Annotated in this window: 37 protein-coding genes and 1 pseudogene (1 of these 38 only partly in view); 13 read left to right on the top strand and 25 right to left on the bottom strand. The window is 50.3% G+C overall.

The genetic code is table 11. The features are described from left to right. The 4 genes from aspS to KK083_RS06250 all read left to right on the top strand — a co-directional run. On the top strand, positions 1-1128 hold a 1128-nt coding region (gene aspS, locus KK083_RS06265; protein ID WP_254161751.1), incomplete at its 5' end, for an aspartate--tRNA ligase. Between the two features lie 48 nt (positions 1129-1176). Continuing rightward, a complete protein-coding gene (locus tag KK083_RS06260; protein ID WP_254161750.1) occupies positions 1177-1923 on the top strand; it encodes a class I SAM-dependent methyltransferase in 747 nt (248 codons plus the stop codon). Positions 1924-2115: 192 nt separating this feature from the next. Then, complete coding sequence (locus KK083_RS06255) at positions 2116-3756, top strand: N-acyl-D-amino-acid deacylase family protein (protein WP_254161749.1); 1641 nt, start codon at positions 2116-2118, stop codon at positions 3754-3756. 135 nt (positions 3757-3891) lie between these two features. Continuing rightward, entirely contained in the window at positions 3892-5982 is a 2091-nt protein-coding gene (locus KK083_RS06250) for an OmpA family protein (protein WP_254161748.1), read from the top strand. Between the two features lie 156 nt (positions 5983-6138). Here KK083_RS06250 and KK083_RS06245 read toward each other — a convergent pair whose 3' ends face one another. The 8 genes from KK083_RS06245 to pxpB form a co-directional block, all read right to left on the bottom strand. Beyond that, positions 6139-7659 (bottom strand): ADP-ribosylglycohydrolase family protein, encoded by a 1521-nt coding sequence (locus KK083_RS06245; protein ID WP_254161747.1) that lies wholly within the window; start codon positions 7657-7659, stop codon positions 6139-6141. Beyond that, positions 7656-8804: an ATP-binding response regulator gene (locus tag KK083_RS06240; RefSeq protein ID WP_254161746.1), complete on the bottom strand. Its 1149-nt coding sequence runs from the start codon at positions 8802-8804 to the stop codon at positions 7656-7658. The genes KK083_RS06245 and KK083_RS06240 overlap by 4 nt, the downstream gene beginning before the upstream one ends. 17 nt (positions 8805-8821) lie before the next feature. After that, positions 8822-9256, bottom strand: coding sequence for a response regulator (locus KK083_RS06235; protein ID WP_254161745.1), 435 nt, complete (start codon positions 9254-9256; stop codon positions 8822-8824). After that, entirely contained in the window at positions 9210-9494 is a 285-nt protein-coding gene (locus KK083_RS06230) for a hypothetical protein (protein WP_254161744.1), read from the bottom strand. Before KK083_RS06230 ends, KK083_RS06235 begins: the two co-directional genes overlap by 47 nt. A gap of 242 nt (positions 9495-9736) precedes the next feature. Further along, positions 9737-10993 (bottom strand): NRAMP family divalent metal transporter, encoded by a 1257-nt coding sequence (locus KK083_RS06225; RefSeq protein WP_254161743.1) that lies wholly within the window; start codon positions 10991-10993, stop codon positions 9737-9739. Then, positions 10914-11672, bottom strand: a complete 759-nt coding sequence (locus KK083_RS06220) for a LamB/YcsF family protein (protein WP_254161742.1) — start codon at positions 11670-11672, stop codon at positions 10914-10916. Before KK083_RS06220 ends, KK083_RS06225 begins: the two co-directional genes overlap by 80 nt. Then, complete coding sequence (locus KK083_RS06215) at positions 11662-12642, bottom strand: 5-oxoprolinase subunit C family protein (RefSeq protein ID WP_254161741.1); 981 nt, start codon at positions 12640-12642, stop codon at positions 11662-11664. The genes KK083_RS06220 and KK083_RS06215 overlap by 11 nt, the downstream gene beginning before the upstream one ends. Continuing rightward, positions 12639-13352, bottom strand: a complete 714-nt coding sequence (gene pxpB, locus KK083_RS06210; RefSeq protein ID WP_254161740.1) for a 5-oxoprolinase subunit PxpB — start codon at positions 13350-13352, stop codon at positions 12639-12641. Before pxpB ends, KK083_RS06215 begins: the two co-directional genes overlap by 4 nt. Positions 13353-13684: 332 nt before the next feature. Between pxpB and KK083_RS06205 the strand changes: the two genes are divergently transcribed. Then, complete coding sequence (locus KK083_RS06205; protein ID WP_254161739.1) at positions 13685-13930, top strand: XRE family transcriptional regulator; 246 nt, start codon at positions 13685-13687, stop codon at positions 13928-13930. Between the two features lie 288 nt (positions 13931-14218). Here the strand turns inward: KK083_RS06205 and KK083_RS06200 are convergent, their stop codons facing one another. Beyond that, positions 14219-14440 (bottom strand): hypothetical protein, encoded by a 222-nt coding sequence (locus KK083_RS06200; RefSeq protein WP_254161738.1) that lies wholly within the window; start codon positions 14438-14440, stop codon positions 14219-14221. 157 nt (positions 14441-14597) lie between these two features. Between KK083_RS06200 and KK083_RS06195 the strand changes: the two genes are divergently transcribed. Next, the gene (locus KK083_RS06195; protein WP_254161737.1) at positions 14598-15221 is read left to right on the top strand and encodes a hypothetical protein; all 624 of its coding nucleotides are present in this window, start codon (positions 14598-14600) and stop codon (positions 15219-15221) included. A 45-nt stretch (positions 15222-15266) separates the two neighbouring features. Here KK083_RS06195 and KK083_RS06190 read toward each other — a convergent pair whose 3' ends face one another. Continuing rightward, positions 15267-16418 carry a sensor histidine kinase gene (locus KK083_RS06190; RefSeq protein ID WP_254161736.1) on the bottom strand — a complete coding sequence of 384 codons (1152 nt, stop codon included), beginning with the start codon at positions 16416-16418 and terminating at the stop codon, positions 15267-15269. A 354-nt stretch (positions 16419-16772) separates the two neighbouring features. Then, positions 16773-16931, bottom strand: coding sequence for a hypothetical protein (locus KK083_RS06185; protein WP_254161735.1), 159 nt, complete (start codon positions 16929-16931; stop codon positions 16773-16775). Positions 16932-17091: 160 nt separating this feature from the next. On the opposite strand from KK083_RS06185, the gene KK083_RS06180 reads away from it, so the two are divergent. Further along, entirely contained in the window at positions 17092-20184 is a 3093-nt protein-coding gene (locus KK083_RS06180) for a PAS domain-containing protein (protein WP_254161734.1), read from the top strand. 174 nt (positions 20185-20358) lie between these two features. Here KK083_RS06180 and can read toward each other — a convergent pair whose 3' ends face one another. Both can and KK083_RS06170 read right to left on the bottom strand, forming a co-directional pair. Beyond that, entirely contained in the window at positions 20359-20997 is a 639-nt protein-coding gene (gene can / locus KK083_RS06175; RefSeq protein ID WP_254161733.1) for a carbonate dehydratase, read from the bottom strand. A 164-nt stretch (positions 20998-21161) separates the two neighbouring features. Further along, positions 21162-21515, bottom strand: a complete 354-nt coding sequence (locus KK083_RS06170; protein ID WP_254161732.1) for a hypothetical protein — start codon at positions 21513-21515, stop codon at positions 21162-21164. 374 nt (positions 21516-21889) lie between these two features. Between KK083_RS06170 and KK083_RS06165 the strand changes: the two genes are divergently transcribed. Together KK083_RS06165 and KK083_RS06160 are read left to right on the top strand one after the other, a co-directional pair. Next, entirely contained in the window at positions 21890-22801 is a 912-nt protein-coding gene (locus KK083_RS06165; protein ID WP_254161731.1) for a cation diffusion facilitator family transporter, read from the top strand. 244 nt (positions 22802-23045) lie between these two features. Next, positions 23046-23237: a hypothetical protein gene (locus KK083_RS06160; RefSeq protein WP_254161730.1), complete on the top strand. Its 192-nt coding sequence runs from the start codon at positions 23046-23048 to the stop codon at positions 23235-23237. Between the two features lie 9 nt (positions 23238-23246). Here KK083_RS06160 and KK083_RS06155 read toward each other — a convergent pair whose 3' ends face one another. The 3 genes from KK083_RS06155 to KK083_RS06145 form a co-directional block, all read right to left on the bottom strand. Next, positions 23247-24092, bottom strand: a complete 846-nt coding sequence (locus tag KK083_RS06155) for a sugar phosphate isomerase/epimerase family protein (protein ID WP_254161729.1) — start codon at positions 24090-24092, stop codon at positions 23247-23249. Between the two features lie 27 nt (positions 24093-24119). Continuing rightward, entirely contained in the window at positions 24120-25439 is a 1320-nt protein-coding gene (locus KK083_RS06150; RefSeq protein ID WP_254161728.1) for a Gfo/Idh/MocA family protein, read from the bottom strand. Between the two features lie 238 nt (positions 25440-25677). Next, positions 25678-26124 (bottom strand): response regulator, encoded by a 447-nt coding sequence (locus tag KK083_RS06145; protein ID WP_254161727.1) that lies wholly within the window; start codon positions 26122-26124, stop codon positions 25678-25680. A 512-nt stretch (positions 26125-26636) separates the two neighbouring features. On the opposite strand from KK083_RS06145, the gene KK083_RS06140 reads away from it, so the two are divergent. Continuing rightward, the gene (locus tag KK083_RS06140) at positions 26637-26924 is read left to right on the top strand and encodes a hypothetical protein (RefSeq protein WP_254161726.1); all 288 of its coding nucleotides are present in this window, start codon (positions 26637-26639) and stop codon (positions 26922-26924) included. Between the two features lie 38 nt (positions 26925-26962). Here the strand turns inward: KK083_RS06140 and KK083_RS06135 are convergent. The 4 genes and pseudogenes from KK083_RS06135 to KK083_RS06120 form a co-directional block, all read right to left on the bottom strand. Further along, a pseudogene (locus KK083_RS06135) lies at positions 26963-28674 on the bottom strand (GMC oxidoreductase). Then, a complete protein-coding gene (locus tag KK083_RS06130; protein ID WP_254161725.1) occupies positions 28671-29243 on the bottom strand; it encodes a gluconate 2-dehydrogenase subunit 3 family protein in 573 nt (190 codons plus the stop codon). Before KK083_RS06130 ends, KK083_RS06135 begins: the two are co-directional and overlap by 4 nt. 172 nt (positions 29244-29415) lie before the next feature. Next, on the bottom strand, positions 29416-29634 hold the full coding sequence (locus KK083_RS06125; RefSeq protein ID WP_254161724.1) for a Sec-independent protein translocase subunit TatA/TatB: 219 nt from the start codon (positions 29632-29634) through the stop codon (positions 29416-29418). A 281-nt stretch (positions 29635-29915) separates the two neighbouring features. Beyond that, the gene (locus KK083_RS06120) at positions 29916-30581 is read right to left on the bottom strand and encodes a hypothetical protein (protein WP_254161723.1); all 666 of its coding nucleotides are present in this window, start codon (positions 30579-30581) and stop codon (positions 29916-29918) included. 240 nt (positions 30582-30821) lie between these two features. Here KK083_RS06120 and KK083_RS06115 point away from each other — a divergent pair, with 240 nt between their 5' ends. Continuing rightward, positions 30822-31283 carry an Lrp/AsnC family transcriptional regulator gene (locus tag KK083_RS06115; protein WP_254161722.1) on the top strand — a complete coding sequence of 154 codons (462 nt, stop codon included), beginning with the start codon at positions 30822-30824 and terminating at the stop codon, positions 31281-31283. Positions 31284-31603: 320 nt separating this feature from the next. Then, positions 31604-31996: a response regulator gene (locus KK083_RS06110; protein WP_254161721.1), complete on the top strand. Its 393-nt coding sequence runs from the start codon at positions 31604-31606 to the stop codon at positions 31994-31996. A 136-nt stretch (positions 31997-32132) separates the two neighbouring features. On the opposite strand, the gene KK083_RS06105 is transcribed toward KK083_RS06110, so the two are convergent. From KK083_RS06105 to KK083_RS06090, 4 genes are all read right to left on the bottom strand, one after another. After that, complete coding sequence (locus KK083_RS06105) at positions 32133-34463, bottom strand: alpha-amylase domain-containing protein (protein ID WP_254161720.1); 2331 nt, start codon at positions 34461-34463, stop codon at positions 32133-32135. A 220-nt stretch (positions 34464-34683) separates the two neighbouring features. Beyond that, a complete protein-coding gene (locus tag KK083_RS06100; RefSeq protein WP_254161719.1) occupies positions 34684-36135 on the bottom strand; it encodes a helix-turn-helix domain-containing protein in 1452 nt (483 codons plus the stop codon). Positions 36136-36334: 199 nt separating this feature from the next. Then, positions 36335-37540 carry a DUF1501 domain-containing protein gene (locus tag KK083_RS06095; protein ID WP_254161754.1) on the bottom strand — a complete coding sequence of 402 codons (1206 nt, stop codon included), beginning with the start codon at positions 37538-37540 and terminating at the stop codon, positions 36335-36337. 2 nt (positions 37541-37542) lie between these two features. After that, positions 37543-38934: a DUF1800 domain-containing protein gene (locus KK083_RS06090; RefSeq protein WP_254161718.1), complete on the bottom strand. Its 1392-nt coding sequence runs from the start codon at positions 38932-38934 to the stop codon at positions 37543-37545. Positions 38935-39053: 119 nt separating this feature from the next. Here KK083_RS06090 and KK083_RS06085 point away from each other — a divergent pair, with 119 nt between their 5' ends. After that, positions 39054-40193 (top strand): lactonase family protein, encoded by a 1140-nt coding sequence (locus KK083_RS06085; protein ID WP_254161717.1) that lies wholly within the window; start codon positions 39054-39056, stop codon positions 40191-40193. 189 nt (positions 40194-40382) lie between these two features. Here KK083_RS06085 and KK083_RS06080 read toward each other — a convergent pair whose 3' ends face one another. Next, positions 40383-41060 carry the final stretch of a monovalent cation:proton antiporter family protein gene (locus tag KK083_RS06080; RefSeq protein WP_254161716.1) on the bottom strand. 1539 nt of this gene lie beyond the right edge of the window, so the window shows 678 of its 2217 coding nt (coding positions 1540-2217); its start codon lies off the right edge, out of view — the gene reads right to left on this strand; the stop codon is at positions 40383-40385.

The following is a 41060-nucleotide window of genomic DNA, read 5'->3' as shown; positions in this document are numbered from 1 at the left end:
GGTTTCGACCGCTACTACCAGATCGTAAAATGCTTCCGCGATGAAGACCTGCGCGCAGACCGCCAGCCCGAGTTCACACAGATCGACTGCGAGATGGCGTTCGTTACGCAGGAAGACATTCTCAATACTTTCGAAGGACTGATCCGCCACCTCTTCAGGCAGGTGAAAGGACTGGATTTCCCTTCGCTGCCCCGCATGACCTACGATGACGCAATGCGCCAGTACGGCTCCGACAAACCCGATACCAGGTTCGAGATGAAGTTCACGGAGATCACAGCGCTTACCAAAGGGAAAAATTTCCCCGTCTTCGAAAGCGCCGAGCTTGTTGTGGGCATCAACGCCAAAGGCTGCGCTGAATATACCCGCAAGCAGCTCGATGAGCTCACTGAATTTGTAAAACGTCCGCAGGTAGGTGCGAAAGGTCTTGTGTATGTTCAGTACAGGGCCGACGGAACACTCAAGTCGTCTGTTGATAAATTCTACTCGCCTGACGACCTGAAGCAGTGGGCAGAAAAATTTGATGCAAAACCCGGCGACCTGATGCTGATCCTTTCAGGCGAAACAGGTGCCGTACGCAAACAGCTGAGCGAGCTTCGCCTGCACATGGGCGAAAAGCTCGGCCTTCGTGATAAGAATAAGTTCTCTTCGTTGTGGGTGATCGACTTCCCGCTGTTCGAATGGAACGACGATACCAAACGTTACCACGCCATGCATCACCCCTTTACTTCACCCAAACGTGAAGACATCGGATTGCTTGACAGCGATCCCGGCAAGGTAAGGGCTAACGCATACGACATGGTGATCAACGGTACGGAAGTTGGTGGTGGTTCTATCCGGATCCACGACAGACCTACGCAGCAGATGATGTTTGCCAAGCTCGGATTCTCTGAAGAAGAAGCCAAAAAACAATTCGGATTCCTGATGGACGCCTTCGAGTTCGGCGCTCCGCCCCACGGTGGCATTGCCTTCGGCTTCGACAGGTTGTGCTCTATTTTTGGCGGCGCTGATTCCATCCGCGACTTCATCGCCTTCCCGAAGAACAATGCTGGCCGCGACGTGATGATCGACTCTCCTTCCACCATCGCGCAGGAGCAGCTCGACGAACTGGGACTGATCATCAAACAGTAAGTTAAGGTGTCCTACTTAAAAGTGTAGGACACCTTAACCCGAAGCAATATGAGCACTAAAGATTACTTCTCAGATCAATCGAAGATATACGCCGCTTTCCGGCCCACGTATCCGGAAGATCTTTATCAGTTCATTTTTCGGCATCTTAAAAAAAGATCAACGGCATGGGACTGCGCCACTGGCAACGGACAGGTGGCGCAGTATCTTTCAAAACATTTCGATCAGGTGTATGCCACCGACATCAGCCAAAAGCAGATCGACAACGCTTTCACGGCAGGCAATATCCACTACAGTGTGAGCAAAGCGGAGCAGACAACGTTTCCCGATGCACAGTTCGATCTCATCACCGTGGCCCAGGCACTGCACTGGATCAATACAGATGAATTTTACAACGAAGCGAGACGCACCGCAAAACCAGGCGCGTTGCTGGCGGTGTGGGGCTATTCACTGCTTACCATCGACGAGGAGATCGATCCGCTATTCCTGGATTTCTATCACAACATTGTTGGACCTTACTGGGACCATGCGCGAAGACTCGTGGAGCAGCAATACGCAGGCATTCCCTTTCCGTTTGAACAGATCCCCACACCCGTTTTTAACCTGACCGTGCGCTGGGATCTGCGGCAGTTTACAGGCTATCTTTCATCATGGTCGGCCACCCAGAAATACATCCAGGTGAAGGGACATGACCCTGTTGCGCCTTTCACGAAAACGTTGCAGCAGCGCTGGAAAGAAGATACGGTCAAAACCGCCACCTTCCCGCTGTTCATGAAACTGGGAAAAATCAACGGCTAACGTCAAAGTTAGAAGTTTGAAGTTTAAGGTTTCACGTTGGTGACTCAAGATTGACCAGTTTACCCCGACCTAACCTTAAACCTTAAACTTTAAACTTTGAACTTTGAACTTTGAACTTTAAATCTTAAACTTCATTTTTCTTACACCTGCTTTCATTTTTGTACGAACTTGAGTAATCTGGTGTAATCTTTTATGCCCTACTTTCTGTCTGTTGCGCTGCTCATCGCAACCTTTACCAGTGATCGCTCCCAACAGGTGGAGTTCGATTGTATTATCAGGAACGGAACAATTTACGACGGCTCAGGAGACGCACCCTTTCAGGCAGATGTTGCGATACGGCATGATACCATTGCTGCGATCGGAGACCTGAAAGGCATGGTTGCAAAAAAGGAGATCGATGCATCTGGCCTGGCCGTTGCGCCGGGGTTCGTCAACATGCTGAGCTGGGCAGACCGCGCGCTGCTCATCGACGGCCGCTCCATGAGCAATATCAAACAGGGTGTAACACTCGAGGTATTCGGTGAAGGTTTTTCGCCGGGGCCTGTGAAGCGAAACAAAACCGGGAAGCCCGTAGACAGCTTGTGGACCACGCTGGGCGGATACTTCAAGTGGCTGGCACAAAAAGGTATGAGCCCGAACGTTGCGTCTTTCGTGGGCGCCACCACCATTCGCATGTATGAGCTCGATCAGGCTAACCGGCCTCCTTCGCCACAGGAACTGCAACGCATGAAAAACCTGGTGAGTCAGGCCATGGAAGAGGGTGCGATGGGATTGGGATCATCGCTGATCTATGCACCGGCAACCTATGCTACTACAGAAGAGCTGATCGCGCTGTCGCAGGTTGTAGCGGCACACGGCGGCATGTACATCACCCACATGCGCAGCGAGGGAGACTTCGTGCTTCACGCGCTCAATGAAACACTGCGCATCTCGAAGGAGGCAAATATTCCCGCGGAGATCTATCATCTCAAGATCAACCTCTCCCGCAACTGGAACAAGATCGATGCATTGATCGGCAAGATCGACAGCGCACGCCTGGCTGGTCTGAAGATCACCGCCAACATGTATCCCTACAAGGCCAGCGGCACGGGACTCACGTCGCGCATCCCCACCTGGGTGCAGGAAGGTGGTGGCAAGGAGATGCGAAAACGGCTGAGACATCCTGCCGTGCGAAAAAAGGTGCTGCACGAAATGGAAAAGGGCATTCCTTACAAAAATTCCGATCCCTCCGATGTAGTGCTCACGGGCTTCCGGCTCGACTCGCTCAACAAATTGTACAAGGGAAAACGGCTCGACGAGGTTGCCAGGCTGCACGGCAAGAGCGCCGATGAAACTGTTTTAGACCTGGTGATTCGGGACAAGTCGCGTATAGAAGCACTCTATTATCTGCAATCAGAGGAGAATGTTAAAAAGATCATGGCATTACCTTACGTGAGCTTTGGGTCTGACGCAGCCTCTATGTCGACGCTGAAAGTATTCGAAGACTGGGGCGCGCACCCCCGCGCTTACGGCACCTTCGCCAAAGTATTGGGCAAATATGTGCGCGATGAAAAGATCATTTCCCTGCAGGAGGCTGTCAGACGCATGACCTCTCTCCCCGCCTCCAACCTCAAGATCATGAAGAGAGGGCGTCTTGTTAGCGGATATTATGCCGATCTGGCGATATTCAATCCCGCAACCATCAGAGACCTTGCAACATTTGAAAATCCTCGGCAATATGCGGAAGGTATGGAGCATGTGTTTGTCAATGGTGTTCAGGTACTTGCAAACGGAGAGCACACCCTCGCCAAACCAGGCAGGATCATCTACGGTCCGGGGTGGAAAAAACGTTAAAACAAGAAGTTTCCTTACACCAATGTCACACGGTCCCGTTTCGGCTTGTCTCTGGCATTTAATCCATTGAAATTTCATCACTAATTCCAATTCATCAGGAGCCCGCCACCTATGAGGAAAAGGCAGTTTTACGTCTTGGCCATATTCATGCTGGCTTTGTGCTGTGTTGTACAGGCGCAAAGTCTCAAAGACTATTTGGATAAAGGCGACAAGTATTTTGCCAAGAAGGATTTTGAAAACGCTCTGCTGCAATACCTCGAAGCGCTGAAGCTCGACGCCAACGACCCCAACACCAATTTCAGGGTGGGCATCTCATACCTCCACGGCGAAAAAAAGGGGAAAGCTGTTACCTACCTTGAAAAAGCCTACCGCACAAAACCGGAAGTGGATGAAGACATCGACTATCACCTGGGCATGGCTTACCAGAACGCCCACCAGTACGCCAAGGCCATCGAGCACTATACCACGTTCAAAAGAAAAAATAAAAAGCTCATCGAGATCGCCACGCAAAAGATCGCCGAATGCGAGATCGGTGATTCTCTGGCACAGCACCCGGCCTACGTGACCATTACCAACGTGGGCAGCACCTTGAACTCCAACTTTCACGAATATTCACCCCTGGTGAGCAACGATGGAAAAACCATGATCTTCACCTCGAACCGGTCTACGGACGAATACAAGATCAAAAGCTCCACCAATTTCGAAGATATCTACATTGCCCATAAGAACGCTTACGGATGGGGGACTCCGACAAAGATCAGCGAGAACATCAACATCAAATTCAACGATGCTGCAGCGTCACTTTCACCTGATGGCAAAACACTGTTCCTGTATTATGAAGAAGGTGCAGGCGATATCTTTACCTCCACGCTGGAGAACGGCGAGTGGTCTAAACCTGTGCCGTTGAACAAGAATATCAACACACCGCTCTTCTGGGAAACTTCGGCTTCTATTTCTGCCGACGGCAAAAAATTATATTTCACCAGCAACCGCCCCGGCGGACGGGGTGAGCTCGACATCTACGTGAGCGAGCTCGACGCGAAAGGCAACTGGGGAAAAGCTGTGAACCTGGGCCCCACCATCAACACACCGTATCATGAAGATTCTCCCTTCATTCACCCTGACGGCGTAACGTTATACTTTTCTTCCGATGGCCACCCCACCATGGGCAGCAACGATATTTTCAAAAGCGAATTTGTGAACGGCAAATGGACGAAACCCGTCAACCTGGGGTCCCCCATCAACTCCATTGAGTACGATGGGTTCTTCACGATTTCAGCCGATAAAAAAACCGGATACTACTCTGCGTTGCGCGAAGAAGGATTGGGCAGCGCCGACATCTATGAGATCAAGTTCAACGATCCACCACCCAAGGTTGCAACGCCGCCGGTGGTGATGGCCAGCCTTCAGCCCGAGATCATCGAACCCAAAAAAGAAACTGTAGCGGTAGCGCCTCCGGTACAGGAGCCTGAGCCGAAGAAAGAAGAGCCGAAGAAAGAAATTGTCAGCACACCTCCCCCGGTGACTGAGCCAAAAACGGAAGACTTTGTCGACCCCATGCTGCAGCAGAAAAGGGATTTGAAAGTGGTGACCGTGCTCAAGGGAAAGGTGATAGACGAGACCACCGCTGCGCCACTCAATGCCGTGATCTCGCTGGTTGAAAACGAAACAGGGCGCGTGGTGGCGAAGATCAGCTCCAATGCGTCTACCGGCGACTTCGAGCTTGTTATTCCCCACGGCGGAAACTACGGTGTGGCCACTGAAAAGGCGGGATACCTCTTCAACTCCATCAACTTCAACCTGCCGGAGTTTGCCGAATACCAGGAGATCGATACACACATTTTGATGGTGAAGGCAGAAGTGGGTTCGAAGGTGGTATTGAAGAACATCTTTTTTGATGTGGGCAAGTCTGACCTGAAACAGGAGTCCATTGCCGAACTTGAAAACATCAGGGAGCTGCTTTCCACGAACGCACACCTGAAAGTGCAGATCAACGGTCACACCGACAATACCGGTAACGCCGCCACCAACATGACCCTTTCGCTGCAACGTGCCGAGTCAGTTGTTCAGTATCTTGTTAACAAAGGTATTGAAGCAGGGCGCGTAGCTGCAAAAGGTTTCGGCTCCGAGCGCCCGCTGGTGTCCAACGACGACGAAGCTGAAGGCCGCGAGATCAACCGCAGAACCGAGATTGAAATTCTGGAAGCTTCTTCGACAGGAGGATAGTGCCTAGTAGGCAGTAGACAAAGCCCGATAAATCGGGCGCAGTAGGCAACAGTACTCCACGACATTGCGAACACTGTTTCAAAATCTACTTAAGAAATTGCCTTTGCCAGTCTTGACCACCCTTTGCCTATTGCTTTTTTGCCTACTGCCTACTGATCAACGATCGCTCCTCACATCATACACCACCACATCCGTGACCCGCAGGGGATGCGCTGGTGAGGGATTGAGCACTTTGATCTTCACGTGATGTTTTTTGTGTGGCAGCTGATATTTCCAGAACAGCTCAGACCTGCGTGTGGTGAAACTTGCTGGAAGCGCTGCTTTTTCAACGAACTTGTTGTTGAGATAAAGCTCTGCGTGGATCACATGATCTGAAGTGCTGTTCCAGGGTGCAGCTTCACCGCGCAGTACAAAACCGATACCTTCAAAATCAAATTCGAACGAATCTTCAATGACCTTGTTCTCAAGCCACCTTTTTTCTATGGGAAAATGTCCTTCGAAGCTGCGTTCCCATTTTGCGGTAACAGGCTTTTGAACATTGATCACCACATTGCCATTCCTCACCTTCCCTCCGTTCTCGCTGATCATGCTCAATGCCTGCCTGAAGCTGGCCTCGTACGCATCGTTCAGCGACATGGTGGTATACTTGAAATCCAGACCTTCGATGTCTTTGAGGCCTGCTTTCCAGAGATCAGGAATATTTTGATAACCCAGCACAACGCCCAGGATACCACCCGCCGATGAAGGATTGCAATCCGAGTCCTGGCCGGCGCGTGTGGTGATCTCCATTGTTTTTGTGAAGTCGCCTTCTCCGTACAGCAGGCCAAGCGTTACATAGGCCGCGTTCAGCTTGGCGTCGATGTCGAACACGCTGTAGACTCCGTCAGGGCAGCCGATATCTTCCGCCCAGCGTTTCTGGATCTCGAACCAGGTTCGCTTCCAGTCGCCAGGATACTGATGATGCCACCGGATCACGTCCCTGATGCATTGGTGAAATGTGCTCCGTTCCGGAATACTTTTGATGGCTTCGCGAACAATGTGTCCCATCTTGTTGCTGGTGAACGCCAGCGCATACAGGTTGGCAATGTAGAGTCCGCCGTAGTATCCATCGCCATAGTTCATGATGTGCCCCACCTTATCGCAGATCTGCGAAGCGCTTTGCGGCATACCGGGACACATAAGCCCGGCGAAATCGGCTTCTATCTGAAAATCGATGTCATCCGCATGGGGATTGTTGAGCCAGTGACCCGAGGCAGGCGGATCGATGCCATGAAGAATGTTGTAACGCCCTGCCTGATTGGCATGCCAGAGCATGTATCCCGCTTCGGCGTAAGCTTTGGCGAAAGATGTCGCCGGTGCATTGATTCCTTCCTTTTCAAACACCTCCACAAAAGTAAGGTCCATGTAAAGGTCATCGTACAATCCGGGGTTCTTTTCAAAGGTCTCTTTCAGGTAGCCATCGTGCCAGTCTATTTTCTGGTATTCCTGCATCATCGTTCCATTGAAACGGAATTCCGTTGGCCCTCCGAATGTTACGCCTATGGTTTGCCCGGCCCATCCGCCCATGATCTTGTCGCGCAGACCTTCCCTGGTGAGAGAAATTAAAACAGTATCCTTGTCAGCTGGCGGGGCTGCCTGGATCAGCAGAAAAAGTGCAAGCCAAGTAAGATGTTTCATCCGGTAGTCTCCGCCCGGGGTACCTTTAGCGGAGTCTTCATGTTTGGCACTTTAATGTAAAAAGTTGTGCCCTCATCGGGTGATGAGTTCACATGAATGGTGCCATGAAGTTTGTCGACGGTCTCTTTTACGATGTACAGGCCCAGGCCCGCGCCTTCACTGCGTTCTGTGGCCCTGAAGAACATATCGAAGATCTTGGGAAGAAATTCATCGGGGATGCCAATACCATTGTCACTGAACGTGATCTCGGCCTGGGTGGCGTTTACGGATGCATGAATGGCAACCTTGCTGGCCTTGTTCTCATCGCGGTATTTAATAGCATTTGAGACCAGGTTATTCAGGATCACCGATAACCTGTAAGCATCCGAATGCAAGGGCATGGAGCTTTCGACCGTCACGTTCTTGCTGATCTGTTCCGATCCTTCAACATACCGCAACCTTTCGAAGCTATCTTCAATGATCCGCTCGAGGTCTACCGGCCCAACGCTCACTTCACTGCGCGCGTTTCGGGAATAGTCCAGGATCTCTTTCAGGGTATCGTCAAGTTTGTGGATGCTGGTCTGCATCATCGTAAAGTAATGACCGAGGCCCTGATCATGCTTCTGGTTCTCGATCTGCACCAGGTTGATGAGTCCGAGCACAGACATCAGCGGGGCGCGCAGGTTATGCGAAACACTGTACACGAAGCTGTCGAGCTCCTTGTTGATCTTCACGAGCTCCTGGTTCTGGTTCCTTAGGGTAAGCTCTGCATTTCGCCTTTTATTTTCCAGGTGCCGCTGCCGCAAGGCGTTTTGAATCGCGGAAGGCAGCCTTACCATATTTGATTTCAGTACGTAGTCATCAGCGCCTTGCTTGAGGCAGTTCACGGCGAATTCTTCAGACACGGTGCCGGTGACGAGAATGAAGGGAACGTTCAGTGCCAGCTCCTGGCAGATGTGGAGCGCTTCCAGCGAGTTGAACTGTGGCAATGCATGGTCCGACAGGATCACATCCGGTGCAAATGCTGACAAGGCTGCCGTGAATTCTTCCTTGGTGTCAACCCGCCGGGTGGTGAAGGAGATACCCTGTTTACGCAGTGTACGTTCGATCAATCCCACATCGTCCTGAAGGTCTTCAAGCATGAGTATTTTCAGTACTTTTTCCATAGCCAACTTTAAAATCGTTATGTGTGTTTCGGTGGTTGGTTCAGCAACAACCAGAAAAAACCGATTTCAGAGATGGCCTTTACGAACTTATCAAAATCAACAGGTTTAACGATATAGGCATTGACGCCCAGCTTATAAGATTCTACGATATCACGTTCTTCTTTGGAAGAGGTGAGCACAACAACGGGGATGATCTTTTTGCGATCGTCGGACTTGATCTTTCGCAGCACTTCGATGCCGTCTATCTTGGGCATTTTCAGGTCGAGCAGGATCACCTTCGGGATACCCGTCGTTTTCTCGGAGAAAAGAAAATCGAGGGCTTCCTCCCCATCCTGAAGGTGCAGCAGGTTATTGGCCAGGTTGTGCTTTTTCAGCGCACGAATGGTCAGCCCCGCGTCATCAGGATTATCTTCTACCAAAAGGATCTCTACTGCATTGTTGTTTTCCATCATTATTGAGAATTGTGAAATAAAAAAGTTGTTCCTGAAAAGAGCGTGCGGGACAGTGTAAGCAAACGGCAGGGATCTCTGCCAGCCTTATGGAGTAAAGAACCTGTGAACGCAACATCGCGCGGTTGCTTTGCACCAGCGCTTTCATAATTAAGTAAGAAGAAGCCGCCAGCCAAGAAAGACCAGCTAAAGCGAGTAAAAATCCGATCGGGATCTGTTTATCGAAGTAAAATTCAAGCATGATAGACTACAACACCAAAAAATGGCAGTTGTTAATTAAGCCAACAAAAAAACATTACCTCCAGAATCGTGTTGCCGCCAACGTTAATTGACAGCAATGTAGTGATGGGCTAATTTAAAATTAAAAAAATTGCCCACGTATAATACCTGCTTTTAAAATAAAAACTTACATCATTATTACATAAGTGGCGATACCGTTGATCGCAAGCCGCAACGCAGTGCATACGCTCAAATGCCCACATTTTAACCCCAGAGCCTGGCCAGGTCGAACAACACTGTTTTGACGCTGATCACCACCAGCACCAGCGTGACGATCCATCCTGTTACTTCCATCCACAACGGATGACGATAACTACCCACCAGCTTTCGCTGCCGCACCGCAAGCAGGATCAGCGCAAGCGAGACCGGAAGGATAAATGCATTCAGCGCCCCTACAACGATCAGCACATTGACGGGCCTTCCCACCACTAAAAACACCAGCGCCGATGATACGATAAAAAAAGTGATGATGCCCTGATAGTTTTTTTCAAAGAACGGGTGAAACGTTCGAAGGAAAGATACAGACGTGTAGGCAGACCCCACAACGGAGGTGATGGATGCACACCACAGCACGATGCCGAACACGCGATACCCCACCTGACCTGCTGCGATCTGGAAAACAGAGGCCGCAGGATTAGAAGGGTTAAGCGATGCTCCTGCCATGACCACACCCAACGCCGCGAGGAACAGCAGGATGCGCATAGCCGAAGCCAGCAGGATCGCTTTTACGCTGCTGCGCGATACATCGGCAAGATGCCCCTCTCCCACGATACCGGCATCCAGCAACCGGTGCACGCCGGCAAAACTGATGTAGCCTCCAACCGTGCCGCCCACGAGCACGATAATGGCGGATGAGTCGATCGCTTCAGGAACAAAAGTATGATGAAGCGTGCTGACCAGTGGCGGGTTGGAGCTGACAGCAATGTAGGCCGTTAAGAGGATCATCACACCACCCAGCACTTTTGAAAAAAGGTCGAGCGCTTTTCCGGCTTCCTTGTACCAGAATATGAAGAGCGAGATCAGCACACTGATCATCACGCCAATCCACAGGTCGGTCCCGGCCAGCACCTGGATGCCCATGGCTGCGCCGGCCACGTTACCGATGTTGAAAGCAAGGCCACCGATCACGATCAGGAAGGCCAGCAAATAACCCGAGCCAGGCAGGAGCTTGTTAGAAAGATCCTGTGCGCGCAGGCCTGAGACGCTGATGATGCGCCAGATGTTGAGCTGCACAACGATGTCGAGCAAAACGGAGCAGAGAATGACAAATCCGAAGCTGGTTTTCAGCTGATCGGTGAATACCGTGGTCTGCGTGATGAAACCAGGCCCGATGGCGGAGGTGGCCATAAGGAACGCGGAGCCCAGCAGTACCGAAGAACGGTTAAGTTGTTTTGATGCCGACATGATGCTGTTGGAGTAAATGAACAATGGCGCGGGCAAATGAAAGTGCAGCAGTGCCATCGCCATGAATGCACACCGTCTCCGCCACCACCGGAATATCTTTTCCTGAAACTGAAGTCACTGCCTTATGCTGAACCATGCGCAGCACCTGCCGCGCAGCCTGCTCCGGATCATGGATCATGGCACCAGGTGCAGAACGCGGCGTTAAGGTGCCGTCATCCTGGTACGACCTGTCTGCAAATACTTCACTTGCTGTCTTTAACCCGAGCCGGCTTGCCTCGCTGATCATAACACTTCCTGACAGCCCAACGAAAACAAGATCGTTACCGGCATCTTTCACCGCCCTGGCAATGGCAGAAGCCAGCGCAGCATCTTTGGCCGCTGCATTGTATAAAGCACCGTGTGGTTTCACATGGTGCAGCCTGGCCCCGGCAGCATGTACAAAAGCAGACAACGCGCCGATCTGGTAAAGCACCATGTCATACGCTTCCTGCGGCGACACTTTCATCTCGCGCCGCCCAAAGCCCTGCAGGTCCGGATACCCGGGATGTGCGCCAATGGCGATGTTCCTGTGCACAGCAAGCTCCACCGTTCTGCGCATCACGGCAGGATCGCCACCATGAAAACCACAGGCAACATTCACTGACGACACGTATTCCATCAGGGCTTCATCCTGGCCGATGATATAAGCGCCGAAGCTTTCACCCATATCGCAATTCAGATCGATGCTATAGGTCATAATCACTGAGTTTGTCCAGGCATGCCCGCTGCAGGGCGCGCAATTCCTGTTGAAGTGAAAATAACATTTTTTCGGCATCTGCAACGCTGATCATACGGAGGCGCAGCGATTCGTGGGGTGCCAATTGTGATAATTTTGGAAGATGCGCCGAGATGATGTGACCGATGCGCGGATAACCACCCGTGGTCTGATGATCGGCCATGAGCACCACAAGCTTTCCGGCGGGCAACAACTGGATGGTACCCATGCTCACGCCCGACGACAGAAGCTGTTCCGTGCGCTGCACAGCCAGTGGCTCATGTTGCAGATAACAGCCCATCCTGTCAGACGATGGCGCGATGCTGAAGGGGTCTGAAAGAACCTGCTGCTGTGAGGCCGACGTGAGCCACGACCACTCCCTGCCTTCAACGAAGCAGATGCTACCCATATCGTGATAGACAGGTTGCGCATTCACACGCCATGGAAGGATACGAAGGTCATCATGCGCTTCGGGACCCGGTAGCTGCCGGCGGAAATTCAGCTGATCGTCTTTCTTCAGCGCCCGGCCCTGGAATCCGCCGGCGGAGATCCTCATGTTGGTGCTCCGGCTGCCGAGCCATGGTGTGATCCCAAATCCGCCGCGAACGCTCAGGTAACAACGGTAGCCCCACTGCCTGCGCTGAAAAGTGAGCACAGAATGTTTTTTCACCACCATGGGTTTCCACAAAGGCACCGCTTTTGAATTGATCAACGGCGTGAAATCTGCGCCTGTGATGCTGACGAGGGCATCGCTCGTGAACAACAATTCGCCGGAGGGAAAATGCATTTCCATCACAGCCTCGTCAAGCGCATTTCCCACCAAAATATTGGCGGCCTGTGCTGCATAACGGTCCATGGTACCGGAAGGATTGATGCCCCATTTGCTGTAACCGTGCCTTCCCTGGTCCTGGATGGTGTCCAGTATGCCGGACCTGATCAATTGTATGCTCATGCCCGCTGTCGTGAAAGGTCTTCGAATTCTTTTCTGGTAACAGCGTAGAACCGGACCTCATGCCCAGGCTCCAGGTGTACAGGCGGATCGCTGCCTCTGTCAAACATTTTGAGGGGGGTTCGCCCGATGATCTGCCACCCGCCGGGAGATGACACAGGATAAATGCCTGTCTGAATACCTGCTATGCCTACGCTTCCTGCTTCAACCTGGCGTGGCTGGTCCCTGCGCGGTGCGGCAATAGATGCGTCTACTTCGGCCATGTAAGGGAATCCCGGAAGGAAACCGATCATGAAGATGCGATACACCCGAGCCGTGTGCAGCGTGATCACCTCGGCGGTGCTGAGGTTGCCCAACCTGGCTACATGATCCAGGTCAGGTGCAAATGCCTGATCATAACACACAGGAACTTCCCATCGCTTTTGAGACACATCGGCAGTATGATCTGTACCACGATGGAAAGCTTCCCGGAGCGCTGCAGAAACAAATTCAAAAGCCGTGGATGAATGGGTGGCCTGCCTGAGCTGATACAGGTCATACACTACTGTAAGGGAGCTATAGGCAACAACGATGTCTGTAAGGCCTGGCGGCGGGTGCTGTTCGAGCCAGCGCTTCATGCCCTGGATTCTTTCATGATCTCGCTGCCGGATGCTGTTACCCAAAGAGAAGGTGAGTGCCTGGTCGCCAAGCGGGTAAATGGTAAAGTCTTCCATGCGTGGGGTTTGCGTGTGAAAATAATAAACAACTCCATAACATCGTACGGAAAGTTAAGAGACAGCTGGGCCGCCTGTGGAAAATGATACGCACGCCCCTGCATTCATTAAGCGGTTTAATCACGTTATTGATCTGTATAAATTTCATTTTACAGAATCAGCGGCCTTTAGGAATTCGCCTGATGCCAGACGAAAAAGGCAGCGTTGTAGAAAATGTCAACAATCAGGTGTTACCGGGTGGATATTCAGGCCCAAAATGCAGTTTTAAGCGGGCTGGCAAGCAAATTGGCATAGTACACCCGATAACCAAAAATGATATAAAGATGCCTGTTATGAAAACGAAAACGCTGCAGGCGGTACTGAAGCGTATAGGCGAGGGGTTAAGCATGCTCAGGATCCGGAAGGGATATCAGAATATCACCGATTTCGCCAACGACCATAATCTGCCACTGATCCAGTACTGGAGAATTGAAAAAGGCAAGGCTAACATCACCATTAAAAGCCTTATGAAGCTGCTGGCTATTCACCAGCTCAATCCGGAAGATTTCTTTTGCCTGCTCCGGAACAATGAGCTTTAATAGGGCGGTTATGTGGGGCTATCATATATGATAATAGCCGTTGAAGGGCATTTGCATGGATGAAGCGGTGGCCACATTTTTTTAAGCGACTGTTGAAAATTTTTTAATCATGAGTGGCCATCTCGGCACACGCAGCCTTCGTTGTCAGAGATCAGAAGTGTATGCCCTCAAAACCGCTTACAGGGATCCATACTTCGCTTAACATACAGGGAAAAAAATCCACATCTTATAAGATGTACTCATAAAAAAAGCGGCCCTGGCCGCTTTTAAAATTATCGCAATTGAGTATCAAAAGGCAGCACCCAATTTCCGTTCTGCGTCGATTATGGCTTCTTCCTGCGAGCGATAAAGCTTGATGTCGCCGTTCAGGTCCATCAGAGGTGTTCGCCAAACTCTTCTGTCTTCTTCATCACGGGCAGTGAAGATCACTTTACTGCGTCCGTGCTCTTCTTCAACCGACAATTCTATTCTAAGGTTGCCGATCAGAATTTCCTTCGAAAAAACTTCCATACACTATTTCGTTCCGCACATTAACCGATTTGTAAAACTTTATGCCACCCGATTTTTTCACTTCATCTCAATCGTTGCTTCGGGTTAAGATTTGGAATGACCAAACCATTTACTTTTGTCGCCTTTGACGGTTGTTATTCATAAAAGATAAAGGCGTATGATGGAACGACTAGCAGAAAAAGCCCTCATCACCGAAGCGGACGACATCCTGAAAGCCCTCCGTATCAGCCTTCACCAGGGCAATGTAGTGGGCATCTTCGTGAGGCCGCAAGACAGTAATATGTACCTGACCGCCGTTGAAGATATCTTCATCAGCACAGTCACCGATCAGAAGATCATCGTTCTGAAAAAACTTGATCTTCACGGCAAGCTGTTGCAGCACAATCAACTGCTGCTCGCCAGCATCGAAAAGCTGCGGTTCTTCAACACCTTGTACAAAGACGGACTGAAACGTACGCTGAGAAACATCGCTGCGTCGGACTTCAATACGCTGCTCAGGATCAGAAAAAGAGAATGCAACATCACACTCAACGACCTGAAGATCGTGCTCGTCAAAACACTGGATTCGGGGCATCACATCAGCCTCACGCTCGATGACCAAAGCACTGTTCATGGATACATCAGGGATTTTGACAACAAGCTGGAGCTCATGTATCTCACCGACCGTTTGAATGGCAAGACAACGCGCGCGCTAAAGATCAATACCATCAGCCGGATAGAATTTGAATCCTTCCTCCACTTCAACGGGCTGTCTTCGAAAGTTTTCCATGTTTGCCTGTGATCACTTCCTCCGCTTGTCTTCAGGGTTCGGGGGCGTGTGGGTCAGCTAAAAAACCGCTTCCATCCGGTTGTTGTTCACAGGTTCGTTGTCCGCCAGCAGGTTAGGAAGTTTGATCATGAACGTAGTGCCCTGCCCTATTTCCGATTCGATCTTTATCTCGCCCTTCAGCTTTTCAACCGCTTCTTTTACGATGTACAGTCCGAGGCCCGCACCTTTGTTGGCGTCGGTTCCCCTGAAGAACATATCGAACACTCTTGCTAAATACCGGTCTTCTATGCCGATGCCATTGTCGCGGAACTCGAGCAACGCATGGTCTTTGCTAACGGTAATGGAGATCCTGATAACGGGATTGGATTTGTTCGTATCGTAATACTTGATGGAGTTAGAGATCAGGTTGTTCATGATCACAGACAGCCGGTAGGCATCTGAATAAAAAGGACTTTGCTCATCTACAGTCACCTCATGGGCAATGAGCTGCGATCCGGGCATGAACTGCATCTTCTCGAAATTATCGTTGAGCATTTTTTTCAGGTCGATGCGCTCAACAGTGAGGTTCTGTCTTGCATTGCGCGAGTAATCCAGGATCTCCCTGACAGTTTCATCAAGCTTGTGAATGCTGCTTTCCATCATGGCGAAATACTGATCGAGGGTACTGCTATTGCTGTGGATCTCATGTTTGGCAAGATCGAGCAGTCCCAGCACCGACATCAGGGGCGCGCGCAGATTATGAGACACGCTGTAGACGAAGCTATCCAGCTCTTTGTTGATCTTCTTGAGCTCGGCATTTTGCGACTGAAGCGCCTGCGCCGCTTTTACTTTTGCACGTTCGGCTTCTTTTTGCCTGATGGCATTGGTGATGGCATTGGGCAGACGCGCAAGATTGGATTTGAGCACATAATCGTCTGCTCCCTGTTTGAGGCAGGTAACAGCAAACTCTTCAGACACTGCGCCCGTCACCAGAATAAATGGCATCTGCAGTCCCTTCTTTTTATAGAGCTCGAGCGCTTCCACAGAATTGAACTGCGGCAATGAGTGGTCTGAAAGGATCACATCTGCATTAAAATCTTCAAGCGCCTGGACAAATCCTTCGCGTGTATCTACCTGCCTGATCTCAAATTGCAGCCCCGCTTTTTGCAAAGTTCGCGTGATCAGCTCAACATCCTCTTCCATGTCTTCGAGGCTCAATATTTTCAGCATGCTTTCCATCAGACTTTTTAACGTTTTAATTCCTGCAATATTTAATCGGTAAACATTGTTCCATAGAGAAAAACGGGAATTTACCGGGTGTTTTTTTAGAATTTTTAAGAATGTGGCAGATTATCCCCAATACAGCCGCTTCGTGAGAATTTGCCCCATGTAAGATTTCAACCCACTTTCTGCTGCCAGAACCGGTTACTTTTCCCGGCAAATACCTACTCCGTTGTGCGGGCCCTGGCTGATCAATATAAGAAAACAGCAAAAAGAATTACAGATGTTCTCAATATGCGCTATGTTTTTATTGATTAATGGCAAGGTTATCGTCGAGGCTTGTGAAAGCCCTGACCCGCACGGTTACGCTTGTTCTTTTAGCGGGAAAAAAACGCATGGCAACGGAATGATTTTATGCAGCCAAAAATGTTCATCAAACGCCAGAGAAGGATGCGTATCGCTCATGAAAAATAGTCTGCCGCCAGCTCCTTTTTTCCAGCCAGCCGTCAATGACGATTGCATTCGTAGAGAAAGATTTTAATCTTAAAAGAAAAACGAAATTGCTTTTCATCCGACCCTGAAAAACTTTATATTCACTACACGGTTAGAGAAAAAACCTGACCGGTTTCCCCGCCTGTAGTAGTTGCTGTTTTTTTGTTGTGTTCAACCCAAACCAACACTTATGGAAACTCTTTCCGAGCTTGTTCCTACCGATATCAGCAATAATCAAAAACTTAGTCTCATCATCCGCTCCCGCGCACTCACATTGCAGGGACCCTGGCATCTGGAGGATCAACCCGAAGCCCCCGGCGGGAAAGCAGACATCAGTGGTTTGCCGATAAGTTTTGATTATCTGATCACGTTACAGGATTCTAATAATTTGATCTACCCCGATGACCTGCCATACGTGAAGCACCTGGTTGAAGAGCTGAAGGAAGGCAAATCACTCGACTATCATTTCCGGGTGGTAACGCCGGCGGGAGAAGTAAGACCACTGCACGGGTTTGGCAGTCTTATGCAGCCGGAAAAAGCGGGCCTCGAAAACCAGCAGGCCGGTATAGAAGAATCGGCCCCCGCACCGCAGGCAGCAAGGCTTTACGAAACCAAAGAGCTTCTTCAGAAAACGCTCGACGCCATTCCGCAGATGGTATGGATGACCGATGCTGAAGGCAGGGTTCAGTTCTACAACGACCGGTGGTTTGCTTATACAGGCCTTTCTCCTGAGCAGATCGAGAACTACGCCTTAAAAGATATAGACATCTTTCACCCGAGCCAGGTCAAAGAAGTAATGCCACACATCGAAGCCTGCGTAAGGCTTGGCCTCTCCTATCACGGCGAGATCATGGTGCGCAATTATCAGCATCAATACCGGTGGCAGATCTGTGACATTAAGCCCGTTCATAACGAAACAGGAGAAGTGGAGCGCTGGGTTGGCACCTTCACAGAAGTGCACAATCTCTTCACCAGCGAAAAAGAGCTGAAGGAAAGCAAGGAGCTGACAGAAGCTGCTTTTAATACCACCATATACGGTATCCAGGTATTTGAAAGCGTTTACGACGAATCGCATGAGATCTATGACATGCGATGGAAATATCACAACCGCAAGGCGGAAGAAGTTTTCGGGAGAAACCTCAACGGGAAATACCTGCTGGAGGAGTTTCCCGGAATGGGTACGAACGGCCTGTTCGAAATATTCAAAGAGGTGATCAGGACCGGCAAACCCGCCGAGTTTGAACATCTCTACAATTCTGAAGGTTATTTCAACTGGTTCCATGTTTACGTCACCAATGTGGAAGACACCGTCATCGTCACCTTCCAGGACATCACACAGAGAAAGCGTGAGGAATCGGAACTGCAGGAAAGCAGACACTTTATCCATCAGGTGGCGGATTCCACGCCCGATCTGCTCTACATCACCGACCTCGAAAAAAAGGCGATCGTCTACGTCAATAGGCGCGTAACCGAAATGATGGGCATAGATCAGCAGGATGTAGAAGAAAAAGGAGAAGCGATCTTTGCCGAAGCGCACCATCCGCTGGACCACAAAAAGAAGATGCAGCACATCGCAGACCAGGAGCTGATGGGCGATGACGAGGTGCGGGAAATAGAAGTGAGGCTCAGGATGAGAGACGGCTCATGGCGATGGTTCAGGATCCGCACAAAAGTATTCAAAAGGAAAGCTGATGGCTTAGTGGCGCAAACCATTTCTCTTGCGCAAGACATCCACGATACCAAGAAAGCGCAGGAGCTGATAAATCTTCAGCATCAGTTGGACCGGCAAGCTGCGCGGATCGCCAATATCGGCAATTTTGAATGGAACCTGCAGACGGGCCACGTTACCTGGGCCGAAAATCTTTACAGGATGCTTGGCATGGAGCCCGGCACAACGGAACCCAGCGTTGAACGTTTTATCAACGCCATCCACCCTGATGACCAACAGCGCATGCGGGAAGAAAGCGATATCGTGAGCCATATGGAGGAAGGTCCGCTCAAGGAATACCAGTTCAGGTTGATCGGCGAGGGCGGCACCATCCGCTACATGAGAACGGCAAGCGAGCTCGTTAACAGGGCAGGTGAAAGATCTATTGTGGGCACTGTACGCGATGTCACGGAAGACGTACTGCTTCACCGCGAGCTGGAGGAAAGGGTGAGGTTCATTGAAATGCTCATCGACTCAAGTGTAGACCGGATCATTGTTTTTGATAAGGATCTGAAATTCCTGGTATGGAACAAAGTGTCCGAACAGTATACCAAACTCAGCAGGGAAAAAGTTTTGGGGAAGCATTTGTTCGAGACGTTCCCTTATATCAAGGAAAATAAAAGGCTGCTGGAAGCCACGCACAAGGCACTCGACGGAGAATCCGTATTCCTCGAAGCCGAAGCCAGCTTCTATGAGAACGGCTATTTCGACATCTATTACCTGCCCCTGAAGAACGAGCAGGGCCAGGTGTATGCCGTGCTCAACGTGATCCATGATGTCAGTGAAAAGGTGAAATCGCAGCAGGACCTCGAAGCGCTGAACAGGGCGCTGCATCAGAAGAATCATGAGCTGAAATCGATGAACGAAGAGCTCTCTACCTTCGCCTTTATTGCCAGCCACGACCTGCGCGAGCCGTTGCGAAAGATCGAGCTGTTCAGCGACGCCCTCATGCAGCGTGAACAGGGAAGCCTCTCGGAGAATGGCAAGGAATTCCTGCACAAGATGATCGGCTCCATCCATCGCATGAATACCCTCATCGATGAGATCCTCACCTTCTCACGCGCCAGCGCCGGCACCCCAAAGATGCTGGAGTTCAACCTGAACCAGATCCTGGAGGTAGTAAAAGGTGATCTCGGCGATCTTCTTTCAGAAAGACGGGTAAAGCTCGAGTGCCAGGAGCTTCCTGTGATCTATGGCAACCCGCTTCAATTCTCACAACTGTTGCAGCACCTCATCACCAATGCCATTAAATTTCAGAAGCCAGACAATATTCCCCACATCAGGATCAGCTCGGCGTTCGTGATGGCAGAAGATATCCAGGACCCGTTTGTAGTTCCGCACCAGCGTTATCTGAAAATTGAAGTCAAGGATAACGGCATCGGGTTTGAAGAAAAGTATACAGCCAAAATATTCCAGATGTTCCAACGCCTGCACGGAAGGTCAGAGTTTCCCGGCACCGGTATGGGGCTGGCCATTTGCAAAAAAGTAGTGGACAATCACCACGGCTTCATCGTGGTAAAAAGCAGGCCCGGAGAAGGCGCTGTTTTTACATGTTACTTTCCGATGTTGAAGTGAGTCGTCGGACCACTGGCAGCGCGCATGCACCCGCGCAGTGGTCTGACGACTACTCTTTTTTACAGTCCACCGACGTACATTGTAATGTCTCCCAATTGCGCTTTGAAAATCAGCAGGCAAACTTCTACGCAACACTATTCGTCTGTGGACTGTCGATCGTGGACTGTGGACTCTCTACACCTCTTCCGCGATCCTGTACAAAGGTTTCAGGTCTTTCAGGTTCTCGCCTGAAACTTTCAGGTCGGTGATGACGCCGGTCTTCAGGCTGTAGACCCAGGCATGTACTTTGGGTCCGTTTCGTTCGGCCCACGCATTCTGGATGATGGTGGTTTTCATGAGGCTGTAGGCTTGCTCGATCACGTTGAGCTCTACAAAACGATCCAGTCTTTCCTGGTAATCGGCAATGGCATTGAGCTCATCACGATGGATCCGGTACACGTCTTTGATGAACCTGAGCCAGTTGTCTACCAGACCGAATGCTTTATTCTGCATGGCAGCTTCCACACCGCCACAGCCGTAATGGCCACACACAATAACATGCTCCACTTTTAAAATATTGACAGAATAATCCAGCACGCTTAAAATGTTCATATCAGAATGAACAACCACGTTGGCAATGTTACGGTGTACAAAAATATCACCTGGATTGGTATTGGTGATCTGGTTCGCAGGAACACGACTGTCCGAACAACCTACCCACAATACCTTCGGGCTCTGACCTTTCGAAAGGCGTTCAAAAAACTGCGGATCTTCTTCGTTTTTTTGTTTGACCCACGTACGGTTTCCTTCCAATAGTGATTTATAAACGTCCATAATAATTCGTGTTGAGTAATTTTTACAAGTCCGAAGCATGCACAGCACATAAAAAATGCCGCAAAGCAATCCAGCACTAACGCTGGCTTCGGGGATTTAAAGAATAACAAAATGCAGGGTAGCCTTAGAAGGCTGTGCAACCGTGATCAGCTGCAGGGAAGTGATCAGGCCTCTGGAGGCGGACAAAAAATTTCGAGATGATGCGGAGGAGAGAACCGCTCGTTATGCGCACCCTTTCGTTGCAGTATGAACTCAAAGGAAATCGACTGCTGAAAGAAATAGTGATTGTTCATGAGGTCGACTTCTTCCTCGCTGGCATCACCGCCGGGAGCCTCCTCGCCACCATCGCGTTCTTCTTCAAAACCCGATCTGGCGATGTTTTCCAACAGCTTTGTGTTTTTCAGCTTCAGCGCTGCAGCCTCTGCCAGGAAAAAGCCCATGTTCAGGAAGGTGAGTCCTGCAATGAGAAGCATTACATCGCGAACAAATTTGACCCTGAACAATTTCATATCTGTCAAAAATACATCATTTTTTCAACTATGCCACCCATGGCTTAGCTGTATCAGCCGGATTAACGCCTGTACCCGCTATTCTGTTCGAAATGGCAGATTAGATTTTGGTTAGAAGAGCTGGATAGTCGTCAGACCACTGCGCAAATGCATGCGCGCGGCTAGTGGTCCGACGACTAAAAGAACTCACGCTTGGAGAAACCCTTTGAGGGTTTGCAGGTGCCTGTGCTGATCCACTGTTACTGCCTCCTGAAAAGCCCTCAAAGGGTTGGGCGCTCCTATCGACTTAAATTCTTCCTGCAAACCTGTTGCACTGTATTTTGGCCTACTTTTGGTAAAAATGATCTCATCACACGGATCATCCAGGGGCAGCGCACATTTTTATGGCACACGATCATTCACATTCACACGGGCATCATCATCACCATCATCATGATCATTCGGCTGGAAATATATCAGCTGCTTTCTGGCTCAATACCGTGTTTGCGCTCATCGAAGTTGCAGGAGGTCTTTATACCAACAGCGTTGCCATTCTTTCGGATGCGCTTCATGATTTTGGCGACAGCCTGTCGCTGGGATTGTCATGGTACTTTCAAAAGAAATCGAAGCAGAAACGTGATGCTTCGTTTTCTTATGGTTACCGGCGGTTCTCGTTGCTGGGTGCTATCATCAACTCGCTGGTGCTTGTGATCGGATCGATCTTCATTCTGCGCGAAGCTATCGGCAGGCTTGCGGAGCCGCAGACGCCGGATACGAAGGGAATGCTGCTGCTGGCGGTGATGGGTATTGTTGTGAATGGTGCGGCCATGCTCCGGCTCCAGAAGGGAAAGAGTCTTAACGAGCGGGTGGTGTCGCTTCACTTTATGGAAGATGTGCTGGGCTGGACCGCCGTGCTCATCGGAAGTATTGTGATGATGTTCTTTGATGTTCCTATTCTCGATCCGATCCTGTCTGTTGGCATATCGGTCTTCATTCTTTTCAACGTGTATAAAAACATCAGGTCGCTGCTGCGGATCCTCCTGCAGGGGGTGCCTGAAAATGTAGACGAAGTGGCCATCAAAAAGAAACTGATGACCATTCCGGGGGTAGAAGGCGTTCACGACATCCACGCCTGGTCCATGGACGGGCAGTATAACATCCTGACGCTGCACCTGGTGGTGAATAATACCGTAACTTTCCAGGAAACTGAAAAGATCAAGGGTGAGGCCCGGCATTGCCTGGAGCACCTTCACCTGAACCATATCACCATAGAGACCGAGCAGCTGCAGGCGCATTGCCAGCTCGAAGATTGCTGAAAATCAGGCTTATGAACTTTATTCGCCTGCCCCTGGTTTACCAAACAGGTCACTCATGGTATAAAGCCCGGTTGGCCAACAAATTAGCTTAAAACGCTTGCCTAATACCTGTACCTTAGTGCCTTTTAAGGTATTCAAAATCACTAAAAAACGGCTTTCTGAGCTGTTGAGCCCATTTTCCAATCTTTTGAACCAAACAGAGCCTTAGAACAGGTATACTTGTAAGCACAAATCAGAAAAATGTATGGGTAGACCAGTAACGCGTGAGATCAAATTAAAAGACGGTTTTTACATCGAAGTCCGCAACAAAGGTGCGTTGAAAGGCACCAAGATCAGAAGAGACTCTTATCCCGAAATACAAACAGCCATCCGGCAGTATCAGAACGCTTACAGCGTGAACTACCTGGGCGAGTTCAAGGACGGAAAAAAGAAATAGCGCCCGGATCTATAACTTTTTAAGATAAGCGAGGCTTTGGGGCACCTGAACGCCCACATGGTCGCTTTCGTCTTCGATATAGTAATAGATCACACCGGCTTTTTTGGCTGCTTTCATCACCGCCGGGATATCGATCTGGCCGGTGCCGACAGCTACATCGTTATTTCCGTCGGTTTTGCCTGAGAAATCTCCTTTCACACCTTTCCTGAGATCCTTCACGTGCATGAGCTTCATTCTGTTACCGTGCTTGCGGATGAGGGCGGCGGGATCTGCGCCAGGGAAGAAGGCCCACAAGATGTCGATCTCAAAATTCACGTAAGCCGGATTGGTATTGGCGGCGATAAAATCGAAGTATGTTCCCTTTTCATAAGGCTGAAACTCGTATCCATGGTTATGATAGCAGAACGAGAGGCCGTACTTTTCTTTCAGCGTTTTTCCCGCTGCGTTGAAATCGGCTACAGCCTGCTTCGCGGTTTCGATGGTGAAGCTACCTTCATGCGGGATCCACGCCACCCGCACAAATGACGCCCCGAGTGTTTTGGCATTGTTTCCCACTTCATCGGTCTTGTTCACGAGGTCGGGATAACCCACTCCGAACGAGGTGCAACGGATGCCGCGCTCGTCGAGCAGCTTTCTGAACTCCGCAGCTGTTTTGCCGAACAGATTCGAGATCTCGATGTTGGTGAAGCCCAACGCCTTGATGGTGTCTAACGTGGCGGCTACATCTTTTTGAAAGGACCGCCGGTGGGTATACGAGACTACGCCGAGACGTGTTTCGAGGTACTTGCCGATAGACTGTGCTGCCGTCATGGTTGTAACGAAGGCGAGCATTGCTGGCAATATCAGTTTTTTCATGTTGTTCAATACAATGTTTTTTTGCGATCAGATCTTAGGCTCCCATCCTTTTTCATACTCCCTGCCCCATAATTTCATGGCTTCCTTGTCGTTGAGGATATGTCCGTTAGACGGGTCGCAGGTCAGCACCCTTCCTGTGCGGTAGGCGATGTTGCCGAGCTGCGGAAGCAACGTGGACTTATGGCCTTCTTCGATCGGTGCATTCAGCTTGGCATTGCCGCGGATGGCTTCCACAAAATTGGTGAGGTGTACAAACTCAAGCTTCTCGAACGGGCTCACTTTGTTGGTGGGGTCCATCGGTGTGTCGTCTTTCACTTCCAGCACCACCTTCTTGTTCTCCTTGTCATAAATGCTATAGCTATTGCCGGTGACATACACCAGTGTACCCTGGTCGCCATAGAAGATCACACCACGTCCCGAGCCTTCTGACTCAAAACGGTTGCAGCTTCTGCCTTCCCAGGTGCAGCCTGTGTTGTTCGCAAAATTGTATGTGATGGTTTGTGTATCGGGTGTTTCCCAGTCGTCCTGGAACTGAAAACGTCCGCCGGCTGAAACCACCTTGACGGGATAATCAACGCCAAGGCCCCAGCGGATCACGTCGAGCTCATGCGTACCGTTATTCAGCGCTTCGCCTGTGCCCCAGTGCCAGAACCAGTGCCAGTTATAGTGTACCAGGTTGTCGCGGTATTTTCTGCGCGGTGCGGGTCCCTGCCAGAGATCGAAATTTAGGTTTGCAGGTGGCGCCACCTCTTTGCCTTTACCGATGGATGCGCGCTGGTTGGTGTACCATCCTCTTGCGAAATACACGCGGCCGATAGCACCTTCGCGCAACTTTTTAACGGCATCCTGCACGTTGCTGAACGACCTGCGCTGACTTCCCATCTGCACCAGCTTGTTGTATTTCTGCTGCGCCTTCACCAGCCACTCACCTTCCTGCGGATTGTGGCTGCAAGGTTTCTCAACATACACGTGCTTACCTGCCTGCAAAGCCATAATGGATGCCGGCGTATGCCAGTGATCAGGCGCGGCCACTACCAGCGCATCAAAATCTTTCTTTTCAAGAAGCTTCCGGATATCCGTTACACCCTGCGGCTTTTTACCCGTGATCTTGGCAACACTCTCGATGGTCTTCGCCAGCACGGTTTCATCAACATCGCAGATGTACCCTACTTCCACATCGGGAAGTTTGGCAAAGCTGTTTGCCAGGAACTCACCTCTTCCGTTGGTGCCCATCACCGCCACCACCACCTTGTTGGCCGGTGAGCCCGTAAAAGCAAATACACTTTTCGGGAGGAACATAGACGCTGCCGCAAGGCCGGAGTTGTAAATGAAAGTTTTTCGGTTCATAGGTCAGATTGTTCGGATAAATCGGTTTTGCAAATGCCTGACTCAGCCGTTGCTGAACGTCAATGCCTTCAATAATAATGATTATGATCGATAAGACGCATACCGCATGTAACAAAAAACGGCATTGCCATTTCCGGTACCGTTCCCAAAATCGGTGATCGGGTAATCGGTTACCGGTAATCGGTGTGTCGGTTATCAATAGCACACTGATTACTGATTACCGATTACTGGTTACCGGTTAACCGTTGATTACAAACTGGGACAGGGGCGGATAGTAGAGCAGTTTTTTCCAATCGATATGGAGGATGCGTTGCAAAATATCCTTGAGGTCTGTGTAGGCGGTTGGTTTGATCACATAGAGGTTGGCGCCTTCGCGGTAGCAGAATTCGATCTCGTCGATGCTCTTGAGCGAGCTGTACATGATCACCGGCAGCGCATCGTATTTGTTGTTGGCGCGGATCTCCCGCAGGCACTGGCGGCCGTCTTTGCCTGGCAACATCAGGTCCAGGAACAGGATGTCCGGCACCTTATCTTCCAGCAGACGCACCAGGATATCCCCGTTCCGGGCTCTTGTCAGTACAACTGTGATGGACAGCTCTTCCAGGGCAACTGAAAAAATGTAGTAGTCGTCATCATCATCTTCCGCAATCATCACATGAGGTGAATCACCGTTTGACATTCGCATAGGGCCCTTCGGGTTTAGCCTGTATTTAACTCCAAAAAACTAATGTTGTCCGGTGACTTGTTTTTAGGATCAGAGCGATGCGTTCTTACTAAAAAATAATCAAAAAAGCGGCACAACGTCTCCCCGTTTCGGAAAACCGGCAGACGACCGCATATTATAAATTTGGGGAAATATAAAAAAACCGTGCCAGCGTATTTTTTTGCAGGTTAGGTTTACATATAAGATAATCTTATATGTACAATTGACGATTAAAAATTAACGGTTGAACGACGCTGGAGATCTGAAATCGGAAAAGACGGATTGATGATCGGACAGGACCCGGGAATCCAAAGATTTGTAAAATTGAGACCGTAAATATAAAGCGGCCGCGCTAACGACAACCAGCCATATCGTTGCAAAGTCAATTAATGCGCCGAGTAGCTTATACGTGCCTTCAACCGATTGCATCTCCGTACTGCATGTGTTTGTTTTGCAGTTCCATCTCAAGGCTAAAGATCAAACTTATGCAACGCATGAACAATCAACCTTCGGGTTTCAAGGAGACCAAAGAAGCCATCGTCGAAGTGAAATTATGGGAGGCGTTCCTGCTGTACAACCGGCATAACCTGTACCGTACGCTGTGCACTTACTCGCTTGACAACGCACCTATTGAAAAAGATGCCGATGATCTCGCGACGGTCTCATTCCGTTTTATGGCATGCGACTGGAACAATACGTTGAAAGATCTGCTGAGCGTTCACAACATTCCTGTCATTCAGGAGAAAAGAACATTGACCGAAAAGGCAGCGCTTTGGCATTGAAATCAATTGCCCCGGGTTTAAACCCGGGGCAATTGATCTCAGAGGTTATCTGAAGCGAGCTGCTTTGCAGCGTAGTCTGCTGCTCTTGCTGTCAAGGCCATGTAGGTGAGCGAAGGGTTCTGCGTTGATGTAGAGGTCATGCAGGCTCCGTCGGTGACAAACACATTCTTGCAGGCGTGCAACTGGTTCCATTTGTTGAGCAGTGATGTCTTGGGATCACGCCCCATGCGCACGCCTCCCATCTCGTGAATATCGAGGCCGGGCGCCTGTTTGGAGTCGCTGGTGCGGATGTTGGTGAACCCCGCTTTTGTGTACATCTCTGTGAACTGCTGCAGGAAATCGGCCACCATCTTCTCATCGTTGTCATCGTAGTCTACCGAAATCTTTAGCTGTGGAATGCCCCACGTATCTTTCTTCGCGTCGTCCAGCGCAACGTAATTCGTTTCTTTCGGTATAGTCTCGCCCATCATGTGAGAGCCCACGTCCCAGTTGCCCAGGGAAGGTTTCAGCAGGTTGGCCTTAAGGACTGCGCCCACACCATCGTCACTGTGATCGAGTCGGCGGAATGCGGAGAAACCCGCAGCATAGCCGCGCAGAAAATCGGTCTCCTGCTTAAACACATTCCTGAACCGCGGGATGTAACATCCGTTGGGCCGGTTGCCATATTTTGTAAAATTCCCGAAGCCTTCGTATTCGGCCGAGATCCTTGCGCGGTAATTATGGAAAGCAACAAACTTGCCGAGCAGGCCGTTGTCGTTGCCCAGGCCTTTCGGGAATCTTGACGAAGTTGAGTTGAGCAGAATGAGGTTGGTATTCAACGCGGCCGCATTTACAAAAATGATGCGTGCGAAATATTCTGTAGTCTCTTTTGTTTTTGCATCGATCACCCTCACACCGGAAGCACGCTGCGCATTTTCATCATAAATAATGGAATGCACTACAGAGTCAGGTTTCAGGGTAACGTTGCCGGTGCGCAATGCCCAGGGAATGGTTGATGCGTTGCTGCTGAAATATCCTCCGAAAGGACAACCACGCTGGCACAAATTACGGTGCTGGCATGTGCCCCGCCCCTGCTGTTTGTGCACCTCCTGTGCTTCCGTGATGTGCGCACATCGCCCGATGATCACATGACGATCTTTGTAGAGGCTTGCTACTTTTCCCTTGAAGAAGTCCTCCACACAGGTCATCTGCATCGGCGGAAGGAACTCGCCATCGGGAAGCTGCGGAAGGCCATCTTTATTGCCCGAGATGCCGACAAATTTTTCGACGTAGCTGTACCACGGATCGATGTCTTTGTACCGGATAGGCCAGTCAACGGCAAAGCCATCACGCGCCGGTCCTTCGAAATCAAAATCACTCCAGCGTTGGGTCTGCTTGCCCACAGCAGCGATTTTCCGCCCACCTGGTAGCCGCGGATCCAATCGAACGGTTTCTCCTGGGTATACGGATGCTCGTCGTCTTTCACAAAAAAATGCGCTGCATCCTCCCGGAAGGCGTAACACTTGCTCACAACAGGGTTTGCCTTCTGGATCTCCAGCGGGATCTGCCCCCGGTGCTCGAACTGCCACGGCGGCATGCTGGTGGTGGGGTAATCTACTCCGTGTTTTACATCCCTTCCCCTTTCCAGCACCAATGTTTTCAGGCCTTTCTCCGCCAGCTCTTTTGCAGCCCAACCTCCGCTGATACCCGAACCGATGACGATCGCATCGTAGGTCTGCTGTTGTTTTCCTTTGATATTCAGGTTACTCATCCCAGGATCGTTTTATAGTCGTTAGCATCTTTGATCTCCACACAGCCTTCGAATCGTCCGGGGATCATGTTGTAATACAGTTGTTCGGTCAGCACATATTCAGAAGTGATATAGCCCTTGATGGTGAGATCTCTTGTTATGGAATAGAAGGTATTGACAGGTTCCTGTTTCCCGTCTTTATTATCGCCCGTTTTCGCCAGCTCCAGTTGCCTGAGCAGGTCTTCTCTTTGCTGCTTGCTGAGCGCCATAAACGAATCTCCGGTTTCTGCCTCCGCCATTTTCGAAAACGCAGCAAGGCCGGCGCTGAACTTCTGTTGCTGCTCCGGTTCATAGCAATCGTCAACCATGCGCAGCACAAATTGATGCAGCTTCAGGTCTTTCGCCCCGGGTGTTTCCGTAGCGGGAATGATGGTCTCGGTTATTTCAGCGAGCAGTGATTCATCATCGCCGGAGATCTTTAAATTTTTCAGGACCAGGGTGGTCTCTGTGAGGTTTCTGACGCAGGCGGGCAACAATGCAGCACCTCCTGCCGCAAGCATCAGTTGTTTAAGGGCTGTTCTTCTTAACATATTGGACCGGGCGAAATCTTAAAGAATGGACAAAGTAGTCATATCAATTCAATAACCAAAAATCGGCAATCAAATTGAGGATCACTACACGGGGAACAGGCGGCACATGACAATACAGACTCAGCGCGTATGAGTGCCCGTTCGCAGAAAATCACAAGAATGTTAGCGCGGGTTATTTTTTTGCCTCGTCAACCTTTTTCGGTTCTTCGCCGGCTTCTTCAAAGTCCCTCTTCACGTCGTTAAGACCGCTTTTGAATTCGCGGACGCCTTTTCCGAGGCCTTTCATAAAATCAGGAATTTTTTTGGCTCCAAAGAAAATGAGCACAAAAAGGCCGATGACAAGAAGCTCCTGCATGCCAACGCCTCCAAGAAATAACAAAGTTGCTTTCATCGCGATAGAAATTTATTGAATAACGTACTTCAGCGGGTAAAAAGCATGGCAACTGCTTTAAAAGGTATTATTTGTGCGTTAAATGGATGATGGGATGGATGGTGTTACGGGGGAGTGTGAACCCATTTTAGAATTGGCCGGTTGAGAAGAGTCCATAGTCAATGGTCCATAGTCCATGGCAGGACCGGCAAGGCTGACAAAGGCACGGCTTCGTTCTTTCGAACATGACACCGCTCTCTGGATAAACACCAGACGACCATTGACCATGAACTATAGACTGTTTACGTTCTTCGCAGCACAAGCGTGCGTCTGTTGCTCAGCAATTCTTTCAAATCGTTGCCCACTGCATCTGTTTTTGTTGCGTGTCGATAGGCGGCTTCATCGCGATAGCCGGTGATCACTATCAGCAGGTTCGGGTCCTGGATCACAGGAAGCCGTGGAAAATCGTTCGTGTTCATTTCGCTCACCCACAGCGAGGATTCCAGGCCCTGCGATACCAGTGAGGGAAGATACGCTGAACGAAATACCGAGATAAGGTCTTCAAGACGATGACCGTGCGCGGTATAATAATCTATGACAACTAAATTTGACGAAGCGAGAAACGTGCTGTGCCGGGTTTCGGCGAGCGGTCGTACGAGGTGTACGTTATCTACTTCCAGCATCATTTCATTTGCTCCCGGGCCGAAGCTTTTCCACGCGGGGCTTCCGCCATAGAAGGAAGGCAGGAATTTGCTTCTCGTCAGCATATCATTGAAACCGCGCATCCAGAAAAATCTGTCGTCTTCACCTGTAATGGCGAATCGTCCCAGTACATATCCCCCCATCACCTGCTGCGAGGTCATAAAGTGCTCGGAAAAGTAGCGGTTGAATTTTTCGCGCATTCCTGTTTTCAGCAGGTAGTTGCGCAGCTCCAGCACCCGGATGGTGTCATCCTCTGTTGTGCTCAAATGTCCGGTATCCTCAGATCCCCTGTGATGAGATCTTACGACAGGCAATGATTCACCAAAACCGAATGGGCTCAGCGCCGAAAATCCCAAAAAGGAAGTGCTCACGTGAAGAAATTTTTTTCTTGTTACTTTGCTGTGCATCGCGAAGAAATTACTTTCAAAAGTAACATGGGTGATTGGCGCGGGAGCTTTCAATTTTAAGGTATTAACAACGTTTCACTTTCATTTATAAGTTTTTTTATGGATCGCAGATCAAAAGCAATGGACGACCTCGACTGGCGCATACTGGAAGAGCTTCAGCAGAATGCAAGGATCTCTGCCTCTGAGATCGGCAGGCGTGTTGGTCTCACGGCACCTGCTGTGGCCGAGCGCATCTCCAGGATGGAAGAAGAAGGGCTGATCCAGGGCTACCGTACGGTGATCGACTACGATAAGATCGGCCTGACCGTGCGTGTCTTTATCAACTTCAAATCAACGGCGCTCAAACACGCAGAGGTAGTGAAGCTGATCAGCACCATGCCAGAGATCACAGAATGGTACACCGTTACCGGCGACTGCTGCATGTTGCTGAAAGTTGCTGTTGCCACTACAAAAGAGCTGGAGCTTTTTCTCGAGAAGCTCGGGAAATACGGAGAGACTGCGACGTCTATTATTTTGTCAGGGAATCCGGAGCCTAGAGTAGTAGTAAGGAGTAAGAAGTAAGGAGTAAGGAGACGCACAGATCGAAAATTATCCTCCTCCTTACTACTTACTCCTTAATTCTTACTCCTTTTCTGTGTGCGTGCACACCCCGTAAAGCGCCGATAGCTCTGCTTCGAAAAAAAGTTACTACAGGTTGTAGAATTATTCTACAGCAGGAAGGAAACGGCAAATTGCAGCGGCTATCTTGATAGACAAATATGACCATACGAAGGCAGGTGTTACCATAAGTCGGAAAAACCGTAAGCGCGCTGCTATGAGGCATGGTTTTGCGAGCTTACGGCGCATAGTGTGGTATATATTGTTAACTAAAGTTATCGCTTATGACTATCCTATATGCTGATGATGACCATGATGACCGCGAGCTGATGTCTGAGGCATTGCAGAAGGTCGACCCGTCCATTTCATGTTTAACAGCCAACGATGGTCAGAATGTGCTCGACATTCTCAACGAAAGCAGCGATCTGCCCGATTACATTTTCCTGGATGTTAACATGCCTGTTATGGATGGCAAAAAATGTCTCGTAGCACTTAAGAAAGACCAAAGGCTTCGCGATATCCCTGTTGTGATCTATTCAACAACCACTGACAACACCGAGATCAAACAGTTGTATAACCTGGGCGCTTCTTCTTTTATTCAGAAGCCCAACAATTTCAGTGACCTTTGTTCAGCACTTAACATGTTTGTAAGACTGGTTGAAACCAGTAGGCAGTAGGCAAAGCCCGATAAATCGGGGCAGTAGGCAACGGTAATCCACGGCCTTCAAGGGTACTGTTTCAAATGTCAATTAAGAAACCGGTACCTGTCAGTCGTCACTCCCGTTGCCTACTGCCGTTTTTGCCTACTGCCTACTATTCTTTGATGATCTTCCGTGTTCTCACAACCCTACCGATAGCGGCGCGGAGAATGTATTCACCTGCGGGAAAGGGTGAGAGGTCCACCTCCGTAGAACGGTTCGTTTGGGCTGCCTGCTGAAGCACACGTTCGCCTTTTACGTTTAGAAATTCAAGCTGCACGGCTTCATTGCGTGGCAACGCGATGAGCACATTCAATTTGCTCTTCACGGGGTTTGACCAGATCTTGAATTCCGGCTCAAACATGCCGTCGGGCTCGCCCGAGAACTCTTCCCCCGAGCTGACGTTGGTACGCAACCGTGCGCCGGGATCGGTATAAGACACCACCTCGCTTTGCTTCACATACACCGCATACCCTCTGGGTGGTGCAGAAACATAAACACGACCATCGGCCTGCACTACCGCGGTCTGTGCCGTGTTAAAAGCGTTCACCAGGGTTTGTCCGCTCCAGCTTGCCCATCCCGCAGGTGAGGAATCTACCCAAAGGCCTTTGGTCTGTGTATCGTGGTTATTGATCACAACAATGGCACCGCTCTTGGTACCATTGCCGGCCCGGCGTGCAACATAGACGTTGTAAGCATCGGCAGAAGGATAAGGATTGCCAACCTCACTCAGTACAGTAAGGGTTCCGCCAAGATACGTTCTCCTGGCGAACATCAGCTTTCTAAGGTCGAGGCCAAGGTTCGGGTCAGGTGTCACCGTCAGCGCTGCGTTATGCGCATCTACCATCACATCGCCAAAATAGTGGTTATAAAATACGCAGGGGCGGCCTTCGTGCGTGAGGATATAGGCATAGCCCATCTTCCAGTCTTTGGTGATCCACTTGTCGTGCTCTTTTCCCGTATCGTGGTTATCGAGCCAGGTGACCACCGAGGTTCCGGGCAGGGCGTTACCACCGCTATTGCGTACCATACCGGCGTGGTTGAGCCATCGCATATCGAAACCGCTACCGTTACCGTTGCACATGCCGGTGAGCGACGACTTGAGGGGAAAATCGAATCCATCAACATCGGCACCATAAGAGGCCACGGCATTTACCCAGTTTTTGATGCGGTAGTCGGCACCCCAGTATTCACCTACAATAAAACGCTGGCTTCCACTCTTGAGCGGGAGGTTGTTCACCCAGGCAGCAACGTATTCTTCCTGGAAGCCGCGTACAAAATCCAGGCGGAAACCGTCAAAGCCGATCTGGTTGGCAAGCCACACGCCCCAGGCCTGGTAGCGCTGCCGCACCGTGGTGCTGAAGGTGTTGAGGTCGTTGCCGAAGAACTTGGTATTGGTGATGATCTCGTCAGAGCCCGGGTATCCCAGCCAGTCTGTATTATTCACGGGGTGAAAATCGCCGTAACCCCATGAGAAGTTGGCTTCTCCCGTGCCCGTATGGTTCACATAGTTGATATTGGTGTTGGTGTGGGCTTCCAGCTGCGTGGTAGCCGCAATGTTGGTGCTTCCGGACCAGATGAACTTGGGGTAATAACCGTTGGTCTGATCGGCCCAGGCCCACTCCCACGGACTGGCTATTTCCCGGCGCGCCGTCAGTCTGATGATGACATCGCGTGTGCTGGCCACAGTAATTTTGAACTCGTCAAAATCGTTTACCTCCACATGGCCACGCACGGTGTTGCCCGAAGCGGGAAACACGTTAAAATTTCCACTTCCGTTGTTGGGCTCGCTTTCCCATGAAAAGGTGGAGTTGAAACCGGTGCCGGCGTAATCGATCTGCAGGTCGTATCCCCGTTCCACTTTAGCCGTGCTGGCAAGGTGATAGCCATGGATCTGGATGTAATAATCACCGGGCGCAGCGTTTTTGATCACCCATTTTATTTCGTTGGTGGGATAAGGCGAGTACTGCTGACCATTGCGGAACGCCTGATCGAACACATACTGTTTCACTGCCGGGTTCGACTGGTCTTCGGCATCGCCTGTATACAGGTGGTTCAGCACGATGTCGGCATACACGTCTATGCCATCAGTATGCAGGGTGCTGATCATCTGCTCGAGCTCCGTGCGCGAGCCGAAACGTGTTTCCACAGTGCCCTTCTGGTTATAATTACCGAGATCGTAGGGATCGAAGATGCCGTAGCCCATGTCATAGATACCGAAGTTTCCCTTGGCGGGAGATGGCACCCAAATACCTTTGATACCGGCGTTTTTCAGGACGGTTGATTTGTTTTTTAGGTTGGTCCACCAGCTTCCGTTCTTGGCTACAGCGTCTACCGGCACATCCCAGTAAAAACCCTGCATCATCACATCATTTTGTGCCCATACCCGCGCAGGCAGCAGGGCGGCAAGTAACAACAGCGTTGTCAGTAAATTTCTGGTCGTCATAAAGGATTGATTTGATTGTGACCAAAAATCGAAACCGCCGTGGTTCAAAACGACCTATTTTAGAAAAGTGAGACCAGCAATGAAGGGAGAAAAGGTGTTATTTTAGAAAATAGGAGGTGTTATTGGTTGCCAGTTACCGGTTACCGGTTGCCGGTTGGGGGCGGACTGATTTAGAAGACTGGGTAAAGTTTAAAGTTTCAGGTTTAGGGTTTAAGGTTGGTCAATTCACTGCTTGCCTGCTTTTAAAATAATCTCTCGGGCTTTTGTTGGTGAGTTTTTTAAAAGCCAGGTTGAACGTTGATTTCGAGTTGAATCCAACTTCCTGTGCGAGGGCCAGAAAGGTATAATGCCTGAATTCTTTCGTGCCGGCAAGGGCTATGAACTCTTCGATGCGGTAGCTGTTCACATAGTCCCTGAAATTCTTGTGATAGCCGTCGTTGATCACCTTCGACAGCACGTGCGGTTTTGTGCCCAGCATCTCTGCCAGGTCGGAAACAGAAAGGTCGGCTTTCTTGTAAGGTTTTGTGCTTCGCATCAGCGCATTGAGCTTCTCCACCCAGTGCTGTGCATTTTCGGCAGGCGCGGCGGGCAGCTTTTCTTCGCGGATGATCTCCGGATAACGCCAGAAGAAATAAGTCTCCACAAACACCAGCAACGACAGCAGCACAACAACACCATGGAAATGATCTACAAACGGCACATGAACTCCTGAGAAGATCAGCGCGGCATTGACAGGCACCATCAGCAAAGCAACGAATGCGATCCAGAAAAAATAATACAGCAGGTTCTCCCTCGCTTCCCGTTGTACTGCCGGCGCCGTGCGAAGAAATAAAAATTGCCCGAACGTGCGAAAAACGATCGCCACATTAAAAACAAAGCTTGTAGTAAAGAAAATGGCATTATCCCACGTAACACCCTCCGCCATCAAACCCGAAAGAAAACCCAGGTTGCCCAGGTTGACCATCCTGGCCGAAACAAAGACCAATACCGCTGCCGCGGGAATGAATAACAGGTGGATCCTCCGCGGCAGGCTGCCGGTAGCCATGGCGTGAATATAGAGCCATTGCGCTGGCCCCCAGCAGAACAGGATCATAGGAAAAATAAACCCCAGGTAGCTTTGCCAGATCTGGTTAACAGTTTCATCGAGCACCATCAGCACGAGCAGCCCCGTGAGCAGGGCATTAACGACGAAAAAAGCCGTCCACTTATTCCAGTCCTTCTTATGGATCCTGAAAACAAGAAGGCAGAGCGCGACGCCCTGAAACGCACAGGCAAAAAAATAGAAGACGATGTAATTCAGCTTCTTCACGCCACCGAGGTCGAGCCAGTTATCGATGCTGACAAAAACCTGGTCGGTGGTGCCGAAAGTAAACATTCGGTTCTCTGTATAACGGTTGGCCGCATCGGTCTCTACTTTTGTCCAGCTGCCGCGGGTGAACTTATACTCGATGGTGCCCAACCCAACGGGAAGGGTGACCGCGAGATGACCGTCAGACTGTTTTTGTACGGCATACCTGGGATCATTAGGAACCCAGTTGTTAAAAGTGCCGCAAATAAAAATCGTATCGGTAGCCGGTGTACCCGCCGGCAACGATCGGATGATAAAAGTGGCCTGGCTATACGCGAGTTGCGAGGAGAGAAGGATTAGTGCGATGATCAGGGATCTCGGCATGGCTGCTGGTACTGGTGTTATCAAAGATAGAGAAAAAGGAGCCAGAAGTCAGGAGCCAGGAGTCAGGAGGGGAAGGCTGGGAAAAGGAGTAAGGAGTAAGAATTAAGAAGTAAGGAGAACGGAAAATGGAAAATGGAACGGGTGGCTTGTTGGTGAAGAACACCAACAACGGCACAGAAGAACACCAACAGGGGACGGGTTAGATGAAATCGAGGAGGGGGAATTTTTGGGAGAGGATGCGGGTATCGTCGGCTGCCAGCCATTTGTTGAGCAACGTGGCGTATATGCTGCGGAAGTCGGTCTGGTAGATAAGGTCGCCGTCGTCGAGCTTGCGCAGGTCGGGGCTGCCGTTCAGGAACCCTTTTTTCTTCAGGTTGCGGCCCATCACAAATAAGTTGTTAGCCGTACCGTGGTCGGTGCCGCCACTGGCGTTTTGAGACACCCGTCTCCCAAACTCCGAAAACGTCATGATCAGCACATCTTTGAACCGGTTGGACCTTTCCAGGTCATCAATAAATGCATACACCGACTCAGCGTAAGTGCTCAGCAGCCGCTCGTGCTGCGTCTTCTGCCGCACATGGGTATCGAATCCTGAAAGTGAAACATAATAAACCTTTGTCTCCACGCCGGCATTGATCAATGATGCAACTGTCCTGAGCCTGCCCGCAAATTCGTTGGCGGGATACGTTGCAGCCACCGGCGAAATTTTGGAACGGTCATAAATATAATCCGCGGAAGAAACCGTTTCGGCAAGGGTCTTGTACAGGTAGTGCAGCGATGGGTCGTTGATCTGTGATGCCTTATTATTGTCATTCAACTGCTGGATGAAAGGATTGTGCATGGCCTTATACAGGCGCGCGGGATTCCTGACGGCCATTCCTTTGATGGAAGTACCTTTCAATGCGAGGCCCAGGGTATCGTCTACCTCGATGGCCTGGTGCGCAGTATTACACCCCGCACAGCTTGCGTCAAGGTAACGTCCGATCCAGCCTGTGGAGAGATACTCGGAAGCATCGCTCGCCGATTGCCAGATATCCATGGAGCGAAAATGAGAGCGGTCCGGATTGGGATATCCCACGTTGTTGATCACGGTCAGATAACCTTTGTCGTACAACACGTTCAGCTTCTCCAGCGCCGGGTTGAAGCCCAGCAGGTCTGAAGCCTTCAGCACTTTTTCTTTCGGGATGGCAAGCTGGGGACGATAGGAATAATAGAGGTCATCCTGATAAGGAATAATGGTGTTCAACCCATCGTTCCCGCCCGAAAGCTGGATCACCACCAGGATCTTTTCACCGGCGAAAGACCCCGGAGCCGTGGCTTCCAAAGCTTTCAAAAAATTCGGGATCAGCATGGTGCCGGCCGTGGTCAGCGCCGATCGTTTTAAAAAATTTCTGCGACTGGTCATCATTAGCTTAATTGATATTCGGGTAACGACATAAAGGCAATGAACGCATTCCTGACAAATTCCTGGTCTTCCTTGCTCTTTCCAACACGCTCTTGCACTATTTTCATATTGGTGGCAGAGACTGGTCTCGCCATCAGGTGCTCCGCTATCGCCGCAAGGCAATCAGCAGCGTTGCTTTTCATAAAAATGCTGCCCAGCTTCTGCCAGTCAACACTGAACGAGATCCTGCGTGCGTTGTCAAAGCTGTTTGTAACATTATTCACATCGCCGTCATCTTTCGTTTCGAACTCCGTCTCTGAATTCTGCAGCAGCACTGCTGGCAACGACATTCTGAACGCGAGGCTGGAGCTGTCGATCCAGGCTTTATCGCGCGGCCATCCGCCCACGTTGGGAGGTTGGAACAACACCTGTCCCATGGCCCGCTGCAAAAAGAGCAGGTTGGCGGGATTGTTGAATTTCCCCCCGGTATGCACCATCGCCCCTACGATCAGCTCAACGGGCGACTTAATACGGTTGCCCATGCATTGTGCATTGTTGAAGGCTGTACCGGCAAACATTTTTCCCAGCAACAGCGAAATGTTATAACCGGAGTCGTAAAAACTTTTTGCAAGATCGTTAACCACTTCCTCATCCGCCGCTGCTGAATCTGCGAAGAACTGCCACAGGCTTAATGCGATGAAGTGTGCCGTTTTGCGGTCTTCCAGGATCATGGCAATAATATCCTCACCGGAAAAATTCCCTGTTTTGCCCCTGAAAGTTTTCACACCATCATCATGCGCACGCTGACGGAACACAAACTCACCTGTCTGCGGATTGAATGCCCACCCCGTGAAAGCGCGGGCAGCATTGCGGATATCATCTTCAGAATATTGTGCGCGGCCGAGGGTGAACAATTCCATGAGCTCACGCGCGAAGTTCTCGTTGGGGCTATCCTTTTTGTTTTGCTGATTGTTGAGGAACTGCAGCATCGCCGCATCTTTTGAAACTGCCATGAGCAGGTCACTGAAACTTCCGAGGGCATGCGTTCGAAGGGTGTTGTTCTGCTGCTGCGCCAGGTAAGGGCTCCGGACGCGGCACGCAAAGTGATCGTGCCAGAACAAGGTCATTTTTTCACGAAGCACCAATGAGCGGTCTTCCATCTGCCCGATCCACGTTGTGTTGAGCAGCACCTGGTCTTGCTTTACCTGGTCCTTCAGCGCTTTTCTGCGCTCCGGGTCTTCTTTCGCCCCTGCCAGTGCCATCTCTTCGCGGTAATTGTTTACGATGCTGATGGTCTTTTGCCCTGCGGCCGCCGCGAGCATGCCGGCAAAATTTTTCGCCGTGTCGTCAACGGACATGCCGGGGTAAACACCGAACGCGGCCCTGTTGTAAAGATGTCGGAACTTTTGGTCCATAATGCATAGACAGCGAATGTGTGCCAGGGTTTAATGACAAATCATACTTTTATCACTAGATTTCGAATGTAAACAAGCAGCCGCGTGGCTTTACCTTTTAACACCATCTCATACCGTTTATGAAAAAAATCTCCACTACCCTATTGCTGTTCTGCCTGATGTTCTCCGCATTTGCCCAGCGGGGAAGAGAGATCGTGTATGCGGGCACCTTTTCTGTGAGGGGCAGCGAGGGGATCTATGTTTACGAGCTCAAACGGAAAAAAGGGACCTTGGAGCACCTGCAGACTGTGAAAACGCTTGAGAGTCCTTCTTTTATCGCCATCCATCCTTCGGGGAAATTCCTCTACTCGGTGAACCGGGGCATCGTGCAAGACAAGAAAAATTCGGGCTCGGTCAGCGCCTACGCCATCGATGCTGTAACCGGCCTGCTCACCCTGGTGAACCATCAGCCTTCGTACGGGAACGGTCCGTGCCACATCAGCGTAGACCAAACCGGCAAGCTGGCTTTCGTGTCTAATTATAACGAAGGAAACCTGGTGGTATTCCCGCTGGGTGATGACGGCTCTCTTGGCGCTCCTTCTGATTCTATCCGGTACAGCGGCCGCGGCCCTCACGAAACCCGTCAGGAGAAACCCCATGTACACTCCGCAACAGTGTCGTCTGATAACCGCTTCTTAATTGTGTGCGACCTGGGCACCGACAGGGTTTACAGCTATGCCATTGACCTTGCGGCGAAACGGTTGAAGCCGGCAGAAAAACCGTACGTTGAAGTGAAATCCGGCTCCGGGCCACGTCACTTCGCATTTCATCCGAACGGGCTGCACGCATATCTTGCCGAGGAACTAACGTCAACGGTATGCGCTTTCTCCTACAACCGCGCCACCGGGGCACTGGACATCATACAGGATGAAGTAATTTCCCTGCCCGTTGATTTCAGCGGCACCAATACCAGCGCCGATATTCACACCGACCCATCCGGAAAATTCCTGATGATGTCTAACCGCGGCCACGAGTCACTGGCGCTGTTCTCCATCAACATCGATGGCACCATTCGTTTAAAAGAAGCAGTGGAAACCCACGGCAAAAAGCCCCGCAATTTTCTTATCGACCCGAAAAATCAATTCGTGTTCGTAGCACATCAGGACACCGATAACATCGTGATCTTTAAGTGGGACGCTAAAAAAGGAAAGCTTACTTATTCCGGAAACGAAGTGAAGGTACCGTCGCCGGTTTGTTTGCAGGCGCTGAAGCTGGAATAAAAAGAAGTAAGTAGTAAGGAGTAAGTAGTAAGGAGGCCTACGTTCTGGGAACCGTTCATGATGTCATCTGAATGCTCCGAATCAGTGCAGTAGTGAGCTACACTATAAGCATCCCTGCTCCATTTCATCATATCTTCGATACGGAGTTTCTCTCCTTACTCCTTAATTCTTACTCCTTACTCCTTTTCTTTAATGATCTACCAGCTGCCGAAGCTTTTCCTCATTCCCAGCAACCCATAAGATGTCTCCATCCTCCAGCAACATAGAAGAGTCAGGGTTGAGGATACGTTCGTTATTGCGTTCGAGGCCTACTACCAAACCTGCAGCACGAAGGCCGGAGTCGCGGATCGTTTTGTGAAGCAGTGGCGATGATTTGGAGACGGTAAAATTGTGAAGGCCGATGCCTGTTTTCTGTGATTCACTTTCAAGGCCATCAGCTTCTTCGAACAGGCCTTTGATGCGCTGAAGCTGATCATCTGTGCCGATCACGGAGATCCTGTCGCCGGGGAACAGGCGTGCGTGGCGGTCGGGGATGGGGATGCTGAGCTTTCCCCTTTCAATGAGCGCGATGTTGATGCCGTACAACTCACGCAAGCCAAGCTCATGAAGCTGTTTGCCGGCCAGTGCCGACTCCGGTATCACTTCAAAATCGGCGAGGTGTGCATCCCACGGAGTTACCTCAGGCTTCGCAACTTTAAGGTTTTCTCTTTCATTGAGGTTATACAGGAACCGCCGTTCGATGCGGTCATAAAAAGACTGAAGCTTGTTCCGGAAGATGACGATGGCAAGACCCATGGCCGTGAGGGCGATCACAAAAGCCACGGAAGCCGAAAAAAAGATGTGTAGCAAAAATCCCACATGAAGCAC

The sequence above is a fragment of the Chryseosolibacter histidinae genome (assembly GCF_018598225.1).
GTDB lineage: Bacteria > Bacteroidota > Bacteroidia > Cytophagales > Cyclobacteriaceae > Chryseosolibacter > Chryseosolibacter histidini.
The sequence above is the reverse complement of the archived record's forward strand: the minus strand, read 5'-3'. Positions and strand labels throughout refer to the sequence as shown.

Coding starts and splice junctions, on each gene's coding strand:
- KK083_RS06140 (WP_254161726.1), top strand. CDS start 26,637: ATGAACAATCAACCTTCGGGTTTCAAGGAGACCAAAGAAGCCATCGTC.
- KK083_RS06165 (WP_254161731.1), top strand. CDS start 21,890: ATGGCACACGATCATTCACATTCACACGGGCATCATCATCACCATCAT.
- KK083_RS06145 (WP_254161727.1), bottom strand. CDS start 26,124: ATGCGAATGTCAAACGGTGATTCACCTCATGTGATGATTGCGGAAGAT.
- KK083_RS06220 (WP_254161742.1), bottom strand. CDS start 11,672: ATGACCTATAGCATCGATCTGAATTGCGATATGGGTGAAAGCTTCGGC.
- KK083_RS06110 (WP_254161721.1), top strand. CDS start 31,604: ATGACTATCCTATATGCTGATGATGACCATGATGACCGCGAGCTGATG.
- KK083_RS06235 (WP_254161745.1), bottom strand. CDS start 9,256: ATGATGGAAAACAACAATGCAGTAGAGATCCTTTTGGTAGAAGATAAT.
- KK083_RS06115 (WP_254161722.1), top strand. CDS start 30,822: ATGGATCGCAGATCAAAAGCAATGGACGACCTCGACTGGCGCATACTG.
- KK083_RS06200 (WP_254161738.1), bottom strand. CDS start 14,440: ATGGAAGTTTTTTCGAAGGAAATTCTGATCGGCAACCTTAGAATAGAA.
- KK083_RS06105 (WP_254161720.1), bottom strand. CDS start 34,463: ATGACGACCAGAAATTTACTGACAACGCTGTTGTTACTTGCCGCCCTG.
- KK083_RS06155 (WP_254161729.1), bottom strand. CDS start 24,092: ATGAAAAAACTGATATTGCCAGCAATGCTCGCCTTCGTTACAACCATG.
- KK083_RS06100 (WP_254161719.1), bottom strand. CDS start 36,135: ATGCCGAGATCCCTGATCATCGCACTAATCCTTCTCTCCTCGCAACTC.
- KK083_RS06215 (WP_254161741.1), bottom strand. CDS start 12,642: ATGAGCATACAATTGATCAGGTCCGGCATACTGGACACCATCCAGGAC.
- KK083_RS06260 (WP_254161750.1), top strand. CDS start 1,177: ATGAGCACTAAAGATTACTTCTCAGATCAATCGAAGATATACGCCGCT.
- KK083_RS06245 (WP_254161747.1), bottom strand. CDS start 7,659: ATGAAACATCTTACTTGGCTTGCACTTTTTCTGCTGATCCAGGCAGCC.
- pxpB (WP_254161740.1), bottom strand. CDS start 13,352: ATGGAAGACTTTACCATTTACCCGCTTGGCGACCAGGCACTCACCTTC.
- KK083_RS06090 (WP_254161718.1), bottom strand. CDS start 38,934: ATGGACCAAAAGTTCCGACATCTTTACAACAGGGCCGCGTTCGGTGTT.
- KK083_RS06195 (WP_254161737.1), top strand. CDS start 14,598: ATGATGGAACGACTAGCAGAAAAAGCCCTCATCACCGAAGCGGACGAC.
- KK083_RS06160 (WP_254161730.1), top strand. CDS start 23,046: ATGGGTAGACCAGTAACGCGTGAGATCAAATTAAAAGACGGTTTTTAC.
- KK083_RS06230 (WP_254161744.1), bottom strand. CDS start 9,494: ATGCTTGAATTTTACTTCGATAAACAGATCCCGATCGGATTTTTACTC.
- KK083_RS06185 (WP_254161735.1), bottom strand. CDS start 16,931: ATGCAATCGTCATTGACGGCTGGCTGGAAAAAAGGAGCTGGCGGCAGA.
- can (WP_254161733.1), bottom strand. CDS start 20,997: ATGGACGTTTATAAATCACTATTGGAAGGAAACCGTACGTGGGTCAAA.
- KK083_RS06095 (WP_254161754.1), bottom strand. CDS start 37,540: ATGACCAGTCGCAGAAATTTTTTAAAACGATCGGCGCTGACCACGGCC.
- KK083_RS06190 (WP_254161736.1), bottom strand. CDS start 16,418: ATGCTGAAAATATTGAGCCTCGAAGACATGGAAGAGGATGTTGAGCTG.
- KK083_RS06205 (WP_254161739.1), top strand. CDS start 13,685: ATGAAAACGAAAACGCTGCAGGCGGTACTGAAGCGTATAGGCGAGGGG.
- KK083_RS06085 (WP_254161717.1), top strand. CDS start 39,054: ATGAAAAAAATCTCCACTACCCTATTGCTGTTCTGCCTGATGTTCTCC.
- KK083_RS06225 (WP_254161743.1), bottom strand. CDS start 10,993: ATGGCACTGCTGCACTTTCATTTGCCCGCGCCATTGTTCATTTACTCC.
- KK083_RS06180 (WP_254161734.1), top strand. CDS start 17,092: ATGGAAACTCTTTCCGAGCTTGTTCCTACCGATATCAGCAATAATCAA.
- KK083_RS06240 (WP_254161746.1), bottom strand. CDS start 8,804: ATGGAAAAAGTACTGAAAATACTCATGCTTGAAGACCTTCAGGACGAT.
- KK083_RS06130 (WP_254161725.1), bottom strand. CDS start 29,243: ATGTTAAGAAGAACAGCCCTTAAACAACTGATGCTTGCGGCAGGAGGT.
- KK083_RS06255 (WP_254161749.1), top strand. CDS start 2,116: ATGCCCTACTTTCTGTCTGTTGCGCTGCTCATCGCAACCTTTACCAGT.
- KK083_RS06150 (WP_254161728.1), bottom strand. CDS start 25,439: ATGAACCGAAAAACTTTCATTTACAACTCCGGCCTTGCGGCAGCGTCT.
- KK083_RS06125 (WP_254161724.1), bottom strand. CDS start 29,634: ATGAAAGCAACTTTGTTATTTCTTGGAGGCGTTGGCATGCAGGAGCTT.